Source organism: Frankia sp. QA3, assembly GCF_000262465.1.
Lineage (GTDB): Bacteria > Actinomycetota > Actinomycetes > Frankiales > Frankiaceae > Frankia.
The window spans coordinates 82501-140171 of record NZ_CM001489.1 but is presented as its reverse complement, the minus strand read 5'-3'; the positions used below and the strand labels follow the sequence as shown (position 1 = coordinate 140171).

42 protein-coding genes (1 of these 42 running past the window's edge) are annotated in these 57671 nt (G+C 72.9%); 16 read left to right on the top strand and 26 right to left on the bottom strand.

Annotated elements, in window-relative coordinates; all coding sequences use genetic code 11:
• Positions 1-744 precede the first annotated feature (744 nt).
• The 5 genes from FRAQA3DRAFT_RS00520 to FRAQA3DRAFT_RS00500 all read left to right on the top strand — a co-directional run bounded on the left by FRAQA3DRAFT_RS00520 (position 745) and on the right by FRAQA3DRAFT_RS00500 (position 5999).
• Entirely contained in the window at positions 745-1989 is a 1245-nt protein-coding gene (locus FRAQA3DRAFT_RS00520) for an LLM class flavin-dependent oxidoreductase (protein ID WP_009399190.1), read from the top strand.
• A 247-nt stretch (positions 1990-2236) separates the two neighbouring features.
• Positions 2237-3184 (top strand): NADP-dependent oxidoreductase, encoded by a 948-nt coding sequence (locus FRAQA3DRAFT_RS00515; protein ID WP_009399189.1) that lies wholly within the window; start codon positions 2237-2239, stop codon positions 3182-3184.
• Positions 3181-3927: a GNAT family N-acetyltransferase gene (locus FRAQA3DRAFT_RS00510; protein WP_009399188.1), complete on the top strand. Its 747-nt coding sequence runs from the start codon at positions 3181-3183 to the stop codon at positions 3925-3927. Before FRAQA3DRAFT_RS00515 ends, FRAQA3DRAFT_RS00510 begins: the two co-directional genes overlap by 4 nt.
• A gap of 45 nt (positions 3928-3972) precedes the next feature.
• Positions 3973-5247, top strand: coding sequence for a M20/M25/M40 family metallo-hydrolase (locus tag FRAQA3DRAFT_RS00505; protein WP_051054519.1), 1275 nt, complete (start codon positions 3973-3975; stop codon positions 5245-5247).
• Between the two features lie 278 nt (positions 5248-5525).
• Entirely contained in the window at positions 5526-5999 is a 474-nt protein-coding gene (locus tag FRAQA3DRAFT_RS00500) for a pyridoxamine 5'-phosphate oxidase family protein (RefSeq protein ID WP_009399186.1), read from the top strand.
• Positions 6000-6084: 85 nt separating this feature from the next.
• On the opposite strand, the gene FRAQA3DRAFT_RS00495 is transcribed toward FRAQA3DRAFT_RS00500, so the two are convergent.
• The 3 genes from FRAQA3DRAFT_RS00495 to FRAQA3DRAFT_RS00485 form a co-directional block, all read right to left on the bottom strand.
• Positions 6085-7770 (bottom strand): SpoIIE family protein phosphatase, encoded by a 1686-nt coding sequence (locus FRAQA3DRAFT_RS00495; RefSeq protein WP_232291846.1) that lies wholly within the window; start codon positions 7768-7770, stop codon positions 6085-6087.
• 287 nt (positions 7771-8057) lie between these two features.
• Positions 8058-8855: a FadR/GntR family transcriptional regulator gene (locus FRAQA3DRAFT_RS00490; protein WP_009399184.1), complete on the bottom strand. Its 798-nt coding sequence runs from the start codon at positions 8853-8855 to the stop codon at positions 8058-8060.
• A gap of 237 nt (positions 8856-9092) precedes the next feature.
• The gene (locus tag FRAQA3DRAFT_RS00485; protein WP_009399183.1) at positions 9093-9878 is read right to left on the bottom strand and encodes an enoyl-CoA hydratase/isomerase family protein; all 786 of its coding nucleotides are present in this window, start codon (positions 9876-9878) and stop codon (positions 9093-9095) included.
• Positions 9879-13005: 3127 nt separating this feature from the next.
• On the opposite strand from FRAQA3DRAFT_RS00485, the gene FRAQA3DRAFT_RS00475 reads away from it, so the two are divergent.
• Positions 13006-13473 (top strand): LuxR C-terminal-related transcriptional regulator, encoded by a 468-nt coding sequence (locus tag FRAQA3DRAFT_RS00475; RefSeq protein ID WP_009399181.1) that lies wholly within the window; start codon positions 13006-13008, stop codon positions 13471-13473.
• A 320-nt stretch (positions 13474-13793) separates the two neighbouring features.
• Here the strand turns inward: FRAQA3DRAFT_RS00475 and FRAQA3DRAFT_RS00470 are convergent, their stop codons facing one another.
• The 10 genes from FRAQA3DRAFT_RS00470 to FRAQA3DRAFT_RS00425 all read right to left on the bottom strand — a co-directional run bounded on the left by FRAQA3DRAFT_RS00470 (position 13794) and on the right by FRAQA3DRAFT_RS00425 (position 28922).
• Positions 13794-15077, bottom strand: coding sequence for an ABC transporter substrate-binding protein (locus FRAQA3DRAFT_RS00470; protein ID WP_009399180.1), 1284 nt, complete (start codon positions 15075-15077; stop codon positions 13794-13796).
• Positions 15078-15534: 457 nt separating this feature from the next.
• Positions 15535-16263, bottom strand: a complete 729-nt coding sequence (locus FRAQA3DRAFT_RS00465; RefSeq protein ID WP_009399179.1) for an ABC transporter ATP-binding protein — start codon at positions 16261-16263, stop codon at positions 15535-15537.
• A complete protein-coding gene (locus tag FRAQA3DRAFT_RS00460) occupies positions 16260-19247 on the bottom strand; it encodes a branched-chain amino acid ABC transporter permease/ATP-binding protein (RefSeq protein WP_009399178.1) in 2988 nt (995 codons plus the stop codon). Before FRAQA3DRAFT_RS00460 ends, FRAQA3DRAFT_RS00465 begins: the two co-directional genes overlap by 4 nt.
• Positions 19248-19654: 407 nt before the next feature.
• Complete coding sequence (locus FRAQA3DRAFT_RS00455) at positions 19655-20923, bottom strand: MaoC family dehydratase N-terminal domain-containing protein (RefSeq protein ID WP_009399177.1); 1269 nt, start codon at positions 20921-20923, stop codon at positions 19655-19657.
• Between the two features lie 143 nt (positions 20924-21066).
• Entirely contained in the window at positions 21067-22131 is a 1065-nt protein-coding gene (locus FRAQA3DRAFT_RS00450; protein WP_009399176.1) for an acyl-CoA dehydrogenase family protein, read from the bottom strand.
• A gap of 66 nt (positions 22132-22197) precedes the next feature.
• Positions 22198-23385 carry an acyl-CoA dehydrogenase family protein gene (locus tag FRAQA3DRAFT_RS00445; protein ID WP_009399175.1) on the bottom strand — a complete coding sequence of 396 codons (1188 nt, stop codon included), beginning with the start codon at positions 23383-23385 and terminating at the stop codon, positions 22198-22200.
• A gap of 65 nt (positions 23386-23450) precedes the next feature.
• Complete coding sequence (locus FRAQA3DRAFT_RS00440) at positions 23451-24593, bottom strand: acyl-CoA dehydrogenase family protein (protein ID WP_009399174.1); 1143 nt, start codon at positions 24591-24593, stop codon at positions 23451-23453.
• 119 nt (positions 24594-24712) lie between these two features.
• Positions 24713-26242, bottom strand: coding sequence for a class I adenylate-forming enzyme family protein (locus FRAQA3DRAFT_RS00435; RefSeq protein ID WP_009399173.1), 1530 nt, complete (start codon positions 26240-26242; stop codon positions 24713-24715).
• Between the two features lie 213 nt (positions 26243-26455).
• Positions 26456-27682: an acyl-CoA dehydrogenase family protein gene (locus FRAQA3DRAFT_RS00430; RefSeq protein ID WP_009399172.1), complete on the bottom strand. Its 1227-nt coding sequence runs from the start codon at positions 27680-27682 to the stop codon at positions 26456-26458.
• Positions 27683-27740: 58 nt separating this feature from the next.
• The gene (locus tag FRAQA3DRAFT_RS00425) at positions 27741-28922 is read right to left on the bottom strand and encodes an acyl-CoA dehydrogenase family protein (RefSeq protein WP_009399171.1); all 1182 of its coding nucleotides are present in this window, start codon (positions 28920-28922) and stop codon (positions 27741-27743) included.
• A gap of 216 nt (positions 28923-29138) precedes the next feature.
• Between FRAQA3DRAFT_RS00425 and FRAQA3DRAFT_RS00420 the strand changes: the two genes are divergently transcribed.
• Positions 29139-30140 (top strand): LLM class flavin-dependent oxidoreductase, encoded by a 1002-nt coding sequence (locus tag FRAQA3DRAFT_RS00420; protein WP_009399170.1) that lies wholly within the window; start codon positions 29139-29141, stop codon positions 30138-30140.
• Between the two features lie 106 nt (positions 30141-30246).
• Here FRAQA3DRAFT_RS00420 and FRAQA3DRAFT_RS00415 read toward each other — a convergent pair whose 3' ends face one another.
• From FRAQA3DRAFT_RS00415 to FRAQA3DRAFT_RS00395, 5 genes are all read right to left on the bottom strand, one after another.
• Positions 30247-30951 carry a FadR/GntR family transcriptional regulator gene (locus FRAQA3DRAFT_RS00415; protein WP_009399169.1) on the bottom strand — a complete coding sequence of 235 codons (705 nt, stop codon included), beginning with the start codon at positions 30949-30951 and terminating at the stop codon, positions 30247-30249.
• A gap of 336 nt (positions 30952-31287) precedes the next feature.
• Positions 31288-31503: a hypothetical protein gene (locus tag FRAQA3DRAFT_RS00410; RefSeq protein WP_035920382.1), complete on the bottom strand. Its 216-nt coding sequence runs from the start codon at positions 31501-31503 to the stop codon at positions 31288-31290.
• Positions 31500-31949 (bottom strand): Zn-ribbon domain-containing OB-fold protein, encoded by a 450-nt coding sequence (locus FRAQA3DRAFT_RS00405; RefSeq protein WP_009399168.1) that lies wholly within the window; start codon positions 31947-31949, stop codon positions 31500-31502. The genes FRAQA3DRAFT_RS00410 and FRAQA3DRAFT_RS00405 overlap by 4 nt, the downstream gene beginning before the upstream one ends.
• Positions 31946-33142, bottom strand: coding sequence for a thiolase (locus tag FRAQA3DRAFT_RS00400; protein ID WP_009399167.1), 1197 nt, complete (start codon positions 33140-33142; stop codon positions 31946-31948). The genes FRAQA3DRAFT_RS00405 and FRAQA3DRAFT_RS00400 overlap by 4 nt, the downstream gene beginning before the upstream one ends.
• The gene (locus tag FRAQA3DRAFT_RS00395) at positions 33139-34266 is read right to left on the bottom strand and encodes an amidohydrolase family protein (protein ID WP_009399166.1); all 1128 of its coding nucleotides are present in this window, start codon (positions 34264-34266) and stop codon (positions 33139-33141) included. The genes FRAQA3DRAFT_RS00400 and FRAQA3DRAFT_RS00395 overlap by 4 nt, the downstream gene beginning before the upstream one ends.
• A gap of 353 nt (positions 34267-34619) precedes the next feature.
• Here FRAQA3DRAFT_RS00395 and FRAQA3DRAFT_RS00390 point away from each other — a divergent pair, with 353 nt between their 5' ends.
• Positions 34620-36473, top strand: a complete 1854-nt coding sequence (locus tag FRAQA3DRAFT_RS00390; RefSeq protein ID WP_009399165.1) for a class I adenylate-forming enzyme family protein — start codon at positions 34620-34622, stop codon at positions 36471-36473.
• 41 nt (positions 36474-36514) lie between these two features.
• On the opposite strand, the gene FRAQA3DRAFT_RS00385 is transcribed toward FRAQA3DRAFT_RS00390, so the two are convergent.
• On the bottom strand, positions 36515-37126 hold the full coding sequence (locus tag FRAQA3DRAFT_RS00385) for a TetR/AcrR family transcriptional regulator (protein ID WP_009399164.1): 612 nt from the start codon (positions 37124-37126) through the stop codon (positions 36515-36517).
• A 211-nt stretch (positions 37127-37337) separates the two neighbouring features.
• Here FRAQA3DRAFT_RS00385 and FRAQA3DRAFT_RS00380 point away from each other — a divergent pair, with 211 nt between their 5' ends.
• Both FRAQA3DRAFT_RS00380 and FRAQA3DRAFT_RS00375 read left to right on the top strand, forming a co-directional pair.
• Positions 37338-38552, top strand: a complete 1215-nt coding sequence (locus FRAQA3DRAFT_RS00380; RefSeq protein WP_009399163.1) for an acyl-CoA dehydrogenase family protein — start codon at positions 37338-37340, stop codon at positions 38550-38552.
• Entirely contained in the window at positions 38549-39691 is a 1143-nt protein-coding gene (locus FRAQA3DRAFT_RS00375; RefSeq protein WP_009399162.1) for a phosphotransferase family protein, read from the top strand. The genes FRAQA3DRAFT_RS00380 and FRAQA3DRAFT_RS00375 overlap by 4 nt, the downstream gene beginning before the upstream one ends.
• 121 nt (positions 39692-39812) lie before the next feature.
• Here the strand turns inward: FRAQA3DRAFT_RS00375 and FRAQA3DRAFT_RS00370 are convergent, their stop codons facing one another.
• Both FRAQA3DRAFT_RS00370 and FRAQA3DRAFT_RS00365 read right to left on the bottom strand, forming a co-directional pair.
• Complete coding sequence (locus FRAQA3DRAFT_RS00370; RefSeq protein ID WP_009399161.1) at positions 39813-41159, bottom strand: NtaA/DmoA family FMN-dependent monooxygenase; 1347 nt, start codon at positions 41157-41159, stop codon at positions 39813-39815.
• Between the two features lie 50 nt (positions 41160-41209).
• The gene (locus FRAQA3DRAFT_RS00365; RefSeq protein ID WP_009399160.1) at positions 41210-42436 is read right to left on the bottom strand and encodes an LLM class flavin-dependent oxidoreductase; all 1227 of its coding nucleotides are present in this window, start codon (positions 42434-42436) and stop codon (positions 41210-41212) included.
• A 525-nt stretch (positions 42437-42961) separates the two neighbouring features.
• On the opposite strand from FRAQA3DRAFT_RS00365, the gene FRAQA3DRAFT_RS00360 reads away from it, so the two are divergent.
• Positions 42962-43741 (top strand): dienelactone hydrolase family protein, encoded by a 780-nt coding sequence (locus tag FRAQA3DRAFT_RS00360; protein WP_009399159.1) that lies wholly within the window; start codon positions 42962-42964, stop codon positions 43739-43741.
• A gap of 825 nt (positions 43742-44566) precedes the next feature.
• The gene (locus tag FRAQA3DRAFT_RS00355; protein WP_009399157.1) at positions 44567-45058 is read left to right on the top strand and encodes a carbonic anhydrase; all 492 of its coding nucleotides are present in this window, start codon (positions 44567-44569) and stop codon (positions 45056-45058) included.
• Between the two features lie 176 nt (positions 45059-45234).
• Here FRAQA3DRAFT_RS00355 and FRAQA3DRAFT_RS00350 read toward each other — a convergent pair whose 3' ends face one another.
• The gene (locus FRAQA3DRAFT_RS00350; protein ID WP_009399150.1) at positions 45235-45675 is read right to left on the bottom strand and encodes a helix-turn-helix domain-containing protein; all 441 of its coding nucleotides are present in this window, start codon (positions 45673-45675) and stop codon (positions 45235-45237) included.
• 120 nt (positions 45676-45795) lie between these two features.
• On the opposite strand from FRAQA3DRAFT_RS00350, the gene FRAQA3DRAFT_RS00345 reads away from it, so the two are divergent.
• Positions 45796-46728 (top strand): NADP-dependent oxidoreductase, encoded by a 933-nt coding sequence (locus FRAQA3DRAFT_RS00345; RefSeq protein ID WP_009399148.1) that lies wholly within the window; start codon positions 45796-45798, stop codon positions 46726-46728.
• A 114-nt stretch (positions 46729-46842) separates the two neighbouring features.
• A complete protein-coding gene (locus tag FRAQA3DRAFT_RS00340; RefSeq protein WP_009399146.1) occupies positions 46843-47532 on the top strand; it encodes a trans-aconitate 2-methyltransferase in 690 nt (229 codons plus the stop codon).
• 78 nt (positions 47533-47610) lie between these two features.
• On the opposite strand, the gene FRAQA3DRAFT_RS00335 is transcribed toward FRAQA3DRAFT_RS00340, so the two are convergent.
• Positions 47611-49035, bottom strand: a complete 1425-nt coding sequence (locus tag FRAQA3DRAFT_RS00335; protein WP_009399144.1) for an N-acetylmuramoyl-L-alanine amidase — start codon at positions 49033-49035, stop codon at positions 47611-47613.
• A 282-nt stretch (positions 49036-49317) separates the two neighbouring features.
• On the opposite strand from FRAQA3DRAFT_RS00335, the gene FRAQA3DRAFT_RS00330 reads away from it, so the two are divergent.
• Entirely contained in the window at positions 49318-49770 is a 453-nt protein-coding gene (locus FRAQA3DRAFT_RS00330; protein ID WP_009399142.1) for a ChaB family protein, read from the top strand.
• A 149-nt stretch (positions 49771-49919) separates the two neighbouring features.
• Here the strand turns inward: FRAQA3DRAFT_RS00330 and FRAQA3DRAFT_RS00325 are convergent, their stop codons facing one another.
• Positions 49920-52769 (bottom strand): MMPL family transporter, encoded by a 2850-nt coding sequence (locus FRAQA3DRAFT_RS00325; protein WP_232291845.1) that lies wholly within the window; start codon positions 52767-52769, stop codon positions 49920-49922.
• 526 nt (positions 52770-53295) lie between these two features.
• On the opposite strand from FRAQA3DRAFT_RS00325, the gene FRAQA3DRAFT_RS00320 reads away from it, so the two are divergent.
• Positions 53296-54081: a 1-acyl-sn-glycerol-3-phosphate acyltransferase gene (locus FRAQA3DRAFT_RS00320; protein ID WP_232291843.1), complete on the top strand. Its 786-nt coding sequence runs from the start codon at positions 53296-53298 to the stop codon at positions 54079-54081.
• Between the two features lie 1075 nt (positions 54082-55156).
• On the opposite strand, the gene FRAQA3DRAFT_RS00315 is transcribed toward FRAQA3DRAFT_RS00320, so the two are convergent.
• A complete protein-coding gene (locus tag FRAQA3DRAFT_RS00315; protein ID WP_369809435.1) occupies positions 55157-55912 on the bottom strand; it encodes a LuxR C-terminal-related transcriptional regulator in 756 nt (251 codons plus the stop codon).
• A 296-nt stretch (positions 55913-56208) separates the two neighbouring features.
• Positions 56209-57671: the 3' end of a TM0106 family RecB-like putative nuclease gene (locus tag FRAQA3DRAFT_RS00310; RefSeq protein ID WP_198286998.1), read on the bottom strand. Its footprint extends 2518 nt past the window's final position; only the last 1463 of its 3981 coding nucleotides appear in the window; its start codon lies off the right edge, out of view — the gene reads right to left on this strand; the stop codon is at positions 56209-56211.

Here is a 57671-nt window from a genome sequence, read left to right as displayed (position 1 = left end):
CTCGCCGCCCCGGCGGGCCTGCGCCACGGCCTGGCCGCGTCCCCCAGCGGCCCACGCGCGGGCCGGCTCGCGGCCCGGATCGAGCGCAAGCCCGAGTCGAGGGAGTGGTGCGATGTCGCCGGCGCCCGATCGGCCTTTCGCGGACGAACGGTGCGGCCTGCCGCGCAGCCGGTCCACCCGGCGGCGGCTCACCCGGCGGCTCGTGATCGATCTGCGCCGTTCGTCGAGCAGCCTCTGTCCCGCTCCCTGACCGGTCGGGCGCCGCTTTCCGCGGTTCCGCTCGCGCCGCGTCGCGGCCCTTGCGCGCCGTCCCAGCCCCCCAGCACCACCCGTCCGGTCCCCTGACCCGTCCCGGCCAGGGCCACCCGTCACCGCCCCGCTCGCCCGCCGCGTCGGGCCCGCAGCAGCGCGGCGGCGGCCGCCGGATGGATCGGTGTGGACCGTCCGGGCCAGCCGCAGGAGCGGCCCGGAGGCCGGACCGGCGGCCGATGTCGTCGGCGGAACCACCGAGGGGCGCTGGGGGTTGGCGCCGGTCCACACCCGCGCGTCGTCCGACGAGCCGCTGCGCCCATCCACAGATCGACCCATCCACAGGTCGACCCAGCCACAGATCGACAGAGTCCGGCCGTATCGGCAATCCTCTCCCCCGCCGGCATCGACCGCCCAGCCCAGCCCGGCCGACCGACCCCGTACCGCCCCCGACCGCGTCACCCAGCCCCACCCGCCTCGCCCGAAAGGCCGGACATGACAGACATCCCGTTGGCCGTCCTCGACCTCGTGCCGGTCAGTGCCGGTGACACCCCGCACGACGCGCTGCGCAACACCGTCGACCTGGCACGGCGGGCGGAGGAGTTCGGGTACCGGCGGTACTGGTTCGCCGAGCATCACCTCAACCCCGGCCTGCTCGGCGTGTCCCCCGCGGTGGCGATCGCGTTGGTGGCCGGGGCGACGTCGACGATTCGGCTCGGATCGGCCGGCGTGCAGAGCGGGCATCGCACCCCGCTGTCCGTCGTCGAGGAGTTCGGCCTGATCGACGCGCTGCACCCCGGCCGCCTGGACCTCGGCATCGGTCGCTCACCCGGCCGGCCGGCACCGACGAACGGCGCCTCCCCGAACGGCGCCTCCGCGAACGGCGCCTCCGCGAACGGCGGATCCGCACCCGGGGCAGCCACGTCCGCCCCGGCGCTCGTCTCGGCTGCGGCGGCCGCCTACCAGGCCAGCCTCGGCGGTGCCGACCACAGCACCGACCAGCGGGCCGCGAACGGCCTGCTGATCCCCCGCCGCTTCGACTTCAGCACGCTGCTCGGCTCGCCCCGGCTGGGGCTGACCCTGTCGCTGCTGCAGCAGCCGGGCGCCTACACCCCGGAGTACGCCGACCAGATCGACGACGTCCTCGCCCTGCTGCGCGACACCTACCACGCCGCGGACGGCCAGACGGCCCGCGCCTGGCCCGGGGCCGGCGCGGCGGTGGAGGTGTGGATCCTCGGGGCGTCCGGGGGGTCGAGCGCCTCCGTGGCGGGTTCGCGGGGGCTGCGCTTCGCCGCCTCCTACCATCACAGCCCCAGCACGGTGCTCGACGCGGTCGAGGCGTACCGGGCGGCGTTCGAGCCGTCGACGGATCTCGCCGCCCCTTATGTCTCGGTCTCCGCCGACGTCGTCGTCGGCGAGGACGACGCGAGCGCGGCCCGGCTGGCCTCGGGCTACGGGCTGTGGGTGCGCAGCATCCGCAGCGGCGCGGGGGCGATCCCGTTCCCGTCCCCGCAGGAGGCGGCCGCGCACACGTGGAGCGACGCCGACCGGGAACAGGTCGCCGACCGGGTGGCCACCCAGCTCGTCGGCTCCCCGTCGACGGTCGCCGACCGGCTCGAACAGCTCGCGGCGGCGACCGGCGCGGACGAGCTGGCCGTCACCACGATCACCCACCGGCATGCCGACCGGGTGCGTTCCTACGAGCTGCTGGCCGCGGAGTGGGCCCGCCGCCACGGCTGACCCGGCCTTGGCAGACCGGGTGACACCGGACGAAAACGGGCGGGACCGGGCGGGACCGGGCGGGACGGTGACGCGTCCGGGGGCCGACCGGCGGTGCGGAAGGTGGCGGCGGCGGCCGTTGTTGAAACGGGCTGCCGGAGCCGGTGACACCCCGCGATACCGGCCCGGCGCCGCCGCGGCGAGCATGTGATCGACAATGTCCGTGGCGCGAGGCCACGCCAGCGAAGAGACGAAGGGAAGGATTGCGGTGCCGAAGGCATACGTCTATACCGCGCACGGCGGCCCCGAGGTGGAGGCGTTCATCGACCTGCCGACGCCCGAGCCCGGCCCGGGTCAGCTCGCGATCGCGGTGCGCGCGGCGGGCGTCAACCCCGTGGACTGGAAACTGCGCGACGGGCTGACGCTGCCCGGCCTGCCCGCCCCGGTGTTCCCCGTCGTGCTGGGAGTGGAGGCGGCGGGCGTGGTGACCGGGGTGGGCCCGGAGGTGACGGGCTTCGCGGTGGGCGACGAGGTCCTCGGGGGCACGGTCGGCGGCGCCTACGCCGAGTACGCCCTGCTCGCGGTCGCGCTGGCGACGCACAAGCCGGCCGCGGTGAGCTTCCGCGACGCGGCCGCCCTGCCGGTCGCGGCGGCGACCGCCTACGACGGCGTGCACCAGCTCGCCCTGCCGGCGGGCGCGACCCTGCTGATCACCGGGGTCGGTGGCGGGGTGGGCGTGGCCGCCGCGCAGATCGCCCGCCATGCCGGGCTCACCGTCGTCGGCACGGCCAGCGCCGGGAAGAAGGACCTCGTCGAGTCGCTGGGGGTCGCCTGGGTCGAGCCGGGCCCCGGTGTCGTCGAACGGGTCCGCGCGGTCGCGCCGCAGGGCGTAGACGCGGTCTACGATCTCGTCGGCGGCGCGGCGCTCGAGGAGATCGCCGGGGTGCTCGCCCCGGCGGGCGGGGACGTCGCCGCCGACGCGGCACCGCGACTGATCACGGCCGCGGACACGGAGACGGTCACCCGCCTCGGCGGGGTGGCCGTGCAGCGGGCCCGCAACGCGGACGTGCTCGACGCCGTCGCCGGTCTCGTCGCGGCCGGGGTGCTGGACCCCCACATCAGCGACGTCTACCCGCTGGATCGGGCGGGCGCGGCCCTGCGCGAGGTGGAGACCGGTCACGCCCGCGGCAAGATCGTGATCGAGGTCGCCGCGTGACAGTGCGGCACGTGCTGGACAACCCCGCCCGCTCGGCCCTGCTCGGCCCGCACGCGCACCTCGCCGAGCGGCGCGGGGACGTGTTGCGCTACCCGGCGGACGTGTGCCCGTTCGTCGCCCTGCCCGACGAGCCGGACGAGAACACCTGGGCCGACGCGGCGGCGCTGCTCGGTCCGGGCGCCCTGGTGCCGTTCACCGGCGTCGACGCGGGCGTGCCGCCCGGCTGGGAGGAGATCGGCTTCGGCACCGGGGTCCAGATGATCGACGTCGGGATCGACGCGGCCGGCGACGACGACGCCGTCCCCCTCGGCCCGGCGGACGTCCCGGAGATGCTCGACCTGGTGACCCGCACGCGCCCCGGCCCGTTCCTGCCCCGCACCATCGCGCTCGGCACCTACCTCGGCATCCGCCGCGGCGGGGCGCTGGTCGCCATGGCCGGGGAGCGGCTGCACCCCCCGGGCTGGACCGAGATCAGCGCCGTCTGCACCGACCCGGACCATCAGGGGTCGGGGCTGGCGTCCCGGCTCGTGCGGGCGGTGGCCGCCGGGATCCGCGCGCGCGGCGAGACCCCGTTCCTGCACGCCACCGCGACGAACACGAACGCGATCCGCCTCTACGAGACCCTCGGCTTCCGGCTGCGGCGCACGGTGACCTTCCGCGCCGCCCGGATCCCGGGTGCCGTGCCCGCCCAGGCCGGCGGGCCGCTCGCCGCGCGGCCGGGCGCGGACGAACCGGCGGTATGAGCGGTGCCGACAGGCCAGCAGGTCGCGGCCCGCGAGGCGGTGGCGATGGCCAGCGACCTCATCGCGCTGGACACCAGCAATTACGGTGATCCGCACGCCCCCGGCGCCGAGCGGCCCGCGGCGGAGTACGTGGCCGGCCGGCTGGCCGACATCGGCTACGACGTCACCTACGTGGAGTCCGGGGCACCCGGGCGCGGCAACGTCGTCGCCCGGCTGGCCGGCGCCGACCCGTCGCGGGGCGCCCTGCTCCTGCACGGTCACCTCGACGTCGTCCCGGCGGACGCGGCCGACTGGACGGTCCACCCGTTCTCCGGCGAGGTGCGCGACGGCTACGTGTGGGGGCGCGGCGCCGTCGACATGAAGGGCGCGGTCGCGGTGACGCTGGCGGTGGCCCGCCGCCTGCGCCGGGAGGGGGTCACCCCGCCGCGGGACCTGATCTTCGCGTTCGTCGCCGACGAGGAGGCCGGCGGGTGGTATGGGGCACGCTGGCTGGTGGACAACCGCCCCGACCTGTTCGAGGGTGCGACCGAGGCGATCGGCGAGGTCGGCGGCTTCTCCGTCACCCTCGGCGAGGACGTTCGCGCCTACCTGGTCCAGACGGCGGAGAAGGGCAGCATGTGGCTGCGGCTGACGGCCCACGGCCGCGCCGGGCACGGCTCGATGCTGCACGACGACAACGCGATCGCCACGCTGGCGGCGGCCGTCGCCCGCCTCGACGCCCATCGCTTCCCGCTGGTGCTCACCGATCCGGTCCGGGCGTTGCTCACCGGGATCGCGGACATCACCGGGGTCCCGTTCGACGAGGCCGATCCACAGGCCGCCGTCGACCGCCTCGGCCCGCTGGCGCGCCTGGTCGGGGCGGCGCTGCGGGACACGGCGAACGTGACCCTGTTCGACGCCGGCTACCGGTCGAACGTCGTGCCCGCCACGGCCCGCGCCACCGTCGACGGCCGGTTCCTGCCCGGGCGGGAGGAGGCGTTCGGCCGGGAGCTGGTCGAGGTGCTCGGCCGGCGGGTGCGGGCCGAGTGGGACACCCTGCCGCCGGTCCGGACGAGCTTCGACGGTGCCCTGGTCGAGTCGATCGCCGCGGCGGTCGAGGCCGAGGACCCCGGCGCGCGCGTCCTGCCGTACCTGCTGGCAGCCGGGACGGACGCGAAGTCGTTCCAGCGGTTGGGGATCCGCCACTTCGGGTTCACGCCGCTGCGCCTGCCGCCGGAGCTGGACTTCAGCGCCCTGTTCCACGGGGTCGACGAACGGGTCCCCGTCACGGCCCTCGAGTTCGGCACCCGCGTGCTGGACCGGCTGCTGCGGACCTGCTGACGGCGGCGCCCGAGTCCCCGCCCAACAACGTGCGCATAGACCGGATGTCCGGGTAGGACTGCGGTGTCGGCACCGGGCACCCGGGTCGAACCGAGCCGGCACCGACCGGACGGGCCCACCCGTGCCGGAGGGCCCGGTGGGCGGACGACGATCGGCCCTGATCCCTCGATGCGCACCGACCTACCGTCGAAGCGGGCTTCGCCGAAGCGGGCTTCGCCGAAGCGGTCCGGGCGCCCCGTCGGTCCGGACGCCCACCCAGCGGACGAGGGGAACACACGATGACATCGACGAGTGTGGGTGCGCCAGATTTCACCGCCAGCGCCAGCGACAAGACGGCCGTCACCCTCGACCACGCCGGAGGTGGGGTCCTGCCCGCGGCGACGTGCCTGTGGCTGCTCGCCGGCGAGCAGGTGGGCCGGGTCGCGTTCCGCGCGGACGGGGAGATCCTCGTCCTGCCGGTGAACTACGTGCTGGACGGGGACGCCATCGCCTTCCGGACGGCCACCGGCTCCAAGCTGTCCGCGGCGCTCGAGGAGGGTGCCGTCGGGTTCGAGGTCGACGGCCAGGACCCGGTGGCCCGCACGGGCTGGAGCGTCCTGATCAACGGCAGGGCGGCTGCGGTCAACGACCCGCAGACGCTGGCCAGGCTGGAGGAGACCGGGCTCGCCCCATGGGCGGACCGCATCGAGCACCCGCACTGGGTGCGCATCCTGCCCGAGTCGATGACCGGCCGGGTCGTCGCCCACTCCTGACGCCGACCCATTCCTGACGCCGACCCGCTCCTGACGCCGACCCGCTCCTGACGCCGCCGGCGACGGCCGGCCGGGCGAACCGGCGTCAGTCCAGGCCGACGGCGAGCAGGCAGACGTCGTCGTCGCGCCCGGACGGGGCGGCGATCTCCGCCAGGATCCCTTCGCACAGGTCCTCCAGCCCGCCGCCGGGCCCGGACCCGCCTGCCGGGCCGGGGCCGGGTGCAGGCCCGGCGCCCGCGGCGGCGGCGAACGCGTCGAGGCGCTCCGACAGGGACGTCCCCCGCCGTTCCACCAGCCCGTCGCTGTAGAGCAGCAGCCGGCAGCCGGGCGGCAGCGACAGCACGCTCTGCCCGTACCGGTGGCCCGGCGCCGCGCCGAGGATCGGGCCGTGCACCTGGTCGAGGTAACGCGTGGACCGCCCGGCGATCAGCAGCGGTGGCGGGTGTCCCGCGCAGGACCAGGTCAGCCGCCGCTCGCCGGGCGTGAGGCGGGCGACGACGGCGGTGGCCAGCGCCTCGTCGCCCTGACCGGCGAGGTTCGCGGCGAGCTGGGTGGTGATCTCCGCCGGGCTCCGCCCCTGCAACGCGTACGCCCGGGTGGCCTGGTAGAGCTCCGCCATGATCGCGATCGCGCCGAGGCCGTGGCCGCCGACGTCCCCGACCACGAGCATGAGCTCGCCGTCCGGCAGCACGATGGCGTCGTACCAGTCGCCGCCGATGCCGACGTCCCGGCTCGCCGGCAGGTACCGGGCGCTGAGGCGCACCCCGGACGGATCGGGCAGCCGCTGCGGCAGGATCGCCCGTTGCAGGACGGCGACCAGCGTCGTCTGGCGCTCGTACAGCCGGGCCCGCTCGAAGGCGTGGGCGCAGATCCCGGCGAGGGTCTGCAGGAACGCCTGATCGCCCGGGTCGAAGTCGCGGGACACGCCCCAGACGAGCACGAGGACGCCGATGAGCCGATCGGAGACGACCAGCGGCAGGTGGGCGCAGGCGTTCAGTCCGAGGACCCGCACGGTCTCGTCCCGGTCCGGGTAGTCGGCGAGGTACTCGGCCCGGCTGCGGTGATAGCGGGGCCGCCGGTCGCGCACGACGTCGGCGGCGGCGGCCGGCCCGCGGACCGGCAGGGCCTGCCACATCGCGAGGACCGGCGAGGTCGCCGGGTGCACGATGCTGCGGTACGGCTCGCCGTCGTCGCCGTGGAGCAGGACCGCGGCGAAGACGATCCCGAGGTCGGCGGTGGCGGTGTGCACGACCACGTCGCCGAGCTCGTCGACGGTCAGGGCCCGCCCGAGCGCGTGGGTGACGTCGAGCAGTCGGGCGGCGCGCCAGAGCACCGTGGACCCCGGGCCCGCGCCGTCGCGGTCCGTCTGCACGGGGCTGACGTCGCCGACCAACCCGACCATCCGGGCCGCGCCGTCCGTCTCGTCGCGCAGCACGGCCCCCCGGGCCTGGACCCAGCGGATCGAGCCGTCGGGGCGCCGGACCCGGTACTCCTCCAGGACGGCGCCGGCGGTGCGGGCAGCGCCGGACATCGCCCTGCGCACGCCCGCCACGTCATCCGGGTGGACCACGGCGAAGGCGGCGTCGATGGTCCCGTCGAACTCGCCCGGGGCGAGACCGCTCAGCGCGGCCGCCTGTTCGTCGCAGACGAGCCGACCGCTGGCCAGCTCCCAGCTCCACACGCCGACCCCGGCGCCGGCCAGGGCCAGCGGCAGCTCGGAGACCTCAGGGCGGCCTGGCCTGGAGCGGCCGTGGGACGGTCCCGCGGCCACGCACGAGGCAGTGAGCGGCCGGCTCCGACCCGGCCAGCGGGCCCGCAGCGCACGGACCGCGCGACCTGCCCGCAGTCCCACCTCTGCGCCGCCCTCCCCCCGCGCATCGACGGCGGCCCGCGGCCGCGCTTCGCCGGTCCGGGACACCGATGCTCCGGCCTGCCCGCTAATCCTCCCCCGGCGCACCGCTGGCCACACTTTGGGGTCGCCGGGCCGGGCCGCCCGGCTGCGGCGCTCGCCCAGGCGCCCGGATCGGCGGGACGGGGTGGACCCGGCCCTGCCCCGGGCTACTCGATGATGTCGATGACGGCGGCGGCGTCGAAGCCGCGCAGCAGCGACTCGTTGGCGGAGATCAGGTGGCGCCGCCAGAACCGCTCCGCCTCGTCGGCCTCGCCGGCCCGCACGAGGGTGATCAGCTTCTCGTACGCCCTGACCGCCCGGCGGTACTGCAGCTGCACCTCGTCCGGCTCGGACTCGTAGTGCGTCCTCGTCGCGGTCGCCATGTGCCGCGCGAGGATCTCCTGAATCATGCCGGCCGTGACCACGAGCGCGCGGTTGCCGGACTGCTCGACGACGACCTCGTGGAACCGGGCGAACCCCGCTCCGGCGGTGGCACCGCTCGGGTCGTCGGCCAGGTTGGCGGTCAGGTCGTCGAGCGCGGTGACGAGGGCCTCGATCGCGTCGTCGGAGCCTCGATCGGCGACCAGCCAGGCGGCCAGCGGTTCGATGCCGAGGCGCGCGGTGAGCACTTCACCGAGGGTGGTGCCCGCGACGGCGAGCAGCAGCCCGGCCGGGCGGGCGACCATCTCGGGGCCTGGTACCCGGATGCGGGCGCCGGTACGGGAGCCGCGCCGGACCTCGACGAGGGACTCGGCCTCCAGCACCCGCACGGCCTCGCGCAGCGTCGGGCGGGAGACCCCGAAGTGGGCCATGAGCTCGGCTTCGCGGGGCAGGTAGTCGCCGTCGCGCAGTTCCCCGGTGACGATCATTCGTCGCAGCCTGCGGGTGAGCAGCTCGGCCGTCTTCGGGGACCGCACGTCGGCCCCGGACCGGCCCTCCGGCAGAGAGAAGACCGGGGCGGCCATGGGATCGACTCCTCGCGTCGCACGGAACGTCGGATGCTGCGGACCTCGGATGCTGCGGACCACTGCCGCGATCCCTGCCAGGGCCGCAGGGTCACGGTACCAATCCTACGGTACTACAGAGTAAACCTAGTTAGCTTTGAGCCGATTGCGACGCCCGTGACCCGGGATGCGCGCCCGGTCGCAAAACGATACCTGCCAGGCCGGACCGAGCGGCGGGGGCGCCCGCCGACGTGACCATCACCGCACCTCATACCCGCCACGGGTCGCCGGCTGGGTGCGTGACGTGCCCGGCGGGGTCGCGACCTGCACGTAGAGCAGGCCGGTGCGCAGGGCCTGCGTCCGCGTGGAGTCCAGGGACTCCCAGATCGCCCGTACGGTCTGCTGGACCGCCACGGTCGGGTGCCGGGCGATGCGCTCCGCGATGTCCTGCGCCCGCGGCCACAGCCGGTCACGAGGGACGACCTCGCTGACGAACCCGATCTCGTGGGCGCGCCGGGCCGACATCCGCTCGTCGTTGCCGAGCAGCGCCATGCGCAGCACCTCGCCGATCGGGATGCGCCGCGCCAGCCCGATCGGCTCCAGCGCCGCGGTCATCCCGAAGGTGACATGCGGATCGAAGAAGGTCGCGTCCTCACCGGCGATGATGATGTCGGCCTCGTTCAGCCAGTACAGCGCCCCACCCGCGGCCATGCCGTGCACCGCGCACACCAGTGGCTTCCAGCACTGGTTGAACTTCGGGGACAGGTAGTTGGCCGGGTCGACCTGCCTGAGCGGCTCCGGCGCGAGGTCGTAGCCCTCGACCACGTCGACGCCGGTGCTGAAGGCGCGCTCGCCCTGCGCCCGCAGGACGACGACGTGCACGTCGTCGGTGACGGCGGCGAAGTCCCAGATCGCCCGGAAGTCGTCCAGCACCTCCTGGTTGAACGAGTTGAGCCGCTCGGGCCGGTTGAGCGTGAGGGTGAGAACGTGATCATCACCCAGGGTGGCGAGGACGCTGGTCAGCACGGGTACCTCGGCTGGCATGTCGGTGCCTCCTCGTAATCGGCGTGGCCGTCCGACCACCGGCGGCCCGAGCTGGCGCCGCGCGACGAGGATGCGACCCCCTGGGCGGCACACCTCGACATCTCTAACTCAGTGCACAAAGATATCCTACCCAACCGCCCCTGGCCACGGACGTCTGCCAGAACGAACACCCACCAGGACCGGCGGGCAGCCGGCGAGTCCGACGGGATTCACCTGGCGTCTGCCCGCACGCACCTCCCAGCGGCCACCGAACTCGGCCTCAGGCCGGAGCTCATGGCGGTTGCCCGCCGGGATCGAAGGCGCCGTCGAGGCCATCACCCTGCCAATTGGTCCCCCGGGCAATGCTCGCGTCGGCGCCGCGATGTCACGCCGGGCACTCGCATCCCCGCGATGCGCACAAGACCGACGACCACAGCGTCGGTGCCACCGGATCCCGCCATCGTCCGTACCCCGACCGACGTGACCACACAATCACAAGCAGGGGACAACCCGATGACACCACGCGTGGTGCCGACAACCCGTGAACGCCCCCGGATTGCGGGCGCCACTATCGCCGCGCGCACCGATTCCCGGCGCGGAACCGACCTCCGCCCCACCCGACGCCGCATTCTCGACACTGGCCCACCCGGAACGCGACAGACACTCAGACAGACTCCGGACGAACCTCCACACCCACCGGAGCACCCACCGGAAGATGGTGGTCAAAAGGCCCCTGACCAGCACGATGACAATCTCCGGGAGCAGCGGCGGAACCCACCGCGGCGGGGGGAGAATGCGGTCGCCACCGTCGAGTTGATCAGACTGCGGCGCGCTCCATCGCGGTCGCCCCGAACCGACGGACATCTCCGCGCCGACCGGCGGGACGGAACGTGCACCGCCGGCTCGCCCCGGTGTTTCTCACCAGCGCGCGGCACCGGGACAGTGCGATGGCCAGGAAGGTCGACATGACCTCTCCGACCGAGGCGCGGACGACGACGCATGCCAGCGTGGCGAGCGTGCCCAGGACCGCCGCGGGACCGAGCCGAGCCCTCAATCCACCGTGGTCCGCCGTGCCGCCACCGGCTCGGCAGGCCGCCCGTCGCGCGCCTGACCAGCGAGGATGCGTAACGGAGCCCCTCGGCATCCCCGGGTACTCCGGCGTCGGGCCGACGACGTCGCCACCCCGGCTGCGGGTCGTCCACCCAGTCGTCGGGCACCTCGCCGGTCCGCCGGCGGGCGCGGCCCGCCAGCCCGCGGCAGCCGGGGCCGCTGAACCGGTGACGGTTTGTCGCCCTCGGACGGTAACAGCCGGGCCAGGCCGCCCCGCACCGCCCTGAACCCGCGCCCCGACGTCCTGGGGAGAACCTGCGCGGCAGGCTGTCGTAGCGGCAGGAGGTGATTCTCCCGGCTGCGTCCCGGTCGACCGGCCGCCCCACCGCGGCCGGCATTCGACGACGACCCGGTGGTTCCTGGACAGCAGCGGCTCCACCGGCGGATAAATCCGCTCGGATCTACCGGGAGGACTATCTGGTTTCAGCGCGAGAGACGCCTGATTCCGCGCGAGAACAAGACCTCGATCAGGGCGGGGGACCGTCGACCCCGAACGGTCACGGACTCGATACCGGATGGTTTCATCGACGGCGGGTCGTCGCTCACAATCATTCAGTCCGCACTCCCTCCTACCGCAATTTCAACACGTCCTTCCCCGGCCTTCAGGACGGTGTTTTATACGCGGGCGGGCGGCACACGTCGCGTTCACCCATCTCCTTCTCGTCGCAGACCGGAAGCACGAACCTCGGCGACCCGCAGCTGCGCCGCATTCGGCCCGTGCGGGAAAGCCGCCGCCGGCGGGCAGGCGGCCGAAATCATCCGGCGCCGTCGAGCTGCGAAAGTTGTCCGTGCCCATTGAGTGAGGCCGGCGCAACGGTTCGCCGACAAGGGAACGGCGACCCTCGAGAAATCGCCGACGAGGTCGGGGCCGGGAGACGTCGGCCGTGGGCTCGACGATCCTCTCGCCGGGCCGGGCTGCGGGGACGGGTGCCGGTCCCCGCGCCGGCACCGCCCGGACCCACCGAGGCCGCCGGGACCGGCCCAGCCCGTTGCCGCCGGATGCCAGGGCGCGGTCCGTGATGCCGATCGAACCGGCGACGACGGATGGCGCTCCCCGAGGCAGGGCCGACCACGGCCAGGAAGGCTCCCAGCGACACGACCAGCGCGACCGTGGGCGCACCCGGAGGGGACGGGGGCCCGCGCCGGCCAACCGAGGTCACCAGGGGAGCCCGGCGACCGGGCCCCGGCCCACCGGCGGCGAACGGACCGCCCGGGGCGGGTGGCCGGATCGTCTCGCCGTCGGCCGCCAGGCTCCGGCCATCCGCACGCCGGCCGCCGGTGACGGCCCGTCCGGGGCCCTGAAGTTGGCCGGGTCGGGAGCATCGAACACCTGGATGTGCTACGAACTGCTCGTCCGAGCGGACCACGGCGGCAACGTAGATGTCGCCGTAACCGCCGCGGTCCAGGCGCCGGAGTTTGCGGATCTCCCCGAAGATCAGGACTGCGGCCAGTGCCACCCATTCCAGGGGTGACGATGGGCGGATTCCCGTGCATCCGCCCGCCTCGGCCGGCCCCCGGCCCGCCTAATAAACACAGGGGCTCATCGGATAACCTGGCGGAGCCGTTTTCGTCGCCGGCCCCCGCGTCGGCAACTCGCTCGTCCAGGTGGCCCCATGAATCTCCTTCCGTGCCCCTCGCAAACCGATGGGACGTGCGAGCGGCGGCGTGACCAGCAGCACCGGACGGGCCCCCGTTCGGGGGAGGGGATCAGGATCCTCATTGGGTCTTCCCCCACGCCGCGAGAGTCAGTTCTCGCACATCGGAGCGGGCGGCATTGACGGCATGGGCGGGCGGCGGGATAACCTTTTCGATGTAGCCGACAGTGGGGGCCCGGCGAAGGCATGCCGAGCCCGGAGGGAGTTGGTGTGGCGGCGCGCCACTTCACCCGGGGTCGGGCCATGCATGGCCACCCACAAAGGTGGTGTACGGCTGATCCCCTGCCCGACCCTCGGATGAATCTGCCGGACTGCCGGTGATTGACCGGTGATCCTCATCCGGAGCGGTCGGGTAAACCGGAGTGGACAGGGAGAGGAGCACGATGAGCCTAGTGGTCTCGGACTCGTCCGCTGTGCAGGTGCGCCTGCACCGGACGATGACCGCCGCCGGCTTCGACCGAGCGTCGGGTTCGTTCACCGCCGACAACCAACCGACCGACGCGCGGACCCAGCGGGAACGGGTTCGCCTGGCCCAGATCGAGCTGCTGGAGCTCAGCGCGCAGCTCACGACGCCCCACCTGCGACGCCAGATCCTGCGCATCTACTCACTGCTACGCAGCGAGCCGGTGGCGCCGAGCCCGGCGAAGCCACCGCCCTTCCGCCTCACCCTGCGTGAGATGGAGGTGCTCACTCTGGTGGCCACGGGGTGCTCCAACGTCGAGGCGGCGGAGCAGCTCACCATCCGGGCCGAGACGGTCAAGACCTACATGCGCAGCATCATGCGCAAGATGGGGGTGCGTAACCGGACGGCCGCGGTCCACACCGCCCGGCAGATCGGTCTGCTGGACTGACCGGCGGCACCCGCGGCGGCGGGACCCGCCCCGGCGGCACCCGCAGTACCCGCACCACCCACGTCCGCAATACCGGCACTACGGTGCCACAAGCACCACCGGCACCTTCCGGCACCATCGCCGACGGCCCCTCCCAGGCACCACCCGGCACTGCCCCGCCCGGGCCACGCCACGGTCCGTCGGCCCGCTCCGGCACTCCCTCCATGCCGGATCGCGACCACTCCGGAACATGACACGGGGGCTCGGATCGGACGACCAGTCCGATCCGAGCCCCCGTCGTCGTCTGCCCGCCGGATGCCCGGCGGGCAGACGACGATGATCTACCCGGCGGCGAACAGGCTGGCCGCGTCGACCGTCCGGACGTCGGTGGCCTTGGTGCCGTCGAGGGTCGCCTCGACGGAGCTGGCCGAGCACAGCGCCTTCAGGCTCGGGATGGCACTGCCGTCGCAGGAGAACGTCAGCCCATGCCCGGCCGGCATCACGATGTTCTTGGCCGCCTTCAGCGTGGAGGTCACCGACGCCGGGGTGACCTCACCGCTGATGCCCTTGAGCGCCCGAGCGAGGCCGAGGACCGTCTGGTAGCCGGTGACCGCGTAGCCGTCGGTCGGCGTCTTCGGCGCGTAGGTGGCCATCACCGTCCGGTAGAGCTTCGCCTCCGGGTCGTCGGAGTCGGTGTCCGACGGGGTGAACACCGTCGACCCGTCGAGCTGGCCCGGCGCCGCGTCGTCGACGGCCTTCGACACGCACGGCTGGATGACGAACTTCGGCTGGGTGGCGCCCACGGCCTGGAACGCCTTGAACACCGACGTGCAGTGGGTGGCGTCACCGACGAGCGCGAGCGCGTCCGGCTTCCTGCCGACCGCCGAGGTCACCTGGGAGGTGACATCGGCCGAGCCCCGCGGGATCGAGATCACGTCCAGGCCCACTCCGGACTTCTGGAACACCGGCTTGCCCAGCGCGTTGGCCCCGGTGATCGCGGCCGGCACGTCGGTGACGAACAGCGCGACTTTGTGGTACCCCTTCTCCTTGGCGTAGGTCGCCATCGCGCCGAGCGTCGCGGGGAAGGCCCCGGTCCAGGAGAACACCCCGTCGGTGGCGAACTCGGCGCCGGCGGTCGCGGTGCCCGTGACGTACGGGATCTTCGCGGAGGTGATGACCGGCACGAGGGTGTCACCGAAGCCGGTGGTTCCGGTGCCGACCGCCGTGACCTTCTGCTCGACCATCTCGTTGGCGCAGGTGCGGGCGGTGGCCGCGTCCTCCTGCGACTTGCAGACGACGAGCTGGATGGGCCGGCCGCCGATGCCGCCGAGATGGCCGTTGGCGTACGCCACCGCCGCCTGCGCGCCCTCGCGGACCTCGGGCAGCGACACCGCGCTGCCGCCCTCCGCGGTGATGAAACCGATCTTCACCGGCGCGCCGGCCGCCTTCGTGCCCGGCGGCAGCGTCTCGGTCGCCGCGGTGGCCCCGGGCGAACCGCCCGAGTCGTCGCCGCCGCTCCCGCTGCCGCAGGCCGCCGGTAGCAAGGCCAGGCCGAGGACTAAGAACGCCGCTCCCGCCCGTACGCCGCGGCGTCCGCCGTGCCAGTACCTGCTCCTCGCGCCCACTACTCCTCCATCTCACCGTCCAGCCGCCCGGTAGGAGGCGGGGTGTCCCCGCCGGTCGCGCGGCCGGTCGATCGCCGGTTCCGGCCGGTCCTCGCCGGTGGCGACGACCGCAAACGCCCAGAAGGGCAAGAAAGCTTACTTGGTAAACTATGTTATTAGTGTCACGAATTTCGTCAAGAGAATGGAACAGATGACCGCCGACTCGCGGCTACCACGCGTCCCACCGGGCGGCCGACCGTGCGCCGTTGATGCAACGGTGGTCGCACGGCGTGAAAGCATCGATCGGCCGCGCCCCGCGGCGGCGAGCTGACCCGTGGGGCCTACTCGGCGAGCCCGGGTGCGTCGGTCCCGGACGGCGCGTGGGCGCGGCCTTCAGGCGCCGGCCTGCATTGCCGAACGGCCGGGACACCGAAGGCGGTACCGGGGCCCGGCTCACCACGAGGGGGTTTCGCCCACGTCAGGCGGCTGCCTCCCGCGGGGCGTGCCGCTCGCTGAGATAGGCCCGTTCCAGCAGCTCGGGCTTCGCCCGTAGCTCGGCCGCGGGTCCTGACAGCACCTCCTCGCCGTGCGCGAGCACGATCGCGTGGTCGGCGATGCCCATGACCAGGTGCACGTGCTGCTCGACGAGCACCACCGCCGCCGACGTGTCCGTGGCCACCGCCCGCACGACCGGCAGGAGCTCCTGCACGATGACCGGAGCGAGACCCATGCTGAGCTCGTCGATCAGCAGGATGCGCGGACGCTGCACGAGGGCCCGTCCGATGGCGAGCATCTGCTGCTCACCGCCGGACAGCATCCCGGCCCGGACGTCGAGCCGCTTGCGCAGGGCCGGGAAGTAGTCCAGCACCTCGTCGAGGCTCAGCCCGCCCTTGACCCGCCCGAGCTGGAGGTTCTCCCGGGAGGTCAGGGTGGTGAACAGGGACCGGTCGTCCGGCACGAGCACCACGCCGAGCCTGGACAGCGCCCGCGGGCTGGCCCGGTTCACGCCCTGCCCGTGCACGGCGACCTCGCCGCCGAGCGCGGGCAGCAGCCCGGCGAGCGTCAGCAGGACCGTGGTCTTGCCGGCGCCGTTCGGCCCGAGCAGGGCGACGACCTCGCCCTCACGCAGCGTCAGATCGAAGCCGCGCACCACCGGCACCCGGTCGTATCCCGCGTTCAGCCCGCGGGTCTGCAGCAAGACGGTCACCCGACGCTCTCCTTCTCCAGCGATGCGGACGGTCCGGGCGGAGTCTCCGCGGTGGAAGCGGTGGTGACGGCGGCGTCGGCGTCGGGGGTGTCGGCGTCCGCGGCGCCGGGGTCGGCTCCGGCCAGCGCCGCGGGCTGCGGCGGGACGGGGGTGCTGCCGAGGTAGGCCTCGGCGACCGCCGGATGGTTCTTGATCTCCTCGGGTGAGCCGCTGGCGATCACCGCGCCGAGGGCCAGCACGACGATCCGGTCGCAGACGCCGAGCACGAGGTTCATGTCGTGGTCGACGAGCACGATCGTCACTCCGGTGCGGGCCACCTCGCGCAGCCGCTCGCCGAGCCAGAGGCTCTCGGTGCTGTCCAGGCCACCGGCCGGTTCGTCGAGCAGGAGCACGCGCGGCCGGCCGGCGAGCGCCCGGGCGATCGAGACCAGCTGGCGGTGGCCCTGCGACAGCTCGCGAACCGGGCGGTCGCGGACCTCGTGCAGCTGCAGCGCGCGGTAGAGCCGGTCGAGGTAGTCGGCGTGATCGGCGGGTAGCCGGCCGCCGCCGCTGCGCGCCGCGGCCTCGCCGACGGAGACGTTCTCGGTGACCGAGAGGTCCTCGTACAGCTCGATGCCCTGGAAGGTGCGGCCCAGGCCCTTGCGGATCCGGTGGTGCGGCTTGAGTCCGTCGAGCCGGATGCCCTCGAACTCGACCTCGCCGGTGGCGGCGGTGAACCCGCTGATCGCGTCGATCAGCGTGGTCTTGCCGGCGCCGTTGGGGCCGATCAGACCGATGACCTGGCCATGGCCGAAGTCGAGGCTGACGTCCTGCACGGCCCGCACGCCGCCGTACTGCACCCCGACTCCGCGCAGAGTGAGCAGGATCCGCTCGGCGTCGGCGGTCGCCACCGCGGCGACGGCATCCGCCGCGACCGGAGCCGTCTCGGTGGGCGGAACCGTCTCGGTGGGCGCGGGCCCGGCCGCCGTGGCCGCGGCGTCGGCTGGTTCGCCGGCGGGGATGGTCACCGGGGTTGCGTCGACGGTGGGCAGGACCGGCGGCTCGGCGCGCAACCGCTTCGCCCGCTGGCTCCCCCACCAGGCGTGGACGGGGCCGACGGCGCCCTCCGGGTTGAGCAGCACGGACAGGACCAGGGCGAGACCCGTGATGACCTGGTACCAGCTACCGAGATCGACAGCCTTGTCCAGCGCGACGAACAGCAGTCCGCCCGCGCCGAGGACACCGGCGAGCAGGCCGCCGGAGACCGAGGTGATCCCGGCGAGGTAGGCGGTGGCGAACAGGGCCAGGCCACCGACGACGGAGAAGGACTCGGCGTCCACGAGGGTCTGCTGATATGCCATCAGCGCGCCGCCGAGGCCCGCGATGAAGGACCCGATCGCGAAGGCGGCGATCTTGACCCGGGCGACGTCGATGCCGGCTGCCGCCGCCGAGCGTTCGTTGGCGCGCACCGCGAGCATCGCCGCGCCGAGGCGGCTGCGCCGCAGCTCCGCGACCGCCAGCCCGACGAGGATGAGGACCACCAGGCAGAGCAGGCCGAACTGGATGCGCGGGTAGCCCTCGCCCGCGCCGATGCGCAGGTTGAGCCCCCACAGCTTCGGATCGGCCACCTTCGCCCCGGCCGTCCCGCCGTTGACGTCCGGGTTGCGGAACCAGATCGACTCGACCGCCATGCCCAGGGCGAGCGTCACCACGGCCACCGGCAGACCCCGGATGCGCAGCGCGGGCAGACCGACGACGACACCGATGATCATCGCGCCGAGCGCGGCGAGCAGCGGCGCGATCGGGAACGGAATGCTCCAGTCGGTCGTCATCCGACTGACGAGGAAGCCGCCCACCCCGGCCAGGGTCAGCTGGGCGAGCGAGACCTGGCCGGCGTACCCGGTGACGACCACCAGCGAGAGCGTGACGATGCCGAGCAGCATCGAGGTGACGACCGCCGCCCGCATCGAACCGGAGGTGGCCACCAGCAGCACGACCGCGACGGCGGTCGGGATGACGATGTTCAGCAGCCGATGGCGCGGCCGGGGTGCCTGGCCGAGGTTGGCGCGGATGAGCATGCCGCGGGTGGGCAGCGGCCGGCCCCGCAAGACCAGGTACGCGAGGATGACCACGAGCGGGACGAGCTGGCCCAGGCCTTGCTGCGGCAGCCAGGAATGCTGCGACTGCAGGTACTGCAGCTCGGACTGCACCATCCCGATGATCAGGCCGGCGCCGACGGCGAGGCCCAGGGAGTTGAAGCCGGCCACCAGGGCGGCGGCGAGCGCCGGGACGATGAACAGCGTGTAGGAGACCGGGATGAGCGGGACGATCGGCGAGATCAGGATGCCGGACAGGCCGGCGACCACGGCGCCGATGGCCCAGTTGGCCAGGGCGATGCGGTCCGGCGACAGACCGGTGACCAGCGCGCCCTTCTCCGTCTCCGCGGCGGCCCGGGTGGCCAGGCCGAAGCGGGTGAAGCGGAAGATGCCGGCGAGGGCGAGCGCGAGGACGACGATCGTCAGGGCGAACCAGAGCTTGTCGCCCTGGATGCGCAGGTCGCCGATCGAGTAGTTGTCGCTGGGCAGGATCCGCTTCACCGACACGGGCGTCGTGCCGACCCGCTGGGCGAGCAGCGCCTGGAAGACGATGAGCAGACCGATGGAGGCGACGGCCTTGGCGACCGGCGGCGCGGTGCGCAGCCACCGGAACACCAGCACGTAGAGCAGGACTCCGAGCAGCGCGGCGATGACCAGCGAGACGCCCAGCGCGGGCCACAGGCCCCAGTCGGAGCCGACGGAGACGGTCTTCGGTAAGCCGGGGATCGGCAGCAGCAGCTCACCCTTGCGCAGGAACGCATACGTGTACGCGGTGTAGAGGGCGATGGCGCCGGTGGCGAAGTTGACCACGCCCGAACTGCGGTAGGTGACCACCAGGCCGAGCGCGAGCGCCCCGAAGACGGCTCCGCTCCCCAGCCCGAGTAGCAGGAAGACGATGTGTTGGGTCATCGCAGGCGATGTCTCCCCTCACCCTCCGTCGGCGCAGCCGCGAAGTGATCGAGTGCAGGTGGGTCCGGCCAGCCGGACGCGCCGGCCCTGACGCCGCAGGACGGACCGCCGGGTGCGGGGGGCATACCGGTTCGGTCAGGGCGCGCGGCGATCCGATCGGGACGGGTCAGCCCTTCGGCACGTCGGGTCTCGACGCGTCCGGTCGACGACCGGTGAGACGTGCGGCACACCGCTATCTTTGTAAACTAGGTGGTCGATCTGGTCAAGTAATGATCCGTTGCACCACGCTCGCCCCAGAGACCGAGACCGGGGCGAGGCAGGGGGAACCGGTCCCGAAACGGCGAACGTCCCCGCCGGGCGAAGGACCAGCCTTCGCCCGGCGGGGACGTTCCATGGTGCGGGGAGCATCAGGACCCGGCGTTCGCCTCCGCCGCGATGCGGTCCATCTCGTGGCGGACGATGCCGTCGGCGGAGTCTGCCGGCGGGGTGGGCAGGACGACCTGGCCACCAGTCCGGCTCGGCAGCAGCACCACGGCCTTCGCCGGCGACGTCGTCACCCCCCGCTGGTTGTCCGCCCACAGCTCGATCTCGACCTCGTTGCGGGTGCCGTCGTGCCCGGACACCTGGCGCTTGCCGGTCACCCGCCCTTTCAACCACGTCGTGTCCCCCACGAAGTTGAACCGGCGGTGCTGCACCGAGAGCTTCCACAGCCAGCCCTCGTCACCGATCCAGTCGGTCAGCAGATGGCACAGCCACGTCTCGCGCATCCCGCCGTAGTCGTACGAGGTCGGCAACCCCAGCTCCTGTGCGCGCGCCGGCTCCCAGTGCAACCGCTGCACCGTGTCCGGAACGTTCAGGGCGTTCGCCGGATACAACCCCGGCGCCTTCGCCCGCACCCGGTACGCCAGCCGGAACGCCCCCGGCGGGGTGAGCTGCATCCCCCAGCCCAGGTGCCACACCACCACGTCCGTCGTCGTCAACGGACCCTTCACCTTCGTCGGCAGCTCCTCGTCCACCAGCACGTCCTCGAAGTACCGCGGCTGTCCGCCCCGCCGCGACTCCGCCGCGTACAACGCGTCGATCTCCGCCAGCCGCTCCGCCGAGTACGGCTGCGGCAGGTCATGCTCCTTCCTGCGTTCCCGCGACGTGTGCCGCTCCGCGTTGATCCAGGTGCCGCGCTGCAGGCAGGTGGGCTCGCCGTGCTGGTTGGCGAAGATGAAGTCGTGGGTGACGTGCGCGGTGCGCCCGCCGAAGGAGCTGGGCTTCGCCACCACCCCGACCTGGGTGCGCAGGCAGCGCGCCCGGTCGCCGAGGACGAACGGCCGCCACCACTCGAACTCCATCACCGCCTGATAGGAACCCAGACCCGCGAACGGGTCGCCCTTGAGCAATGCCTTCGTCTCCGGGTCGGGCTTGGGCGCCGCGTCCTCACCCATCGTGTACAGGAAGGTCGGCGGCGCGATGAGCGTCCCCCACCGAGTGCCCTTGCCGTAGTCCGGATCGCAGTACAGCGGGTTGTCGTCCCCGTAGCCGTAGGCGAAGTGCCGGGAGGCGTCCCAGGTCACCTCGTAGTTGTGCGGCGGGTTCGGCAAGGGCTGCGGAACCCCGATCCGCTTACGCGACCGCTCGAAGGCCGCGTCCGTCAGGACACCGAAGCGCTCAGCACCTTCATCCATTACCTAGTTATAACAGATAACTATGTCCCGAATCTCGGAAAGGCCCCGCCACGGAAAAACAGGTCAAGCCGGGTTTCAGCTAGCCGGACACCGGGGGGCCCGGGAGGCGGGCCTCCCAGGGGCCGGCGCATCGTCTCCGGCCGTCAGCCGGCGGTGGCGACCAGGCGCTCGCGGTGCCGGCGGGGCGTGCCGCGGACCAGCTCATCGACCTTGATCCGGCGCAGGAACAGGTGCAGGTCGTGCTCCCAGGTGAAGCCCATGCCGCCGTGGAGCTGTAGCGCCGTGCTGGCCGCGCGGCTGGTGCCCTCGCCGGCCACGGAGCCGGCGACCGCGACAGCGGTCCCGGCGGCGACCAGGTCGCCGCTGTCGAGCGTGCGGGCGGCGTCGTGGCCACAGAGCCGGGACGCCTCGATGTCGACGGCCATGGTCGCCGCGTGGTGCTTGACCGCCTGGAACGACCCGACCGGCCGGCCGAACTGCTCGCGTTCCTTCACGTACCCGACCGTCAGGTCCAGCAGGCGGCCGGCGGCGCCGACCGCGTCCAGGGTGTGGATGATCGCCAGCGCCTGGTCCAGGGTCTCGGCGACGTCCGCGCCGACCCGCGTCCAGTCACCCGCCGGGACGGTGACGCCGTGCAGGTCGACGGCGGCGATGTCCCGGCTGAGGTCGAGGGTGGTGCGGGCGGTGCGGGTGACGCTCGCCGCGGGGACCAGCGCGAGGGCGCGATCGTCACCGATGGCGGCGCTGACCAGCAGCCAGGCCGCGCCGAGGCCGCCGACGACGACAGCCGCCCGGCTGGCGAGGACGAGCGTGCCGTCGGCTCCGGGCACACCGCTGATCGCGGCGTCGTCCGGCTCCGCCGCGGCCGGGACCGCGAGCGCCGAACCCTCGGCCACCGCGTCGGACACCGCCGCCCCGATGCCGATCTGGTCGAGCAGCCGGGCGACCAGCGCGGCCTGGCCGAGCGGTAACGGTGAGCCGGCGCGGCCGAGTTCCTCCACGACGACCGCGAGGTCGGCGAAGGTCCCCCCCTCCGCGGGCCGCAGCAGCGAGGTGAGTCCGAGTTCGGCGGCGGCGCGCACGTCGTCCGCCGAGTAGAGCGCCGCGAGAGCCGCGCCATCGGCCCGGGCCGCGGCCAGGTCGGTGCGCCGCGCGAGCCAGTCGCGGGCGGCGTCGGCCAGGCTGATCTGTTCTTCGCTGAGAAGCATGTCACCGGGTCCTTCCCCGACCGCAGGGGTCGGGCTCGCGGGTCGTCGAGCTCACGGGTCGTCGGGCTAGCGGGGCAGGCCGAGGGCGCGTTCGGCGATGAGGTTGCGCATGATCTCCGAACTGCCGCCGGCGATCGTGTACGCCCGGGCGTAGAGGTAGGCGTCCTGCCAGCGGCCGCCGTCGACGGCGTCGGTGTCGCCCTCGGTGAGGATGCCGCGCGCGCCGAGCAGGTCCACGGCGAACTCGTTCAGCCGCAGGTTCAGCTCGCTGAACCACAGCTTGCCCGCCGGGGCGTCGATCACCCGTTCCCGGCCGGCCCGCCAGCGCGCGAACGAGGACTGCCCGAGCAGCGCGCAGGCGCGGATCTCGGCCCGCAGCGCGCCGAAGCGCTGGCGGACGTCGGCCTGCTCCAGCGCCGGCCGACCATCGATCTCGATCTTCTGCGCGAGCGCGTACAGGTCCTCCCAGGCGAGCTGGAGGTCGACGACGGCGGCGCTGACGCCGTTGCGCTCCTCGGCCAGCGACGCGTTCGCGACGATCCAGCCCTGACCGGGCCTGCCGATCACCGCCGAGGCCGGGATGCGTGCCCCGTCGAAGAACACCTCGTTGAAGTCGGAGGTGCCGGTGAGCTCGCGCAGCGGCCGGACGTCGATGCCCGGGGTGTCCATGTCGATCGCGAACGCGGTGATGCCCTTGTGCTTGGGCACGTCCGGGTCGGTGCGGGCCAGCAGGTACCCGCGGTTGGCCCAATGGCCGTTGGTGGTCCACACCTTCTGGCCGGTCACGACGTAGCCGTCGCCGTCGGCCACCGCGCGGGTACGCATCCCGCCCAGGTCGCTGCCCGCGCCCGGCTCGCTGAACAACTGGCACCACAGGTCGTCGCAGGAACGGATGGCGGGCAGCAGCCGGGCCTTCTGCTCGTCACGGCCGAAGCGGATCAGCGCGCTGGCCGCCAGGCCGTTGCCGCCGAAGTGCATCGGGGCGCGGGCCCGCGCGATCTCCTCGGCGACGACGACGTCGCGACGCGGATCGTGCCCGGCCTCGCCGCCGAACTCCACCGGCCAGTCGGCGCCGAAATAGCCCGCCTCGAACAGTGCGGCGATCCAGCGCCGCAGCTCGGCGAGCTCCTCGGCGTTCTCCGGGCTGCGTACCCCCGCCCTGGCGGCCCGACCCGGCGCGTGGCCGGCGATGAACGCCCGCACCTGCTCCCGGAACTCCCCCAGTTCGGTCCCCGAACCCCAGTCCACGCTCATGACTTCTGCTCCCACTCGACGAGAGTTGTCCGCGGCGGTCCGCCCGTGTTCCGCCAACCGGGCCGTCACACGCCCAGCGAACGACCGATGATCTCCTTCATGATCTCCGTCGTGCCGCCGTAGATGGTCTGGATGCGGGCATCCGTGAACGCCTTTCCGACGGGGTACTCCGTCATGTAGCCGTAGCCGCCGTGCAGCTGCAGGCAGCGGTCGACGACCTTCTGCTGCAGCTCGCTGGCCCACCACTTCGCCTTGGAGGCGTCGACGGTGGTCAGCTTCTCCTCGAACGACGCCTTCAGGCAGCGGTCGATGTACACCTGGGCGATGTCGATCTCGGTGGCGAGCTCGGCCAGCAGGAAGCGGTTGTGCTGGAAGCCGCCGATCGGCTGGCCGAAGGCGGTGCGGGTCTTGGTGTACTCCAGCGTGGAGTCGAACACCGCCCGCGCCCCGGCGACCGCCGAGATCGCGATCGACAGTCGCTCCTCGGGCAGGTTCTCCATCAGGTGAATGAACCCGCCGCCGAGTTTGCCCAGCACGTTGCGGGACGGCACCCGGACACCGTCGAAGAACAGCTCGGCGGTGTCCTGCGCGTGCAGGCCGATCTTGTCGAGGTTGCGGCCGCGGGAGAAGCCGGGCATGTCCCGCTCCACGACGAGCAGCGAGATGCCGCGGCTGCCGGCCGACGGATCGGTCCGCGCCACGACGATGACGTAGTCGGAGTGGATCCCGTTCGTGATGAACGTCTTGGCCCCGGAGACGAGCCAGTCGTCACCGTCGCGCACCGCCGAGGTCCGGATGCCCTGCAGGTCGCTGCCGGCACCCGGCTCGGTCATCGCGATCGCCCAGACCGCCTCGCCGGAGGCGAACCCGGGCAGCCAGCGCGCCTTCTGCTCGCCGTCGGGCAGCCGGCTCAGATAGGAGCCGACGACGTCGTTGTGCAGCAGGAAACCCGGACCGGTGACGAACGCGGCCGCGAGCTCCTCGGCGACGACGGCGTTGAACCGGAAGTCGCGAACCCCGCCGCCGCCGAACTCCTCGGCGACGTTGAACCCGATGACGCCGTGCTTGGCCGCCTTGGCGAACACCGTCCGGTCGACGATCCCCTCGGCCTCCCACTGGGCGTGATACGGGGTGATCTCGCGGGCGATGAACTCCCGGACGACTTCCCGGAACTGCCGGTGCTCGTCCTCGAAAATCTCGCGTTCCACGGTCGTCTCTTTCCTCGGCGGATCAGTAGCACGGCGATCGGTAGCACGGCGGATCGGCAGCACGGCGCACCGCTGCTACGGCTGACCAGTGCGGTGGCGCGTCACGGGGTCGAGGCGGCCTACGTCGGGGCGGCCTGCGTCGAGGCGGCGAACAGCGCCACCAGGTCGGGCATGCTGACCTTCTGGGACACTCCGCGGGGCAACTCCGCCACGGTCAGTGCCCGCGCCGGCACCTCGTAGGGCAGCATCCGAGGCCGGCACCAGTCGCGCAGCTCCTGCTCGCCGACCGGCCCGGCGCCGGGCGCCAGCTCCACGACGGCGACGGGCACCTGGCCGAGGCGCTCGTCAGGAAGGCCGAACACCGCCGCCTCGGCGACCGCCGGGTGCTCCTCCAGCACCTCCTTGACCGTGATCGGGCGGATCTTGAATCCGCCGCGGATGATCACATCGTCGGCGCGGCCCTCGATGTAGAGGAAATCGTCGTCGTCGATGTGGGCGAGGTCGCTGGTGCGGGTCCAGCCGTCCGCGTCCGCCCGCGCGCCGGCCTGGTCGGTCCTGATCTCCAGCAGTCCGCTGGCACCCGTCGGCAGCACCTCGCCGTCCTCGGTGACGACGCGCAGGCTCACCCCCGGGAAGGCGCGCCCGACGCTGCCCCGCTTCTTCGCCCACCACTGCCGGTGGTCCGGCAGCGACCAGCCGGCCACCGCGCCGGAGAACTCGGTCGCGCCGTACACGCCGAGCACGTGGATGCCGTAGCGCTCCTGCACCGCGTCGACCAGGTCGGGCGACACCGGAGCGGTCCCGCAGGTCAGCGCGCGTAGGCTCGCGAGGTCCTCGGCGGGCACGTTCGCACTCATCAGGGTGCGCAGCGCCGCCGGCGGCAACGCGCCGAGGCGGGGCCGGTGCTCGCGGATGACGTCGAGCCACCGGTCCAGGGTCCAGCGTTCCAGCAGCACGATGCGCCGCGCGTCGCCGAGGGCCTGCAGCGCCCCCCACAACCCGCCGATGTGCACCAGCGGGACGGAGACGATGGCCACGCCGCCCTCGAAGTAGGACCGTTCGCCGCCGCCGGGCTTCATGTGTCCTCGGGCGGACCCGACCGACGCCTCGAGCTGACGGTAGGTCAGCGGGATGCGCTTGGGCGGGCCGGTGGTACCCGAGGTGGTGAGTTCGACGGCGACGCCCGGCGCGTCGACCGCGGTGACCGCGGCGTCGTCGCGGCCGGCCCGCACCGACGCGATCCCCTCGGGCGAGGTGTGGATGAGGCTGATGCCGAGCCGTTCGACCGGCTCCGCGAGCCCCGAGGACGCCCAGGCCCGCACCGGCACGATGATCGCCGGCGGGGTGGCCCGCTCCAGGTCGCCGGCGAGGCGCTCGGCCGGCTGCAGCGGGTTGAAGACCGTCAGGCAGCGCTCGGTACCGAGGATCGCGAGGATCGCCGCGATCGACTCGGTCCAGTTTCCAAGCAGGACGCCGATGCGCGCACCGCGACCGAGGCCGAGCCCGTCGAGGCTGCGGGTGATCTCGTCGGCGAGCGCGCGCACGCTCCCCCAGGACACCCAGGCATCGTCGATCTGGAGGGCGAAGGCGGAGTCGGGCGCCCGCCACAGCGCGCGCAGGCGGCCCGGCAGGTCGGGGAGCTCGGTCATCGGGCGTGACCCCGCACGACGACATCCGACCCGCGAGGGGCACGCGGGAGGCCGGGTTGTCCGACGACCTCGATCACAGGGTCCCGCATCATCGCTCCTTGCCGCCGGACGGATCGGTGCGGGCTCCGGACGGATCCGGAGAGCCGCCCAGAGAACCCGCTCGCCCAAGCTACCGATAGATGAGTTTATTAGGTTTAAGGAATCAACGCCGTCTCAGCGCCGGACGGCCGCGACCAGCCGGGACGCGGCCTGCTCGCGCAGCCGGTCCGGCGCCGCGATCAGCGCCTCGCTGGACTTCGCCCGGCGCAGGTAGTGATGCACGGGGTGCTCCCAGGTGAAGCCGATCCCGCCGTGCACCTGAAGGCTGCCCTGGGCGGCACTGACCGCCGCGTCGAGTGCCTCGGCGGCGGCCAGGGCCACCGCCACGTCGAGCTCATCGGTATCCGCCGTCGCACCGGCCTCGTCGAGGGCCTGCGCGGCGGCGGCGACGAGGGCGCGGGCCGCCTCGGTGCCGACGAACATGTCGGCGCAGCGATGCGAGATCGCCTGGTAGGTGCCGATCGGCCGGCCGAACTGGTGACGGATGCCCGCGTAGCCCACAGCGAGGTCCGTGCACTCCGCCGAGACGCCGACGGCCTCGGCCGCCAGCAGCGTCAGCGCCACCCGTCGGGTGGCGGCGAGCACCGCGGCGAACTCGGCCGGCCCGGCGAGCAGGGTCGCGGGCGCGTCCAGGGTGACCCGGGCGAGCGGGCGGGTCGCATCGAGGACATCGAGCGGTTCGACCCGGACGGCGGCCCCCGCGGCGCCATCCGCGCCACCGCCGCCACCCGCGACAACACCGCCACCCGCGACAGCACCGCCACCCGTGCCGCCCGTGGCGGGGACGTCGACGGCGAACAATGCGGGGCCGGTGTCGGTCGTGGCGGCGACGAGCAGTGCCCGCGCGGCGGCGGCGTCCGCGACGACGGGGGCCGTCCCGGTCAGCCGCCAGCCGCCGACCGCCTCCTCGGCGCGCACGGTCGCCAGCGGCGTCCAGCCGTCGACGGTGCGCCCGACCGCGACGGTCGCCGGCGTCCGGCCAGAGGCGATCTCCGGCAGCAGCGCGGCCGCGGCGGCCGCACCCGGCGCGATCCCGTCCACGACGGCAAGCAGCGCGGCCTGGGCGGTCGCGCTGGACAGCAGCGGCACCGGCGCCACCCGGCGGCCCAGCTCCTCCTGGGCGACGGCCAGCAGGGTCAGCCCCGCCCCCTCACCGCCGTGCTCCGACGGGACGGCGAGCCCCACCACTCCCATGGCCGAAAGCTCCGACCACAGCTGTCGATCCCAGCCGCCCGACGCGGCCGCGATTCTCCTGACCTGTTCGATGTCGCAGCGCTCGCGCAGCAGCCGCGCCAGCGCGTCGCGCAGCTCGCCCTCCGCCTCGGCGGTGTCCACGTTCATTTCGCTCCTCGTCGTCCCACGGCCCCGGCGCGGCGCCCCGCGGCACCGCCGTGACCTCTCACCCGCGCCCGGCCACGGGCACCGGTGGCGGGGCGGGCAGCCCCAGCACCCGTTCGGCGATCGTGTTGCGCTGGATCTCGGCGGTGCCGGCGCCGATCGTCGCCGACCGGCTCATCAGGTAGCCGTAGGTCCACCGGCCGCCCTCGGGCGCGGTCGGCTCGCGATTGCCGAGCACCGCGTCCGGGCCGATCACCCGCAACGCCACCTCGTGCAGGCGCTGGTCGAACTCCGCGCGCATCAGCCGGTTGACCGAGGAGGCGGGCCCGGGATCGCGTCCGGCGAGCACCGTCTCCAGGGCCCGGCGGCTGTTCGAGGCGAGGATGCGCACCCCCGCCTCCATCCGCGCGAGGTCCTGGCGCACCACCGGGTCGTCCCCGGCCGGCGACCCGGCGGCGAGCGCGATCAGCTCGGTGACCACCCGGCGGTAGCGGAACTCGTCCGACAGGAACGCCGTGGCCCGCTCGTGGCCCAGACTCGTGCGCGCGATCGACCAGCCCTCGTTCTCCTGGCCGACGAGGTTCTCGACCGGCACGCGCACCTCGTCGAGGAACACCTCGGCGAAGTGCGTTCCACCGCTGATGTCGCGCAGCGGTCGCACCGTCAACCCCGGCGAGGTCATCGACAGCAGCAGGTAGCTGATCCCCTTCGGGCCCGGTTCGCCGGTGCGCACCAGCGCGAACATCCAGTCGGCGAGGTGCGCCTGGCTGGTCCACACCTTCTGGCCGGTGACGACGTAGTGGTCGCCGTCGCGCACGGCCTTCGTCGACAGCGCCGTCAGCTCGCTGCCCGCGCCGGGCTCGGAGAAGCCCTGGCACCAGAACTCGTCCGCGCGCAGCAGCGGGCGCAGGAAGCGCTCCTTCTGCTCGGGGGTGCCGTGCCGGATCAGGGTCGGGGCCACGATGAACGACAGGCCACACGGATGCCGAGGAGCCCGGGCCCTCGTCATCTCCCGGTGGTAGGCGATCTGGTCGGGCAGCGACAGGTCCATGCCGCCGACCTCCCGCGGCCATCCCGGCGCCGCGAGCCCGGCGTCGGTCAGCTCGGCGTGGAAGGCGCGGGCCCAGGCCAGCCGCTTGGCACCGCCGCGCGGCGGCGGACCCGCATGTGCGGCGAGGAACTCCCGCAACGGGCCGAGGAACTCGCCCTGCCGGGGCCGGTCGACGGTCTCCACGGCTGTCACGGCGCCTCCTGGTCATCCTCGGTCCCGGTCATCGGTCGAAGGGCCGCACCGGCGGGACTCACCGGCACGCACCACGCAGGTTACATGGTTTACTAGGTTTACAAGGAAGGCAAGAACTGGCTTGGCGGCGCGATCCCGCCGGCCGATCGGCGCCGCGGCCGTCCGGGCCGCCGCCGGGGCGAGCCCGCCGGGCTCCCGACGCGGAGGTATCGACACGTGCAGTGGGGACTTCCCTGGCCGGGCCCGCGGGTTGCGGAGCTGGCCGAGCAGGCCGGAGCCACCGCCTTCTGCGCCGGCGAGTTCGCCGACACGAACTCCTACCTGACCACCGGCGAGATGGTCGCCGCCACCCGGCGGGCCCTCGTCGGGCCGGGCATCGCCTACGCGTTCGCCCGCTCACCCTTCGTGCACGCCTCGGCGCTGCGGCACCTGTCCGCGCACGCTCCCGGGCGGATCTTCCTCGGCCTCGGGTCCGGCACCTACCGGATGAACACCGAGTGGTTCGCGTCCGCGGCCAGCGAACCGGTCCGGCGGATGGAGGACCTCGTCGGGGCGATCCGCGCCTACCTGACCGCGGAGAACGGGCAGCCCGTGGTGCACGAGGGCGAGTTCTACCCGATCCACGCCGACATCCGCGCCCCCGTCCTCGGCCGGCTCGACGTGCCGATCCTGCTCGGCTCGTTCAACCGACGGATGGTGACCGCCGCCGCCCGGACCGCCGACGGCATCCTGGGCCACGGCATCTTCACCGACCGGTGGTGGACGGAGACGATCCGCCCGAACCTGCACGAGGGCGCCACCGCGGCCGGGCGGGACCCGGAGTCGCTGCGCCGCTGGGGCTGGCTCATCACCGCCGTCGACGAGGAGGACCCGGAGCGGGGACGGCGCGACGCCCGGCTCCAGATCGCCTTCTACCTCACGGTGAAGACCTACGACACCCTCGTCGAGCTGCACGGCTGGGGCGACGAGGTGGCCGCCCTGCGCACCGCGTTCCGCTCCGGGGACATCCCGGGAATGGCTGCGGCCGTCAGCGACGAGATGCTCGACGCGATCGCCCTGTGTGGCGACCTTCAGGAGGCCGCCCAGCGCCTGGCCGCCCGCAGGACCCTGCCCGACCTCGCGTTCCTGTCCAGCCCGGCGTTCATGGTCAGCGACCGGCGACGCGCCCGCTACGCCGAGTCGGCGGTGCGTCTCATGAGCGCCGTCACCGCCGCCTGACCGTCGGGCCGACCCGGCGCGGACCACCACGGACCGCGCCGGGACCCGCCGCGCCGGTGGACCGCCCCGGCCCCGCCCGGAGATCCACCGGACCCCGGGGCAGGGCTCACCAGCCCAGGATGTCCTCGGGAAGGTCGCGGATGTGGCGGACCCGCGCGTCGCCGTGCCTGCGGGACAGCGCCGCCGCGGTGTCGGCGTCACCGTCGCGGACCGCCTCGGCGACCTGCCGCCACTGCTCGCAGGCCAGCGCGATGCTGTCCGGGTCCAGCAGAAGGGGCCGCGAGGTCGGGTAGCGCGACAACGAGCCGAGCACGTCCTCGAACAGCTGCAGGGTGGGGCTGCGGGCGAGCTCGGCGAGCAGGATCCCCCACTGCACCCGGGCCCGCGCGTGGTCGCGCTGGTTGCCGCCGGCGGCCTGCTCGACGAAGGTCACCAGTCGGCGGCGCTCGGCCTCGTCCGGGTTGAGCGCGGCCAACCGGGCGCATTCCGTGGTGATGAGGGTGTAGGTGGCGCTGATGTCGGCGAGGGAGGCCCGCCGGGTCCGCAGGAACACCGAGGCCACGTGGGCGACGCCGGCCGCGTCCGGCCGCTGCCCGTACAGCCCGCCGTGATGGCCGCGGCGGACGGTGAGGATCCCCTCGGCCTGCAGCAGCCGCACCGCCTGGCGCAGCGACGGCCGGCTCACCCCGAACCGGGCCAGCAGCTCGTCCTCCTGCCCCAGGTAGAGGTCACCGTCCTGGCGGCTGAGAATCTCCTCGCGCAGCACGTGGGCGACCGCCGACGCGGTGCTCACCGCGGCCACCCGCTCCATGCGCCCTCCTCCCCAAGCGTGACGTGCGCGACATAATACTTTCAGGTACCTTTGATCGGCGCGATCTCGGCGGCCGGCGGGATCGGTGCGGGCCGACCTCGGCGGCCCGGGACGCCGTCGAGCAGGCCGCACAGCAGCGGCAGCCGCGCGGTGAGGGTCGGGTCGGCCGCATCACCGCGCGGCGGAAGCCGGCGGCGGCCGAGGTGCTGACGAGCTCCCCCAGGGCGGGCACGTCGGGGATGGTCGCGATTGCGCCGATGCGCCGCCCGTCGAGGAGGTCGAGGTCGACGGACATCGACGCCTCGCCGACGACCCGGGACGAGCCGTCGGGGTCGGTCACGAGGTCCCGGGCCAGCCCACGCAGCAGCAGGGGCCGGCCACGACCTCCGGACGCAGCATGTCGACCGTCGTGGTCCGCCGCACCGACCCGGGCCGGCGCGGCGGGGTCCCCGCGGTCGGGTCATGCGTGCCGTGCCGCGGATGGGTCCGCGGCACGGCCGGCATCGCCTCGGTGAACCGCCAGTCCGCGGGCAGCGGCTGGCGGGTGCTCACCGGCCCGCGGGGGCCGCGGCCTCGGCCGCGACCCGGAACACCGGCAGCTTCCACCCGTCGGCGATCTCGATGAAGTCGACGATGAGCGGCGTCCCGATCCGGACCGCGTCCGGATCGGTGTCGATGACGTTGCTCACCAGCCGTGCGCCCGGCGCGTCGGGCAGGTCCACGACGACGGCGGCCAGGGTCAGCTCCGGCTGGCCGGGCACGCCGGTGACGATGCTGAAGCTGTACACCGTCGCCCGCCCGGACAGGGTCACCCAGTCGACGTTCTGCGACTGGCAGGTCGGACAGAACGGCGACGGCGGCAGCCGGAAGGTCCCGCAGTCGGCGCACCTCGGCGCGACCAGCCGGTTCTCCTTCGCCGCCTGCCAGAACGGCTCGGTCGCCGAGTCGGTGGTGATCTGGATGCCGGCAGGCGGCAGGGTCGTCGTCAGGGTGCTCATGCCATCCGTCCGAGGATCAGGCCGCTGACCGGCAGGGCGGCCGGCCCGCCGGTGACGAGCGCGAGCTTCGCGTCCGGCACCTGGTTGACGGCGGTGCCGCGGATCTGCTCGACGCCCTCAACGATGTGCGTCATGCCGATGACGTAGGCCTCGGAGAGCTGGCCGCCGTGCGGGTTGACCGGAATCGAGCCGCCCTTGTACCGGATCGCACCGGACTCGACGAACGGGCCGCCCTCCCCCTTCTTGCAGAAGCCATAGTCCTCGAGCTGCATGAGGACCATCGGGGTGAAATGGTCGTAGATCAGCGCCACGTCGATGTCGTCGGGGGTGATCCCGGCCCGGTCGTAGAGCCGCCTGGCGATCGGGGCGTGCCCGGAGGAGGCGAAGTACTCGTCGGGCATCCCGTACCAGGCGAACGCCCGGCCCCACTCACGCACGCCACCGTGCGCCGCCGCGACCACGCCGACCGGGGTGCGCCGCAGGTCGCGCGCCCGCTCCGCGCTGGTCGTGAGGACCGCGACGGCGCCCTCGGTCTCCAGGCAGAAGTCGAACAGACACAGCGGATCGGCGATCATCCGCGCGTTGAAGTAGTCGTCCAGCGTCAGCGGGGTACGCATGATCGCCTTGGGCCGGGTGAGCGCGTTCTCCCGGCTGGACAGGGCGATCTCGGCGAACGCCTCCCGGCGGGTGCCGTAGTCGTGCATGTGCCGCCGCGCCAGCACCGACATCAGATGCCCCGGGCCGACGAGGCCCGACGGCTGCAGGAACGAGTTCTCCGGGCTCGGCGCGACCGCGCCGAAGACCGTGCCCAGACGCTGCTTGACCTGCTGCAGCGCCATCACGGTGACGACGACGGTGGCGTCCCCGGCGAGGATCGCCGCGCGGGCCAGGCCGATCGACCCCGCCGACCCACCGCCACCCGACGTGAGCGCGGCGGAGAAGGTCACCTCGGGGATGCCGAGGGTCTCCATGAACGTGGCGGTGTCCATCGACTGGCCGTAGCCGGCACCCGCCCCCGAGTAGTAGGCGAAACCGTCGATGTCCTTGACCGACAGGCCGGCGTCCTCGCACGCGGCGATGATGGCCTTGCCCGCGAGCTCGGTGATGGTCTGCGGCGCCGAACCGCCGCGCCGGTAGTACGGCGTCGCGCCGACCCCGACGATCGCCGTGTCGAACGGACCCGATGCGCTCATGCGGCCGCCGCCACGGCCGGCTCACCGACGCCCGGGAACAGCTCGAGGAACGTGTCGATGGTGATCCGCCGGCGGACGTCGTCCGACACGCCGTCGAACAGCCCGTGCAGCGTCTCCTGGGTGTGGCCGAACGTGCCCTCCATGTGCGGGTAGTCGCTGCCCCACATGACGTTGCGGTAGCCCATGCCGGTCAGTGCGGCGACCGCGGAGGCGTCGTGCTGGAAGGAGGCGTACACCTGCGAGTACAGGATCTCCTTGGGGCTGCGCCTGAGCTTGGGCCGCACCGCCATGTGGTGCTGGCGGTAGCCCTCCGTCATCCGGTCGGCGAGGAAGGGCACCCAGGTCGCGCCGCCCTCGGCGACGAGGACCTTGAGGTTCGGGTGCCGGTCGAGCGCGCCGGAGGCGACGAGCTTCATCGCGGCCCGCTGGCCGGAGAACGTCGTCTCGGTGTAGTTCAGCACCGCGCCGCCGGGGCCGCGGTAGACGACGCCGACCTGCTCGCTGCCGATGTCGATCGGGTCGGTGCCGACGTGGAAGGCGAGCACCATGTTCGCCGCCTCCGCCGCCGCCCAGAACGGCTCCCAGGAGTCGCGGTTCCAGTCGTCGGCCAGCGGGTGCGGGGTCGTCGGCAGGAACACCGCGCGGTAGCCGAGCTCGGCGGTGCGCTCCAGCTCGGCCACCGCGTCGTCGACCCGCAGCGTGGAGACCTGCGCGGTCGGGACCAGGCGCGGCGAGACCTTCATGATCGACTCGATGGCCCAGTCGTTGCTGACCCGCAGCGCCTCCCGCAGCACCTCGGGCGTGCGAAACGACGAGCTCCACAGGCCCAGCGACGGGAACACCAGCTCGCCCCAGACGCCCTCGGTGTCGAGGTCGGCCAGGCGCAGGGTCGCGTCGCGCGCGCCGGGCGCCCGGTTGCTCTCGTCGAGGAACTCCTGGGCCTGCACGTTCGGGAGCTTGCGGCGGAACGACTGGCCGTCGACGTAGACGGTCTCGTACCTGCCGTCGGGGTCCTTCACCGCCCTCGGCACGAGCTCGGCCAGCCGCGGCGGCAGGCTCGACCGCCACAGGTCGTCGGGCTCCAGGAAGTGCGAGTCGCCGGAGTTCGCCCAGATCTTTGCCATGTCGTCCTGCCTCCGCATGGGTGCGCCACGAGACGGGTGCCCGTCGCTCGAGTCGCGCGCTGTCACCGGAACTCGGTGGCAACAACGACGGCGACCCGGATGACCTAGTTAGTTTAGATACCTGAAAGAACTGTGTGCAAGTGCCAGCCCGACCGGTCGCGCCAAGCTCCGACTCCGCAACATGACCGTCCCGCCGGGGATGCGCGTCGAGGCGGTGCTCGGCGGTGGCAGCCGGTCGTCGCATCGACACGGGGGGAGGTGCACCCGCGACGACTACGCACACTCCTAGTGAACTAGGTATATCTTCCTTGGATGTGGCGGCCGCCATACTCTCGCCGACCCGAGGAGCGCCGGTGAACCTGGAGAACGCGGGTCCTGCCCACCTGGTCGAACCGGCCACGACCGTCGGGGCACCTTCGGCCACCGACCCGCCGACGGCAGGCGCGGCGGCGCCACGGTCGCTCGCCCCGGTCCGGCCGCTGCCCGAGATCGCACCGCTCTCGCTCGCCGAGCTGCTACACCTGGGCGCGGCGGAGCATCCGGATACCCGGCTGGTCTTCCGCGGTCCGGCCGACACGCTCACCACGGACCTGGCCACGCTGCACGAGCGGGCAGCCCGGGTGGCCGGCGGCCTGGCGGCCCGCGGGATCGGCCCGGCAGACGTCGTCGCGCTGCAGCTGACCAGCCGGGTGGAGAGCGCGATCGCGCACGCCGCGGTGCTGTTACGCGGGGCGGTGCTGCTGCCGATCGTCCCCATCTACGGGATCCGCGAGGTCTCCTTCATCCTGCGGCAGTCGGGGGCTAGCGCGATCATCCTGCCGGCACAGCGGGCGGCGGAGATCGCCGAGCTGCGCGGGGCGCCCGACGGGCTGGCGGCCCTGCGTCACATCGTCGCCGTCGCCGACAGCACCGGCTCGCCGTCCGGTACCCCGACCGCCCCCGCCCTGGCCGACACTGCCCTGGCCGACACCTCCCCGGCCGACACCTCCCCGGCCGACACTGCCCTGGCCGACACCTCCCCGGCCGACACCTCCCCGGCCGACACTGCCCTGGCCGACACCGTGCCGTGGCGCGAGCTCGAACTGGCCCCGCCGCTGGCGCCGTGCGCCCGGCCGCTCGACGAGGTCGCCGTGCTCGTCTACACCTCGGGGACGACCGCCGCGCCCAAGGGCGTCACCCACACCCACCGCTCGGTCGCCGCGGAGGTCGCCTCGCTGCGCAGCCTGCGAGCGGGCCAGCCCGACTTCGGCTATCTCGACCTGTTCCCACCCGGCCACATCGCCGGACTGAGCGTGCTGCTGCGGACCCTCGTCGACGGGCTGCCGACCGTCTTCCTCGAACGGTTCGATGCGGCGGAGGCGATCGAGCTCGTCCATGCCCACGGCGTGACCGCGTCCGCCGGCGTGCCGTTTCACCTGACCGCGCTGCTGGACGCGGCGCAGCGGGACGGCCGCGGCCTCGGCCCCCTGCGCGACTTCCTCGTCGGCGGAGCCAGTGTGTCCCCCGCGCTCGTCGAGCGGGCCGAGCACGCCGGCGTCAGCGCCTACCGCGCCTACGGTTCCAGCGAGCACCCGACGATCAGCTCGGGCAGCGCGGCCGACCCGCTCGCCAGGCGGGCCGCCACGGACGGTCGGGTGATGCCGGGCAGCGCGGTCCGCATCCTCGACCCCGCCGGTCACGACCTCGGCCTCGGCGAGGAGGGCGAGATCGTCACCCGGGGCCCGGAGCAGTTCGCCGGCTACCGCGATCCGGCGCTCGACGCGACCGCGTTCACCGCCGACGGCTGGCTGCGCACCGGCGACATCGGCCGGGTCGACGCCGACGGCTACCTCACGATCACCGATCGCATCAAGGACATCATCGTCCGCAACGGGGAGAACGTCTCCTCGAAGGAGGTCGAGGACCTGCTCATGACGCACCCGGCCGTCGCGGAGGCGGCCGCCGTGGCCGAACCGGACGACCGCACCGGCGAGCGGGTCTGCGTCTTCGTCCTGCCACGCCCGGGCTCGGTCCTCGACCTCGACGGGGTGCGGGCGCACTTCGCCGCCGCCGGCGCCGCGAAGCAGAAGACCCCGGAACGACTCGTGATCGTCACCGACCTGCCGCGGACCGCGGCGGGCAAGGTCCGCAAGCACGAGCTGCGCGCGGACCTGCACGCCGGCGGAGCCCACCACCTCGCCGGGACGGGCGGACCGGCGGACGGCTGATGCGAGGCAGGCCGAGGGGTGGCATGCCCGCGACGCGGCGGTCAGCCGGCCGCGCCGACCAGGGTGAGGGCGAACCGGCCGTAGGTGTAGACGATCTCGTCCTCGCTCAGGTCGCCGTCCTCGCGGTACCAGGCGGCCACCCCCATCCCGAGGTCGAGCAGGGCGTAGGAGGCGAGCTTGACCGAGGCCACGTGGAACCGGGAGGCGGCGACCCCCTCCTCGATGAGTCCGCGGATGAGCCGCTCGTAGCTGCTGCGCCGGGCGACGACCACCGCCCGGTTGACCTCGTCGAGACTGCGGATCTCCCGGTTGCCGACGAACGCCTCCAGCCGGTGGCGGGTGTGGAAGCGCACGTGGGCCTCCACGGCGCGGCGCAGCCGGTCCGCGACGTCGTCGACGCCGGCGACGGCGAGGGCGTGGACGTCGTGCAGGTTGTCCATCGCGTCGAGCATGATCGCGACGAGCAGGTCCTGCTTGGAGCTCACGTGCTTGTACAGGCTCGGACCCCGGATGCCGACCGCCGCGCCGATCTCGGTCGTGGTCGTGGCCTCGTAGCCGCGTTCGGCGAACAGCTTCAGCGCGGCGTCGCGGATCGCCCGCCCGCGTGGGGTGAGCTGCGGCCGCGCGAGCACCGCCCTGTCCGATCCACTCATGCATCCTCGCCCACGAGAACCGCCGCGACTACGAGCTGGTAGCCACGGGCATGCGGACCGCTCCCCGCACCACACCCATGCTAGCAGGCATGATTTTCCCCTAAGGCTGGCGGATCGCCGCCACCCCTGCTATCAAGGCTACTGAGCATTAGCCTTTCCAGCCGACCCGTCCAGTCGAGGGCCGGCGCTCGCACCGAGGCGGGAGTTCGTGATGGCCATTGATTTTTCGCAGCCGCCGGAGGTCGTCGACCTCGTCGAACGCACGGCTGCCTTCGTCCGCGACGTCGTGATCCCGCAGGAGGAGCGGTACGCCGGGGTGGTCTCGGCCGGCGGGGAGGCGCTGCGCGCGCGGCTGCAGGCGGCGGCCCGCGACGCCGGGCTGTTCGCCCCGCACGTCTCCCGGGAGTACGGCGGCCTCGGGCTCGGCATGACAGCGCGGGCGCCCGTGTTCGAGGCCGCCGGCTACTCCTTGTTCGGGCCGCTGGCGCTGAACTGCTCCGCGCCCGACGAGGGCAACATGCACATGCTCGAAATCATCGCGACCGACGAGCAGAAGGAGCGGTACCTGCGCCCCCTCGCGAGCGGCGAGGTCCGGTCCTTCTTCGCGATGACGGAGCCGGCGCCCGGGGCCGGCTCGGATCCGGCGGCGCTGTCGACGACCGCCGTCCGGGTCGACGACGGCTGGCGCATCGACGGCCACAAGTGGTTCTCCACCGGCGCGGACGGCGCGGCCTACGCGATCTGCTTCGCCCGGACCTCCGGCAAGGTCGGCACCGTGGGCGGCGCGACCATGTTCCTCGTCGACGCCGACAACCCCGGTCTGAAGGTCGTCCGGCACATCGACACCCTCGACCAGGCCATGATCGGCGGCCACTGCGAAGTGATCTTCGACAACTGCGTGGTGCCGGACTCGGCGATCCTCGGCGAGCTCGACCAGGGCTTCGCGTACGCGCAGGTGCGCCTCGGCCCCGCCCGGATGACGCATTGCATGCGCTGGCTCGGCATCGCCCGCCGGGCCCAGGACATCGCCATCGACCGGGTCGCCGAGCGCCGCCTGTTCGGCTCGAAGCTCGTCGAGCTCGGCATGGTCCAACAGATGATCGCCGATTCGGAGATCGACATCGCCGCCTCCCGCAGCCTCGTCCTGCAGGCCTGCTGGGAGCTCGACCAGGGGCTGCGCGCGGCGCAGTCCACCGCGATGACCAAGACCTTCGTCGCCGAGGCGGTCTGGCGGGTCGTCGACCGGGCGATCCAGATCTGCGGCGCCGCCGGCGTCTCCGGCGAGCTGCTGCTGGGCCGCTACCTCAACGAGGTCCGTGCCTTCCGCATCTACGACGGGCCGTCGGAGACCCATCGCTGGGCGCTCGCCCGGCGCGCGGTCAAGGAGCGGCTGAAGGCGACCGGCGCCCTGGAGTCGGCGTCGTGACCCCGCTCGACCCGCCGCCCACCGCCGTCCCCGGGCCGACCACGGCCCCCGCGCCAACCGCCGCCGGGGGTGCCGACAGCGGTGCCGACAGCGGTGCCGACACGGGCGCCGGGCAGGAGGGGCTGGTCTCCCCGCCGGGCCTGGATCTGGCGGCGCTGTCCGCCTACCTCGACGCCACCGTCCCCGGCCGGTCCGGGCCGCTGCGGGCCACGCTGCTCAGCGGCGGCCGGTCGAACCTGACCTACCACGTGTGGGACGACGCCGCGCACTGGGCGCTGCGCCGGCCCCCGCTGGGTAACCTGACGCCCTCGGCGCACGACATGCGGCGCGAGTACCGGGTGGTGGCCGCGCTGCGCGAGACCCCGATCCCGGTGGCCGAGGCGGTCGCCTACTGCGACGACCCCGCCGTGCTCGGGGTGCCGTTCGCGATGGTCTCCCTGGTCGACGGGGTGGTCCTGCGCAGCCGGGCGGACCTTGCCCCCTACTCCGACGCCGACGTGCGCCGCTGCGCCGAGAACCTGCTGCGCACCCTCGCCCGGCTGCACGCCGTGGACCACCGCGCCGTCGGGCTGGAGAAGTTCGGCCGGCCCGAGGGCTACCTGCGCCGCCAGGTGGACCGCTGGCGGGGGCAGTGGGAGCGGGTGCGGACCCGGCCACTGCCGGACCTCGACGCGCTGCACGCCCGGCTGGACGCCGCGGTGCCGGCGGAGAGCGACGCGTCGATCGTGCACGGCGACGCCCGCATCGACAACTTCGTGCTGGACCCGGACGACATCGGCGCCGTGCGGGCCCTGCTGGACTGGGAGATGGCGACCCTCGGCGACCCGCTGGCCGATCTGGGTCTCACCATCGTCTACCGCGACCCGGACTTCGATCCGGTGCTCGGCGGCTCGGCCGCCGCGGCGAGCGACCGGATGCCCGGCGGGGACGAGATGATCGAGATCTATGCCCGCGAGTCCGGCCGGGACATCGTGAACATGGACTTCTACCTGGCGCTCGGCTACTTCAAGCTGGTGGTGATCGCCGAGGGCATCCACGCCCGGCATCTCGCCGGCAACACCGTCGGAGAGGGTTTCGACCTCGTCGGCCAGGCCGTGCCGGCGCTCGCCGCGGGCGGGCTGCGCGCACTCGCCGACTGAACCGACCCGAGCCGGGGTTGGCCCCTGTCGGAGCCGGCCCCGGCCGAGGGCGTCGGCTGGCGCGGCCCTCGTCTCCAGCCGGCGCCCTCGTCTCCAGCCGGCGCCCTCGTCTCCAGCCGGCTCAGCCGGGCAGTTCCAGGCCGAGATGCTCGCGCAGGGTCGTGCCGGTGTACTCGGCGCGGAAGACGCCGCGCTCCTGCAGCAGCGGTACGACCTGGTCGGCGAACTCGTCCAGCCCGCCCGGGACGATGTGCGGGACGAGGATGAAGCCGTCGCTGGCGTCCTCCTGGACGAACCTGTTGATCGTCTCGGCGACCGTGGCGGCCGAGCCGATGAAGGACTGCCGCCCCGTGACCTCGATGACCACCTCGCGCAGCGAGAGCTTCTTCGCCTCGCCCAGCTCGCGCCAGCGACGCGCCGTGGCCAGCCGGTCGTCGAACATCCGCACGCTGGCCCGTCCCTTGGAGATCGTGTTCTCCCCCGGCAGCGGGTCGACCTCGGGGACCGGCCCGTCCGGGTCGTAGGCCGACAGGTCGCGGTTCCACAGCTGCTCGGCGAACAGGATCGCCGTCGCCCCGCTGACCTGCTGGTGGCGGATCACCTCGGCCCGCTCGCGCGCCTCGGCGTCGGTGTCACCGAGGACGAACGTCGCCGCCGGCAGGACCACGAGCTGGTCGGGCCGGCGGCCGAACTTCGCGAGCCGGCCCTTGATGTCGGCGTAGAACGCCTGACCGTCCTCGAACGTGCTGTGCCGGCTGAAGATCGCGTCCGCCGAGGAGGCGGCGAACTCCCGGCCGGCGTCGGAGTCGCCGGCCTGGAAGATCACCGGCCGGCCCTGCGGGCTGCGCGGCACGTTGAACTGCCCGCTGATGTCGAAGAAGCTGTCGTGATGCGCGAACGCGCCCGGCCGCGGCTCGCCCAGGAACTGCCCGGTGTCCTTGTCGGCGACGATCTCGTCGCCGCGCCAGGAGTCGAACAGCTCCCAGGCCGTGTGCAGGAAGCGCCGGGCCCGCTCGTAGCGATCCTGCTCCGCGAGGTAGCCACCGCGGCGGAAGTTCTCCCCGGTGAAGGCGTCCCAGGACGTGACGACGTTCCAGGCGGCCCGGCCCGCGGAGAGGTGATCGAGGCTGGCGAACTGCCGCGCGACCTCGTAGGGCTCGTTGAACGTGGAGTTGATGGTGCCGGCGAGCCCGAGCCGTTCGGTGACCGCGGCCAGCGCGGCCAGCACGGTGAACGTGTCTGGCCGGCCGACGACGTCCAGGTCGTGGATGCGGCCGTTCTGCTCGCGCAGGCGCAGACCCTCGGCGAGGAAGAAGAAGTCGAACTTGGCACGCTCGGCCGCGCGGGCGAGGTGGGCGAACGAGCTGAACTCGATCTGGCTGCCCGCCGCGGGGTCGCTCCACACCGTCGTGTTGTTCACCCCGGGGAAGTGCGCCGCCAGGTGGATCTGCTTGGTCGGCCTGCTCATGGAGGTCCTCCGCTGTTGTGTGCAGGGCTGCCGGCTCTGCCGGCGGCGGGCTAGACGGCGGCGGTGGAGCCGGCGGCGGCTGCGGCGTAGCGGTTGGCGGGTCGGGGCAGGCCGAGCAGGCCCCGCAGCGTGGCGGCCTCGTAGGCGGTGCGGAACGCCCCGCGGGACTGCAGTTCGCCGACGAGCCCCCGGGTGATGCCCTCCAGGTCATGCGGGATGGTCGCCGGACGCAGCCGGTAGCCCGACAGCCCGGCCGCCTGCCAGTCGAGCAGGAGATCGGCGAGCTCCCCGGGGGTCCCGGCGACGATGAGCGCGTCGCTGCCCTGGGGTGCGCCGGCCCGCTCGTCGAGCCGGGCACGGTTGTCGGCGGCCTGCGCCGTCGAGTCGGCGAGGTGGACGACCAGATCGGCGAACACGTGCACGGTCTCGTCGCCCCGGCCGGCCGCGGCCTGCTCGGCCCGGACCTCCTCGACGATCCGGCGGGCGTCGTCGGCGTCGCGGGGCGTCACGTAGACGACGTCGCCCTGGCGCGCCCCGAGTCGGTAGGGCACCGTGCCGTGACCGAGGACCGTGACCAGCGGCTGGCCCTGCGGCGGGCGGGGCACGATCGAGGGTCCGCGCACGCTGAACCAGCGTCCCTCGAAGTCGATGTAGTGCAGCTTGTCCCGGTCGACGAACCGACCGGTGGCGACGTCGCGAATCTCGGCGTCGTCCTCCCAGCTGTCCCAGAGCCTGCGGACGACCTCGACATAGTCGGCCGCCTCGTCGAACAGTTCGGTGATCAGCGCGACGACCTCGGGCCGGTCCAGGTCCGCGGCCGTGATCCCGGGAATCTGCCGCCGGCCGAACAGGTCCGCCTCGGCCCCGCCGCTGCCGGCCCTGACCCGGACCCCGGCCCGCCCCGAGCTGACGTAGTCCAGCGTCGCGATGGCCTTGGAGATGTGGAAGGGCTCGGTGTGGCCGGCGATGATCGACGGTACGAGACCGATACGCGAGGTCAGCGGGGCGACGCGAGCGGCGATGAGCACGGCGTCGAGCCGACCGCGAACCCGATCGGTCCGTGCGTCCGGGCCGTCGAGCCGGTCCGACTGCAGGCCGAGGGAGTCCTCGATCGTGACGAAGTCGAGCAGGCCGCGCTCGGCCTCCTGGACCAGGTCGGTCCAGTACCGGGCGTCGAGCAGTTCCGCGGTGCGCGCGCGCGGCTCCCGCCAGGCTGCCGGATGCCAGCCGGCCCCGTCCAGCGCGAGGGCGAGGTGCAGTGGTGGGCGGGGGGTCATCGGGCGCAATCCTGCACGGGACGCAACGGGCACTCCTCGGATGGTGGGAACCGGCTGACGAACGGCGGGCGCAGGGCTTTCGAGCTACGGGCGCGGGGCGTGGGGCGTGGGCTGCGGGCAGTCGGCCCGCGGAGGTTGGTTCGGGGACGATGGGTCCGGTGAGCGAACATCGTCGCCGGTCCCCCGGCTGGCAGTCCGGACACCCCGCGCGGACGGATCCCGGCTCAGGCGGGAATGCCGGGTTACCTCAGCATCAACGACAGCGGCTGGATTCGGCGCGGCCGAAATCGATGCAGCGCCGGCACGTCAACAGCGGCGAGGTGCGCACACTTTTCACTCTGGGTAAGTCGGCTTTCCTCGGTCAAGAGCACATAATGTGACCTGCAGCACAGCACGTTCAACCATGGCGTTCGCCGGGCGTTCCGCCTTCCGCCGCGACGGCCGGCCCGGGACGACCAACCCTGCGAACGCCGCGAAGCGCGGTACCGTGTCGCCCGCGCGGCCGGTGGACGAGGAGTGGGTATCGTGACCACGGTCGATTTGTCTGGATTCGCCGATGTTCTGAGCATCTCCCCGGACCTCAGCGCGTACCTGGCCCGACCGGCCGCCGTGGACCCGGTCCCGGCCGCGGGTGGCGCGCCGCCCACGAAGGGACACCTGCGTCCCGGTGTGATCGTGCTGCACGAGGCGTGGGGCCTGGACGAGACGGTGCGCGCGATTGCCGACCGTCTCGCCGGCCTCGGCTACCTCGCCCTCGCCCCGGACCTGTTCAGCGCGGGCGGCGCCCGCCGCTGCCTGGTGGCGACGGTGCGGGCGATGTCCTCCGGGCACGGACGGGCGTTCGACGACATCGAGGCGGCACGGCGGTGGCTGACCGCCCTGCCGGCATGCAACGGAAAGGTGGGCGTGGTCGGCTTCTGCCTCGGCGGCGGCCTCGCCCTGCTCAGCGCGGGCCGGGGCTTCGAGGTCGCGGCGGTCAACTACGGCCCGCTCCCCCGTGAGCTCGACGCCCCGTTGCGGGCGGCGTGCCCGGTGGTGGCCAGCTACGGCGGGCGGGACCGCACCCTGCGCGGCGCCGCCGGGCGGCTTGCCGCGGCGTTGGACCGGGCCGGCGTCCCGCATGACGTCAAGGAGTATCCGACGGCCGGGCACGCGTTCCTCAGCGCCCGGCCCGACGGCACCCCGAGCGGCCCGCGGGTCCTGCACCCGGTGCTGCGCGCCGCCGGGATCGGCCCCGAACCGGTCGCCGCCGCCGACGCCTGGGTCCGGATCGAACGATTCCTCGCGGAGCATCTCGGCTCCTGAAACCGCGACGGGACCGCGAGCCGACTCCTCGCCGGTCGCTCAGGCTCCATGACCGGCGGGTTTGTTCAGTCCCGCAATAGAGATGTGACATGGGTCACTTATCCCTGCAGTTGGCGGAACGGTGTCCGCCGTGTTTCGGTTCGTACATGCCGACTTCGCCCCTGCTGGTGCACAGGCGGCACATCGACCTGCTGCTCGTCTCCTCCGCCATCTGTCCCGCCGGCCGCTCGGCTCCCCTCGGCTGACCCGCGCCGGTCCACGGGCACCGGCGCACCGGCCCGTCGGGCGCAGCCCGGCCGGATTGCTGCCTGAAGCCGCGTGCGGATGCGCTCGTCTGGGCGGGCGTCCCGCGTTCGCGAGGCATCCCGTGCGGACCTGCGGTGCACGGCGGATCCGCCGGACCCGTGGAGAGCCCGCGAGGGAACGCTTCCCATCCGGCGGGGGGGGTTGTCCGCCCGGCAGGCTCTCGGTACCCGGAGCTCTCCCCCGTCCGATGATCCTCCGTGCGCGGCGGAGCCCTGCCGTGTTGTGCCCACCGCGGCCATGGGCACGACCATGACGGACGAGTACCAGGCCACGTCCACGTCACGGCCCGGCACCAATCCAGCGTTGTGCAGACCTGTCCCAGGCACCGCCCCGTCAGGCCACGTCGAGAACCCGGTCCCGGTCCCTGCCCCGTCCCCGCCCAGCCGCCGACGCGCCGACCCCCGGCACGCGCCGACGCCTCGGGCCCGGACACGTGCTCCACGCAATGCCGTCCACTTCCGTCGCGGCACCACCGCCAGCCATGCGGCAGGCCGCCCGAAATCCGTCTGGAGCAACGAGATGACCGTCACCGACGACCTACTCGGCAACGCCACCCGGTACGCCCACGACTTCACCGCCGGAGACCTGCCGCTGCCCCCGAAGCTGAGGGTCGCGGTCGTGGCCTGCATGGACGCCCGACTGAACGTCTACGGCCTGCTGGGCCTGACCGAGGGCGACGCGCACGTCATCCGCAACGCGGGCGGGGCGGTGACCGACGACGAGATCCGGTCGCTCGCCATCAGCCAGCGGCTGCTGGGGACCCAGGAGATCATCCTCATTCACCACACCGACTGCGGCATGCTCACGTTCACCGACGAGGCGTTCAAGGCACAGATCGCCAGCGAGACGGGGATCCGGCCGCCGTGGGCCGTCGAGACGTTCACGAATCTGGAGGACGACATCCGGCAGTCGATCGCCCGGATCACGGCCAGCCCCTTCATCCCGCACAAGGACTCGGTCCGCGGGTTCGTCTACTCGGTCGAGAAGGGCACCCTCGCCGAGGTGCGCTGAGCGCACCGGTACCAGGGCCGCCGCCCGGCCGCGCGGGGCGAACCCGCCGCCCGGGCGGCGCGCCGCCAGCCCGACACACGACCGACCCGGCACACCTCACGGTAGTCACGCCGCCCACCCGGCGCGTCCTGGACCCCCTCTCCCCAGGGCTGGCATCGTGCGAGAAGCCCCGCCGCCTACGCCGCCGACCCGGCCGTCACCGCCGTCGGCTCCCGCGCCGCGGTGCGGATGTCGTACGCCTGCTCTGCCGCGCGGATCGCGTCCACGTTGCTCTCGGCCCAGGCTTTGAGGGGTGTGATCAGGGGATAGAGATCACGGCCGAGTGCCGTCAGCTCGTAGTCGACGCGGACGGGAACCGACGCGGTGACCGTCCGGTCGACCAGCCCGCTGCGCTCCAACGTCCGCAGGGTCTGGGTGAGCATCTTCGGGCTGACTCCGGCGATCTCCGTCTTCAGCTCGCCGTAGCGGCGCGGTCCCGCCGAGACCGCGGCCAGGACCAGGCCGACCCACTTGTCGCTGAGCATCTCGAACACCTTGCGGGACGGGCAGGCCGCCATGAAGGCGTCGTAGGCCACTTTCGCCTCGGCCCGCCGCTGCGCGGCCGTCCGGGTAGCCATCAGGACTCCTCCAGGGAACTAGGGCACTCTCAGGTAACTACTACCTCAAGGGTACTCACGCCCGTAGCGTTCGGACCACCGCCGCGGCACCCGCCGCGGCACCGAACCGGAGGACATCCGATGCGAGCGCTCACGATCCCCGCCTACGGCGAGACCAGCCCGCTGACCCTGACGGAGCTTCCGACGCCGGAACCGGGTCCCGGGGAGGTCCGGGTCCGGGTCGAGGCCGCGGGGGTGAACCCGGTCGACCCCTTCATCCGCTCCGGCGGTTTCGCCGCGATGTCCACCCAGCAGCTGCCGCAGGTGGTGGCCGGGTGGGAGCTCGCGGGTGTGGTCGAGGCGCTCGGTGCGGGAGTCACGGGATGGCCGGTCGGCACGGCGGTCGTGGCCCTGATCGACTGGGTCGGGGCGCCAGGCGGGACCCACGCCGAGCAGGTCGTGCTGCCCGCCGACCTGCTCGCCGCGCGCCCGGACGCGGTGGCTCCCGCGCTCGCGGCGACCGTTCCGCTCAACGCGCTCACGGCGCATCAGGCGGTGACGGAGCTGCACCAGGCGGCGGGTGCCACCGTCCTCGTCACCGGGGCGGCCGGGGCCGTGGGCGCCTTCGCCGTCCAGTTCGCCGCCGGTACCGGAGTGCGAGTCGTGGCGCTCGCCGGGCCCGAGGACGAGCAGACGGTCCGTCGGCTGGGCGCGGAGATCTTCGTCGCCCGCAACGACGAACCAGCCGCTGCACTGCGCGCGGCACTCCCCGACGGGGTGGACGGCGTCGTCGATGCCGCTCTGCTCGGCGAGTCGATCATTGACCTGGTCCGGCCCGGCGGCACCTTCGTCGGTCTCACCCCGCACTCGACTCCGTCGCCGCGGCCCGGGGTGGCGACCCATTCGCTGAACGTCCACGGGGACGGCCGGACGCTCGCCACGATCATGGACGCGATCGCGCGAGGCGAGCTGGCGGTCCGTGAGGTGGAGACCTACTCCGCCGCCGAGGGAGCCAGCGCGTACGCCCGGCTGGCCAAGAGCGGCCGGCGAACGGGCCTCAGCCTCGTGTTCTGAGCACCGGGTAGCACTCGCCCCCGCCGGCGTCGGCGCCAGGGCCGGCGGGGGGCACGTACCGCGGCTGCGGCGGATCGGCTGCGGGCGAGGCGAGCCAGGCCGTACCCTGACCCAATGAGTGAGACAGCAATCTCATATTCTGAGACACCTATCTGGGATCCTGCCACCTACGACGCGGAGCGCCGCCGCCTCGTCCCCTCGTTCGACCTGCTGTACGGATCGGTCGGCGAACTGGTGGCCCGGCTCGGCGGGACCCGGCCCAGGGTGCTCGACCTCGGCGCGGGAACCGGACTGCTGGCCGCCGCCGTGGCCGCCGCGGTGCCCGGAGTCCGGCTGCACCTGTTCGACGGCGCCGCGCCCATGCTCGCAAAGGCGCGAGCCCGGCTGTCCGCGGAACACGTCGAGGCCGTCACCGTCGCGGACCTCTCCTCCGCGCTGCCGCCTGGGCCCTACGACGCCGTCGTCTCCGCGCTCGCCATCCATCACCTCGACGATCCCGGCAAGCGGGACCTGTTCGCCCGGGTGCACTCCGCGCTGCGTCCGGGCGGGCTCTTCGTGAACCTGGAGCAGGTCGACGGGCCGACCCCGGCGCTCACCCGGCAGTACGAGGACATGCACGAGCGGCATGCGCGCGCGGCAGGCTCGGACGACGCCGAATGGCAGGGCGCCCTGGGCCGGATGGCCTTCGACCGCTGCGCCCCGCTCGCCGACCAGCTCACCTGGCTGGCCGAGGCCCGCTTCGACCCGGTCGACTGCGTCGTCAAGAACGGCCGGTTCGCCGTCTACGCCGGCTGGCGTGCCTGACCCTTCGACCGGGCCGCCCGCCCCCTCCCCACCGGCCGGGCGGCCTGCTCTCGACTCGCGGCGCCGGACCCGGTCGGCTCACAGGAGCGCTTGGGCCACCTCCAGGCGAACGGTGTCCAGCGCCGTGTACAGGGCCGCCCCAGGGCATTCGGTGGCCATCCAGTCGCGATGTCCGCTGATCGCCGACACCCGGCGTTGGGCGCCGCTGACCGGATTGACGTAGTCGATGCTGCCGACGGGGTTCAGGCGGTGGGCACCGGAGAGCGCCTGCAACACCAGCACGAGCGAGCGGCGCGCGGCGGCCGTCGGGGCCCGGGTCCGGTGGTCGCCGAGCAGCGCGACACCGACGTTGCCGGCGTTGAATCCGCCGACGTGCGCGCCGGTGACCACCTGGCCGTCCGGACGGTGGCCGGGGACGCTGTCGGTCCCGGACCAACGTCCCTCATAGAGGGTGCCCGCCTCGTCGATGAGGAAGTGGTAGCCGATGTCCGCCCAGCCGCGCTCCACCGTGTGGAAGTGGTAGATCGCCCGCACGGTCGCGGCGGGGTCCGGATCGTCGTTCGGCGTCACGGTGTGGTGCACGGTGATCACCTGTCCTGGATGGTAGGTCGTCCGCCAGGGCTGACCGGTGGCGGGGTCGAGCCGCAGCGACTCATCAGCGCCCCAGGCCGCCCGGGGCAGGTAAAGCAGGCCGAGGGCCGACGGCGCGGACCCGGTGGGCGTGGTTGGAGTCGTGGATGCGGGCGCCGGGACGGTCTGAGCTGCCGGCAGGGGCCCGGCCGCCGGGGCAGATTCTGCTGCCGCGGCGGCGAGGGAGGCGCGTCGTGACCGTGGCACCGCTCGAGCCCGTGCCGGACTCCTCGGCGCCGCGGCCGCGGCGGACAGTCCGGCCATGGCGGCAAGGGCGGCCTGTGCCGTCACGGCCGGGACGGTCAGTCGCCGGCGCGGCCCGGACGTCGTGTTCAGCGCCGTGACGGCGACCCCGGAGGCGCCCGGTGGTACCCGGAGCTCGTAACCGGTGGCAGTCCGGGCTCCCATCAGGACCGCATGCGCGGATGGGGCGCCGGACGTCCGGTCGTCCCGCTCGGCGGGGCAACCGACGGCCAGTGGGCTCCACGCGCCGTATTCGCCGTTCGCCCGCCGCAGGCGGATCGCGGCACCCCCGCTGTCGGGCCCGACTGCCAGACCCGAGCCTGAGCCGCCACCGGGACCGCTCCAGCGGACGGCCACATAGCCGATGCGAAAGGCGGCGGTAGCCGGACCCGTTCCCCTCGACGTGGCGCTCAGCGTCCGCGGGATGAACACCACCCGGGTATGCGCCGGGCCCATCGGACCCGCGGCGGGCGCCGCGGCCAGCCCGCCGACGGAGCTCGCCGCTACCGGCTGGGCGGCGAATCCCATCGCCGCCCAGCCCCCGACTCCGGCACCGGCAAGGCCGAGGACCCTGCGCCGGGAGAGCGGAGCCGGGTAGAGGAAGCGGCGGGGCGGATCAGCGGCGGGCATGGCGTCCTCCGGTTCACGTGGTCGGGTCAGCGGGCACGCTACGGCAATCAGAGCATCACCCTGCGTATCGAAGCGCCGGCCGGTCCGAGCCAGGCCACGTGGTCTGCGGGATTACCCCGGCCGGGATGCCGGGAGGCCCAGATCTGGCCGGGCGTGGATGCGACCTGTTCGGCGGCGCGGGCCAGCGCCGGGGACCGAAAAGTCCCCCGGATTCGGGTCATTGAGTCGGTGCGCCGCGGGAAGGCCGTCCCCATCGGCAAAACCCTTCGGGAGGGGAGTGCCATGGCCGTAAGGAAGCGGGAGAACCGCAAAGCGCAGGCCGACCGGATGCGCGCCGAGGTGCCGTCGACGATCGCCCGCTCGGATGACAAGGCCGTGCGGACCTGGAAGAAGACCCACGACTCCGCGGTCGGGACGTATGGCGAGGGCCAGCGCGCCCATCGTGCGGCCTTCGCCGCCCTCAAGCACACCCACGAGAAGGTCGGCGACCACTGGGAGCCGAAGGCGCGGCCGGGGCCCTCGGACGCGCACGCCGCCAAGGGGCCGCCCGACTCCCTGGCCGGCGGGCCGACGGCGGAGGGTGTGGACGCGAACGCATCCATCGCGCACCTACGCGCGATCGCCCGCGAGCTGGACATCCCAGGCCGGTCGAAGATGTCGAAGAGCGAACTCGTCGGCGCGGTGCAGAAGGCCAACCGTCGCCAGACGGCGCAGGCTCGCGGGTCCAGCCGGTAACGCCGGACCACGAGGCCAGCCCGGCCGGGCCAGTGCGGATCAGGTGCGGCCGGGCCGGGGCCAGGCGGGACGGGGCGGCCGGGGAAACACGCCCACCGCGCAGCCCGGCCCGGCGGGGATCGCGAGGCCCCGGGCGGTCTACCCGCGCGTCACCGGTGCGCGTCGGCGTCGAGGACCGTGGGGTCGTCCACCTGGATGCCATCGATGACGAACCCACGTGTCCCGGTCACGACCGGCGGGGCGGAGCCGTCGGCCCGCCACCGGTTACGCAGGAAGTAATGCCAGGTCGGAGCCTGCGCGGTCCCGGGTCTCTCCCACCGGGCGGCCTCGGCTCGCCCCCGCTGATAGGTGATCTTCGTGGTCATCCGGACCCCCGGGTCGGGCTGTCCGCCCGCGGCCGGGTTGCCGTTGGTCACGTACGCCGCATACGACGGCACCGCCGGCAGCCGACGGTCGTCGTCCTCGGGACCGGCGACATCGTTCGGCCGATCGGTCATGCCGACGGACAGTTGCGCCCCGACCCCCGGCCCCGCGCCGGGATGCGTCAGCCCCGGTGAGCCCGGGCCGGGCAGACCGTAGGCCAACGCCCCGTACCCGCCCCCGCGGCCGGCCGGCGCAGCCACACCGTTCACCTCGGCCAACCCGTGCTGCCCCGGCACCGCACGCGAGCCGCCGCCCGGACCCACCCCGACAGCCATCTCGCCGGAGTCCTCGCGCAGGCCGAAGCGGTCGTGCAGGCGTCGCAGCGGCGCCGGGGCCCACCAGTTGTACGTGCCGGCGAGGGCCATGAACGCCGGCACGAGGATCGCCCGCACGACGGTGACGTCGAGCGTGATCGCAACGGTCAGACCCACCCCAACGAGTTTGATCATGCTGATGTGAGAGGTGGACAAGGCGACCATGACCACCACGAGGGCAAGCGCCACGCTGGTGATCAGCGGACCGGTCATTCCCAGACCGATGGCCACGGATTCCTTGTTGTCGCCGGTGCGCTGGTATTCCTCGCGGATGCGGGCGAGCAGGAAGATCTCGTAGTCCATGCTCAGCCCGAACGCGATGAAGAACATCAGCACCGGACTCGTCATCTCGAGCGTTCCCGAGACCTGGAAGTCGCCCACCAGGCCGCGGAGGTGACCCTCCTGGAAGACGAAGGCGAGCAGACCGATCGTCGCGGCGAGGTTGAGCGTGTTCAGGAACATCGCTTTGAGGGGAAGCAACACGCTGCCGGTGAACAGGAACAACAGGATGAAGGTGGCGGCCATCACAACCGCGAAGGCGTATGGAAGGCTACGCAGGATGGTGCGCGAGGTGTCCAGGAAATGCGGGGCGAGACCACCCATGAGGACATCGAACGGTGCCGGGGTCGCCTTCAGCTCCCGGACCAGGTCTTTCGCCTCCTGGGACACCGGAGAGGTGTCGCCCTGCCACACTGACAGCCAGGCACCGCCGTGGATGCCGACGTATCCCGTCGGCGCCTTCGGCACCTCACCGACCCGTTTTCCCTGCATGAAGCTGCCAGTCACGGTGTCGATGCGGGCAATACCCGGAAGCGCGGACAGTCGAGTCGCGTAATCGGTCAGTCTGGCGGCGTTGACCGGGTCGCGCGCGTCCACCCCCGGCACGACGATGGGAATCTGGCAGGGCAGGCAGACGATGAAGTCATCGCGCATCGCGTCGTTGACGATGTGGGATTCCGCGGTGGCCGGCAGCACCGTGTCGTCGGCCAGCGCCAGGTTGAGATGGCGCAGCGGCGCGGCGCAGATCAGCAGGACGGCGACGGCCGCCCCGCCGTACAGCAGCGGCCGGCGCATGACCCGGCGGGCCAGCGCCGTCCAGCCGCGCCCGGCGGCGGAGACCTCACGCGAGCGATGTCCACCCGCGCGGCGGGTGCCGACAGGCCGGCGACCACCGGCACCTCGCCGCCGGGACAACGCCGCCCGGATGTCCCCACGATCGAGGCGGTCCCCCAGGACCATCAGGGCCGCGGGTAGCACGAGCAGCGCCGCGACCTCCGAGGTCACGACGACGATGATGCCGGCGAAGGCGAACGAGCGCAGGTAGTAGAGCGGGAAGACGAGCGCCGCGGTCAGCGACAGCGCGACGGTCACCCCGGAGAAGAACACCGTGCGCCCGGCCGTCTCCAGCGTCCGGCGCAGCGCCGCGCCCGGGAACAGCCCACGGTCCTGCTCCTCCCGGAACCGCCGGAGGATGAACAGGCTGTAGTCAACCGCGAGGCCGAAGCCCAGCGCGGTGGTCAGGTTCACCGAGAAGACGGAGACATCGGTAAGCGTCGCGGCCAGCCGCAACAGCGCCAGGCTCGTCACCACCGACACCACGCCGACCAGCACTGGGAGAAGGGCGGCCGCCACCGTCCCGAAGGCGTAGAGCAGAACGAGGAAAACCAGCGGGGCCGCCGTCATCTCTCCGCGCTCGAGGTCGACCCGGCTGCGTTCGGTCACGTCGCGCATGACCGCGGGGGCGCCGCCGAAGCGGACCTGCACGCCCGGCCCCACGTGGGAGTACCGCTCGTGCAGAGCGTTGAGCCGATCCTGGATGTGATCCTCGGACCCGGTGAGCCGGAACACGATGAGCGCTGAGCGGCCGTCCTTCGCACGCAGCAGCGGATTACCCGCCTCGGAGCCGTTCGGCCAGTACGACAGGACCGAGGTCACCCCGGCCTCTGCCGCCATCTGCCCGGTGAGCTCACGACCGAGATGTAGGGGCGTCGGACCGTCGATCCCCGCATCCGACGTGAGCATGATGGCGACGTTCGGGGGCGCGTCGGGAAACTCCGCGTCGAGCAGCTGCTCGGCCTGGGTCGACTTGTCCCCCGGCGCGTAGAAGCCACCGGTGGCGAGCTGATGGTAGATCCCGGCGTTCCATGGCAGCAGGACCACCACGAGCAGGCAGGCCGCCGCGAGCAACCGGCCACGGTGCAGCACCGCCGCGTCCGCCGCCACCGTGAACAGGGAACGCGGAGGTGCCGGAACGCCGGCCATGGCGGCCACGGAGGCCATGACCCGGCGCGACACTCGCGGTGGGCCGGCGCCACCAGTTCCTGTTTCCGCAGGTAGATGACCCACCCATTCGTCTTCCTCATCGCGTCCGCGTGGCAGCGCGGCATACGCCACCCGATCAGTTCGGGATTCGCGTTGCTGCGCCGAATCGGCGAACGACGGCATGACGCTCCCTTCGAGGATCCCCCGCAATGGTGGATCTCCCGGCAGCCCGGTGATCGCACGGCGGCGCCGAGATGGCCGCGTGGCCGGACGTGCAGCACGGCGAGGACGTCCCGGGTCGCTACCTCAAAACTAGACCTCCTGGAGGTCCTCGATTCCGAAATACCCCCGTACGGGGGTAGGGAAAGGTGTGGTAGCTGGCGGGGCGGCATTCAGTACCCGGAATCCCGACCGGTGGTCGAGCGGATCGCGCGAGGGGGATCGGCTCCGGCGGCGTACCACTGACGGGAGGGAATGCCGGGGGGCCAATCTCGAAGGTGGTACGGCAATGCCTCAGGTTCAGACCATGGTTCGGCAGGTCGACACCACGGTTCCGCAACTCGTGCCCGCACAGCGCGGCAGCACGATCGCGGCTCCGGTGACGCACCGGGCCGACGCCTGGTCGAGAATCTCCTACGCCTGCATGAAGAAGGTACTGAGCCCGATATGCCAGGCTTTCTGGCACCCGACGGTCGAAGGTCTCGAGAACATTCCGACCGATGGTCCTGCCATTATCGCCGGCAACCATCTTTCGGTGCTCGACGCCGCGTTCCTCGCGCTCGCGTCCGACCGACGGATCACCTTCTTGGCGAAGAGCGAGTACTTCACCACGCCTGGCCTGAAGGGCCTGGCTGGGAAGATGTTCGTCGCCGCGACCGGTCAGATCGCCGTAGACCGCAACAACCGCCGCAAGGCGACCGCGGCGCTGCAGGCCGGTGCGGGCGTGCTGAGCCGGGGCGGCCTGCTTGCGATCTTCCCGGAGGGGACCCGCTCACCGGACGGTCGGCTGTACCGCGGCAAGCACGGCGTGGCGCGGCTGGCACTGGAGACCGGCGTGCCCGTCATCCCGGTGGGGCTGATCGGCACCTTCCAGGTCCTGCCGATGGACCGGCGGCTGCCGCGTGCCGGCCAGGTCCAGATCCGGTTCGGCACGCCGCTGAGCTTCCCGCAGATGGCCGGCGAGCGCACCGGGCTGGCACAGCGGGCGGCAACCGAACAGATCATGAAGTCCATCCAGGAACTGTCCGGGCAGCGCCAGGCGGATATCTACGCCGAGCGCTTCAAGGCCTCCTTGGGACTTGTCAGCCGATGACCATCCGGTGATCGGCTGACAACAAGATGTCCATTCCGCCGCATCTCCCTGGTCGGTGCGGCGGATGGACGAAGCGGGGCCGGTGCGGCGGAGCGGGCCGCACCGGCCCCGCGCATGCCCGCCGGAATCTCGCGGACGGACGCCGACGCTACGGGTTCCATTCGGCCACTTCAACGAGACCGACGGACGGTCGGGCCACCACCGGATGGTCCCCTGCCCTCGGCGACCCGGCCCCGCGAGCTCGATCCGCCCCGGACCTCCCGGTTCAGCGCCAGGTGGGGGAACCGGGGACGGCCACCGCCGCGGCACGCCCGGTTCCGACTGCGCGGGCACCATCGGGCCGCACATGCGGAAGCGCCCCACGCCAGGCTGATGCCGCACCGAGCCGAGGCGCGGGCAGGCTCCGCCACCGGATGGGAAGTGGAACAAATCGGTCACACCCCCGCCGGCCCGGCTGACGTCGATCTCCCATGCGACACCCGCGACGCGCTGATGGCGGGTATCGCGGGCCTCGACGCCGGGGCCACAAGACGGGTCTGCCGGTACCGGTCGGCCCATCGTCGGCGGGTCGGCGGATTCCCCCGGCGTCGCCAGCGATCTTGGGATGTTCAGGGGGCGGCGAGGCCGGCCCACCCGGAGCCGGCTGACCGATCGCCGGCTCGCGCCGTCTGGCGCGCCGCGCCCGTCCTGCCATCATGACTGCCCAGATGGAGCCGACAGTCCTCAGGCGAACCACACGAGGTCCCGCACGGCGACACAAGGCCAGCGGAGACGTCCATGTCGGGCCAGCGGAGACGTCCATGTCGGGATGCCGGTCCATGCCCTGAGCCTGGGAATACCTGGTGCGGCGGACGGCGCGGCGCCGTCGAGCTCCGCAGCCGGCGCGTCCGGCCGTCGACCCATCCTGCGCCGGCGGATCCGGTGGACCCGGATCCGCCGGCGCAGGATGAGGCGCGTCCCCCGAGCGGGAGCCAGTCCGGCTCACAGCGGTGAGGGAAGATATGCGCCGCATCCCGAAGGGCGGCTTCGCCCGACCAGCGGCCCTCCCGTATGACGCCCGGGAGCCGCCGCCGTGTCAGGGAAGCATGCCCAGCTGACGCGCGGCATGCACTGCGGCGGTCCGGTTACGGACCCCGAGCTTGCGCATGATGCTGCGCAGATACGCCTTCACCGTCTCCGGTGAGACGGTCAGGCGCCGCGCGGTCTCGACGTTGGACAGGCCGAGTGCGACCTGCGCCAGTACCTCAAGCTCACGCGGGGTCAGCGCCAACCGGCCGCCGACCTTCGCCTCCTGATCAAGCAGGCCGCGCAGCAGCTCCGATACGCCCCCGATCCGGCCACGCAGCAACGGGTCGGCCACATGTTCGGTGACCTCCTGAAGCTCCCGGTAGGCCAGCCGCAGACTCTCCTGCGGCTGGCCGGGCGACCGCGGCAGCGGCACGGCACCCACCGCCCTGGCGGCCGGCGCATGACGCCCTGGTGGCACCGCTGGCGACAGCGGCTCCGCACGTGTAGCGACTGCGCCCAGCTCGCGTTCCATCAGTCGAGCCGTGGCGATGGCCGCGTGGATCGCGGCCTCAGTGAACGGCACCTCGGTCCGCATGGCTCCGTACAGCACGGCGACCACCACGCTGTCCATGCAGACCGGTACCGCGAGAATCGCTCCCAGCTCACTGCTCTCGATCGTTGGGGCAGTGGAGCGAAGAACCCTTCTCGCCGCAGCCGGGTCGTTGATGACGACCGGGCGGCAATGCCGGACCACCTGCCCGCCGATTCCCGTCCCGGGTGGGACGGAGTGACCGAGCAGTCCGCTCGGCGCGGGTCCGTCCACGTTGGTGACGGTCAATCGACCGGAATGAGGTGTGACTATTCCGCCGAATGTGAGATGGGCTCCCGATGAAGCGCGCAGCCGGGCGATCGCCCGCGGCAGGACTATCTGCACGCGACTGGGGGCCGACACGTCCACTGTCACGAGCGTCCCCTTCCCCGACCTGTAGAAGACGAAGGGAATCGTAGCACCCGTTTTACGATAAGCACAAATAAGTGCACAAACGGCATGACGCCGAATGTTGTCCGAGAGTCGAGGCCGGTTCGCGCGTAACGGCGTTTTCCGACTCGAACCCGACTTCAGGAGAAGGGTAGATGCATCTGCGTGGGCGGACCGCCGGTTGCGCGGGCGCCGTCGGTCACCGGCTCGGAGACGAGGACCGGCGTAACGCCGTCGCTCGCGGCCGCCGTCGCCGGCTCGACGGGACGAGGCGCAGGCACGGCGGCCAGATCGGTGCGTGCCATCGCCCGCAGCCGTGCCAGCCCGGCCAGCAGGTGGAGCTCCGCGACGCTACGGGGGGAGCTGTCGAGCAGCGCCGGGGACATCACCAGGACCGCCGCCACCTGCGCCCGGGACAACGCGACGTTGAGTCGGTTGCGGGAGAGCAGGAAGTCGAGCCCGCGCGGCGCCTCAGCGGCGCTGGAGGTCGTCAACGACGTGATTACCACCGCCGCTTCCTGTCCCTGGAACCGGTCCACCGTGCCGACCCGCACACCGGTCAGGCCGGCAGCCTCGAGTGCATGTTCGACCGCTCGGACCTGGCGGTTGTAGGGGGCGACCACCAGTACGTCCGCCCCGGTCAGTGGGCGGGACCATGCCCCGTCGATGATCACGCGTCCCACCAGGTGCCGGACGATCGCACCCACCGCGGTCACCTCCTCGTCGGAGCGGGTGGCGTTGTCGTGGTGGACGACGTCGTACAGATACAACCCGGCTGGCACGTCGGCGACGGCTCGGGTTGCGGCGATCGGGTGGGCCCGCAGCAGGCCACGGTAGGCGAGAGCCGACACAGGCTCGCACACGGCCGGATGCAGCCGGCGGGTCCGGTCGAGGAAGTAGCCGAGCTCGGGTGGGATCACCTCGGCGTCGCCCAGCAGGTGCGACAGCGCAGAGGCGTCCGCGCCCTCGGGATGGATCCCCGCGACGACCTGCGGCAGCTGCTGCGGGTCTCCGAGCAGGACCAGGTTGCGGGCTGCGCCGGCCACCGCGAGGGTGTCGGCAAGTGCGAACTGCCCCGCCTCGTCGATGATGAGGACGTCGAACGGCACGGCCGCGAGCGCCGGGTTGGCGAAAGCCCAGGCGGTGTCGCCGACGAGATGCCCGTCCGGATGGGCCTCCCGCCACGCCGCCAGCGCCCGCAGGTCGCGCGGCGTATCCCAGGGTGGACGGTGCGCCGGGTCGGCCGGTGCGCCAGCGCGTTGCTTCTTGGCTGCGGCGACCATGGGGCGCCATGGCGGGGCGCCGTCGGTGTCGGTGTCGGTGTCGTCCGGCCCGGCATGGCCGGTGGGCGTCGGGGGCTGGCCGGTAGCGGCGAGCATCGCGTTCTCGATCGCCTTATGGCTGGTCGAGCAGATTCCCACCGACTTCCCCTGCGCGATCAGGTGCTGGATCAGCCGTCCGGCCAGATAGGTCTTGCCGGCGCCGGGCGGCCCCTGCACGGCCAGGTACGAGCCGTCGAGGGCGCTGACCGCTGCCAGGACGGCAGCGACCTGGTCGTCGCCGTGCTCGGCGGGTGCCGGCAGACCGGCCGCCGGGCCGACCA

Excerpts from the sequence above, each read along its gene's own strand:
- FRAQA3DRAFT_RS00490 (WP_009399184.1), bottom strand. The coding sequence starts at position 8,855 with ATGGCCGCCCCGGTCTTCTCTCTGCCGGAGGGCCGGTCCGGGGCCGAC.
- FRAQA3DRAFT_RS00415 (WP_009399169.1), bottom strand. The coding sequence starts at position 30,951 with ATGGAGCGGGTGGCCGCGGTGAGCACCGCGTCGGCGGTCGCCCACGTG.
- FRAQA3DRAFT_RS00430 (WP_009399172.1), bottom strand. The coding sequence starts at position 27,682 with ATGAACGTGGACACCGCCGAGGCGGAGGGCGAGCTGCGCGACGCGCTG.
- FRAQA3DRAFT_RS00520 (WP_009399190.1), top strand. The coding sequence starts at position 745 with ATGACAGACATCCCGTTGGCCGTCCTCGACCTCGTGCCGGTCAGTGCC.
- FRAQA3DRAFT_RS00340 (WP_009399146.1), top strand. The coding sequence starts at position 46,843 with ATGAGTGAGACAGCAATCTCATATTCTGAGACACCTATCTGGGATCCT.
- FRAQA3DRAFT_RS00380 (WP_009399163.1), top strand. The coding sequence starts at position 37,338 with ATGGCCATTGATTTTTCGCAGCCGCCGGAGGTCGTCGACCTCGTCGAA.
- FRAQA3DRAFT_RS00355 (WP_009399157.1), top strand. The coding sequence starts at position 44,567 with ATGACCGTCACCGACGACCTACTCGGCAACGCCACCCGGTACGCCCAC.
- FRAQA3DRAFT_RS00385 (WP_009399164.1), bottom strand. The coding sequence starts at position 37,126 with ATGAGTGGATCGGACAGGGCGGTGCTCGCGCGGCCGCAGCTCACCCCA.
- FRAQA3DRAFT_RS00405 (WP_009399168.1), bottom strand. The coding sequence starts at position 31,949 with ATGAGCACCCTGACGACGACCCTGCCGCCTGCCGGCATCCAGATCACC.
- FRAQA3DRAFT_RS00455 (WP_009399177.1), bottom strand. The coding sequence starts at position 20,923 with ATGGATGAAGGTGCTGAGCGCTTCGGTGTCCTGACGGACGCGGCCTTC.
- FRAQA3DRAFT_RS00435 (WP_009399173.1), bottom strand. The coding sequence starts at position 26,242 with ATGACCGAGCTCCCCGACCTGCCGGGCCGCCTGCGCGCGCTGTGGCGG.
- FRAQA3DRAFT_RS00500 (WP_009399186.1), top strand. The coding sequence starts at position 5,526 with ATGACATCGACGAGTGTGGGTGCGCCAGATTTCACCGCCAGCGCCAGC.
- FRAQA3DRAFT_RS00350 (WP_009399150.1), bottom strand. The coding sequence starts at position 45,675 with ATGGCTACCCGGACGGCCGCGCAGCGGCGGGCCGAGGCGAAAGTGGCC.
- FRAQA3DRAFT_RS00485 (WP_009399183.1), bottom strand. The coding sequence starts at position 9,878 with ATGCCAGCCGAGGTACCCGTGCTGACCAGCGTCCTCGCCACCCTGGGT.
- FRAQA3DRAFT_RS00335 (WP_009399144.1), bottom strand. The coding sequence starts at position 49,035 with ATGCCCGCCGCTGATCCGCCCCGCCGCTTCCTCTACCCGGCTCCGCTC.
- FRAQA3DRAFT_RS00445 (WP_009399175.1), bottom strand. The coding sequence starts at position 23,385 with ATGAGCGTGGACTGGGGTTCGGGGACCGAACTGGGGGAGTTCCGGGAG.
- FRAQA3DRAFT_RS00475 (WP_009399181.1), top strand. The coding sequence starts at position 13,006 with ATGAGCCTAGTGGTCTCGGACTCGTCCGCTGTGCAGGTGCGCCTGCAC.
- FRAQA3DRAFT_RS00395 (WP_009399166.1), bottom strand. The coding sequence starts at position 34,266 with ATGGCAAAGATCTGGGCGAACTCCGGCGACTCGCACTTCCTGGAGCCC.
- FRAQA3DRAFT_RS00345 (WP_009399148.1), top strand. The coding sequence starts at position 45,796 with ATGCGAGCGCTCACGATCCCCGCCTACGGCGAGACCAGCCCGCTGACC.
- FRAQA3DRAFT_RS00370 (WP_009399161.1), bottom strand. The coding sequence starts at position 41,159 with ATGAGCAGGCCGACCAAGCAGATCCACCTGGCGGCGCACTTCCCCGGG.
- FRAQA3DRAFT_RS00365 (WP_009399160.1), bottom strand. The coding sequence starts at position 42,436 with ATGACCCCCCGCCCACCACTGCACCTCGCCCTCGCGCTGGACGGGGCC.
- FRAQA3DRAFT_RS00325 (WP_232291845.1), bottom strand. The coding sequence starts at position 52,769 with ATGGCCGGCGTTCCGGCACCTCCGCGTTCCCTGTTCACGGTGGCGGCG.
- FRAQA3DRAFT_RS00460 (WP_009399178.1), bottom strand. The coding sequence starts at position 19,247 with ATGACCCAACACATCGTCTTCCTGCTACTCGGGCTGGGGAGCGGAGCC.
- FRAQA3DRAFT_RS00400 (WP_009399167.1), bottom strand. The coding sequence starts at position 33,142 with ATGAGCGCATCGGGTCCGTTCGACACGGCGATCGTCGGGGTCGGCGCG.
- FRAQA3DRAFT_RS00505 (WP_051054519.1), top strand. The coding sequence starts at position 3,973 with ATGGCCAGCGACCTCATCGCGCTGGACACCAGCAATTACGGTGATCCG.
- FRAQA3DRAFT_RS00450 (WP_009399176.1), bottom strand. The coding sequence starts at position 22,131 with ATGCTTCTCAGCGAAGAACAGATCAGCCTGGCCGACGCCGCCCGCGAC.
- FRAQA3DRAFT_RS00320 (WP_232291843.1), top strand. The coding sequence starts at position 53,296 with ATGGTTCGGCAGGTCGACACCACGGTTCCGCAACTCGTGCCCGCACAG.
- FRAQA3DRAFT_RS00330 (WP_009399142.1), top strand. The coding sequence starts at position 49,318 with ATGGCCGTAAGGAAGCGGGAGAACCGCAAAGCGCAGGCCGACCGGATG.